Below are 57,671 nucleotides of genomic sequence, written 5' to 3' on the forward strand. Positions count from 1 at the left end.
AAAATAGAATCGTGGTTGCATCAACTTAGAAAAGTATGGTATAGTGAAAGAAAAGAACTATTCAGTAACAGAAAGGACAAAATATGAATCAGTTTAGAGAACCAATGAATGCATTAACCCATTTAATTGGCGCGGTTTTATCCGTGTTTGGGATCATTGCCATGTTGATTTTAATTATTGCGAAAGATAATGTAACCCCATTGACCCTAGTTTCCGTGTTGGCCTTTGGGGTGGGACTGATCTGTCTCTATGGCACCAGTTTTACCTATCATGCCTCCCAGGGGGAGCAGGAAAAAATCCTGCATCTGAAAAAGTTGGATCACGCCATGATTTTTATCTTGATTGCCGGAACCTATACCCCGTTTTGTCTGCTATGCCTGACTGGAACGATGCGGGTGGCGATGATGGTGGCGATATGGGGAGTAGCCCTGATCGGGATTATTCTTAAAGTGGCCTGGATCAATATGCCCCGCTGGCTGGGAACCGGACTCTATATTTTTCTGGGGTGGTTTGCGCTTTTTGTTCTAGGGCCCCTTTATCAGGCACTGCCGTTGCCGGGCTTTATGCTGCTGGTAGGCGGCGGCGTGATGTACACCATCGGGGGCGTCATCTACGCCATCAAAAAACCAAACTTTGGGGGAAATTTCGGTTTTCACGAGTTGTTTCATATTTTTGTCATTTTAGGATCGCTTTGTCATTTTATTTGTGTTTTTTTCTTTATTCTTTAAGAAAAAAATGGTATTATTAAAAAGTTGTTATTCAAAACAAAAATCTTATTGTATTTTTAAAAAAAACTGTTAAACTAATAGTATTGTTAATTGCGTCACTGCAAAAAAAAAACTCATTTTTTGCAGTGATTTTTTTGTTGGAATAATCAAGAAAATGTAAAAGAAAAAGGAGCCTGTAAATTAATGCAAACAAAGTATATTTTTGTCACTGGTGGTGTGGTATCTTCTTTAGGAAAGGGCATTACAAGTGCTTCATTAGGACGATTACTTAAGTCCCGAGGACTCAAGGTGTCGATCCAGAAATTTGATCCCTATTTGAACTTCGATCCCGGAACCATGAGTCCTTATCAGCATGGGGAAGTTTTTGTGACCGATGACGGCGCAGAAACCGATTTGGATCTGGGTCACTACGAACGATTTACCGATGAAAACCTGTCTAAATTCAGTAATGTCACCACCGGAAAAGTATATTGGAATGTTATTTCAAAAGAACGCCGGGGCGATTATCTGGGAGGAACCGTTCAGGTTATTCCCCACATTACCGACGAAATAAAAGACGGAATTCTACGGGTCGCCGATTACAGCCATCCGGATGTGGTCATTACCGAAATCGGCGGAACCGTTGGGGATATCGAAAGTCTTCCTTATCTGGAAGCGATTCGCCAGTTCAAGGGCGATCTGGGTGCTGAAAATGTCTTGTACATCCATGTTACCCTGCTTCCCTACCTGGGAAAGGCTGGCGAACTGAAAACAAAACCAACCCAGCATTCGGTTAAAGAACTTAGGAGTATTGGGATTCAACCGGATATTATTGTCCTCCGTTCAGAAAAAGAAGTAGAAGAAGGCCTGAAGGCGAAAATATCCCTGTTCTGCAATGTCGATAAAAAATCCGTGGTCGTTAATATGGATGCTTCTGAGCTATACGAAGTGCCTTTGATGCTTGAAAAAGAAGGCCTGGCCGAATTGGTTTGCGAAAAACTCCATATCGATTGTAAAGAACCAGACCTGAGCGAATGGAAAGATCTGGTTAAACGAGCCAAAAGTCTGGAAAACAAGGTAACCATCGGTCTGGTCGGGAAATATGTGGAACTTCATGATGCCTATCTTTCCGTTGCCGAAGCCTTACGTCATGGTGGAATCGGCAATAATTCCGAGGTTACGATCAAATGGATTCACTCTGAAGATATCAACGAGGAAAATGTCGACCGGGTGCTCAAAGATCTAGACGGTATTATTGTGCCCGGAGGGTTTGGCCACCGCGGGGTGGAAGGCAAGATCCACGCCATTCAGTATGCCAGAGAAAACAAGGTGCCTTTTTTAGGTCTGTGTCTGGGTCTACAGTTGGCAGTTATTGAGTTTGCCCGAAACGTGGCAGGCCTTGTCGGTGCCCACAGTATTGAGCTGGATCCCGAAACGCCTTACCCAGTGATCAATCTGATGGAAGAACAGAAAAAAATTATTGATATGGGCGGCACCATGCGCTTGGGTCTCTATCCCTGTGAACTGCTCGAGGGAACTAAAGCGAGAGAAGCCTATGGCGAGAAAAATATCAGCGAACGGCATCGACATCGTTATGAAGTCAATGATGATTTTATCGCACAACTTGAAGAAAAGGGTCTCGTTTTCTCAGGAATGTCACCTGACCGGGTCCTTGTTGAAATGATTGAAATTAAAGATCATCCCTGGTTTGTCGCCACTCAGGCTCATCCAGAGTTTAAATCCCGTCCGAATAAACCCCATCCCTTGTTTCAGAGCTTTGTCAAAGCTGCTTTAGCGACAAAAGAATAGTGAATAAAAAAATCGAGATCCTAGATCTTGATTTTTTTTATGGAGTGATACACAAGATATACCAACAGGAAAACTGTGGATAACTTAAAAACTGTGGATAATAATTGTATAAAACTGTGGAGAACATCGGTTTTACCTGTGGACAATGTGGATAACCTTGTTAATTGAACAGGGAAACCCCCAATAGCGCCAATGTAATGGAAAAACAACGAACAGGGCAATTGTTAATAAAAGAACTGTGGTTGAACACAGGCTGTGGAAAATAAAATAAGATTGTCATGAGTCATAAATGGCGATATAATGAAAGACAACCACTAAAATCAAGAGAAAAATAAAAAGATATAAGGTGAATTAAATGCATAAATATGGTTTTTTTAGAACGGCCTGTGCTGTTCCTAAACTTAAATTAGCAGATTGTCAATATAACGTCAGTGAAATCATTGCTTTGGCAAGCTCAGCCTGGGATCAGGGTGTTGAGGTATTATTGTTTCCAGAGTTGGCGATCACCGGGTATACTTGTGGTGATCTGTTTTTTCAGCGGGAACTTCAGACAAACGCAGTAAAGGCTCTGGATAGCCTGTGTCAATGGTCGGACGGAAAGAAGATGCTGATGGTGGTGGGATTGCCCCTGGCCATAAGTGGGAGCTTGTATAATTGTGCGGTCGCAGTCAATGACGGCAGAATATTGGGGATCGTCCCTAAAACCTATATTCCCAACCATCAGGAGTTTTATGAAAAGCGCTGGTTTGCCTCGTCTAAGTCCTTGAAGCGAACAGAAATCATTATGTGCTCGCAAACGGTTCCGATTGGAACCGAGCTGCTTTTTCAGCATGTTCATCGCGAAGAGTTTGTGGTGGGCATCGAAATCTGCGAAGACTTGTGGGTTCCCATTTCACCAGGAAGCTTTCACGCCCTAGCTGGCGCAACGGTGATTCTTAATCCATCAGCCAGCAATGAGGTGGTAGGAAAAAGTGATTACCGTAGAGAGTTGATCCGTTCCCAATCCGGACGCTGCAATGCCGCCTATTTGTACACCTCGGCGGGTTTTGGAGAATCGACCAGTGACCTGGTTTTCGGTGGCAATGCGATCATCTGTGAACGGGGGATATTATTAAAGGAACTGCCCAAGTTTAACCTCGGGAACGAACTGCTGATTACCGATATTGATGTGGAATCCCTGACCCATGACCGGCAAATGCAGCATGGCTTTGGTGACTCGGTTGATCTGCTTGATGGCCATTCCTATCGGACGATCAAGTTTGAAACCCCGGGCACCAATGATTTTGACCGGGAGGTAAATCCCCAACCCTTTGTGCCGGCTGACCCAAATCGCCGCAGTGAACGGTGTGAAGAAATCGTTAATATTCAAACCATCGGTTTGGCTACGCGACTTGCTCATATTGGCAATGCCCCGATGGTGGTGGGGATATCCGGAGGACTGGACTCCACCATGGCCTTGCTGGTCTGCGTCAGTGTTTGTGACCGCTTCAATATTCCCCGGGAAAAAATTCATGCCGTAACGATGCCCGGCTTTGGCACCACCGACCGTACCTATGATAACGCTGTGGCGCTGATTAAGGGTCTGGGTGCGACCTTTCATGAGATTTCGATCGTTGCCGCCTGTACCGCTCACTTTAACGATATCGGGCATCCCATCGAGCTTCACAATGTCACTTACGAAAATTCTCAGGCGCGGGAACGAACCCAGATTCTCATGGATCTTTCCAACAAACTGGGGGGGGTTGTCATCGGCACCGGCGATCTTTCCGAACTGGCGCTGGGCTGGGCCACCTACAATGGCGATCATATGTCGATGTATAGCGTCAATGCCAGTGTCCCTAAAACCCTGATCCGTTATCTGGTGGAATGGGTGGCGGATCATTCTCCCGAAACGGACATTCAAAAGATTCTCTATGATGTTCTGGACACCCCCGTTTCGCCGGAACTGCTGCCCCCGGATGCCGATGGAAAAATTGCTCAAAAAACAGAAGAAACCGTTGGGCCTTACGAACTCCACGATTTCTTTATGTATCAAATGGTACGCCATGGCTTTTCACCGGAAAAAGTATATTTTCTGGCCGGCAAGGCCTTTGATGGTGTCTATGAAAAGGCGGTGATTTTTAAATGGCTGAAAAGCTTTTACCACCGTTTCTTCAGTCAGCAGTTTAAACGCAACTGCCTCCCCGACGGACCAAAGGTCGGCTCAGTCTCCTTTTCGCCCCGGGGCGACTGGCGAATGCCCTCCGATGCGCACGCCACCCAATGGCTCAAGAGCCTAGAGAAAATGGAACCAATCGTTCAGGATATTTAAAAATTGATAAAAAAAGAAGCTGTCCGAAAACAGCTTCTTTTTATGACTATTCTTTTTTAGAGTAGTGTTGGATCAGAACTTCATGTTTGAAGTTAATGAAATCCAGAATTTCCTTTTTGCCTTCGTCACTGGTCATGGCATATCCGAAAAGTCCCAGAAGATCTTTCATTTCCAATGGTTTAACGAGTTGTTCAGCTGAATTTAACGATCCTTCTGATTTGAGCTTGGCATCGTTGAGTGATGTGGAGTTGTCAGTTCGACAAAGCAGATAGTCAACCGATACATCAAAATAATCGGCAATTTCAACAAGCAATTGGTTTTCGGGAAGGTTTTTATCCTTCTCATACTTGGAAATTGAGCTCTTGTTTAAATCAAAATGCTCAGCAAAATCTTGCTGGGTCATATCCTTATTAATTCGCAATCGTTTTAATCGTGTTCCAAAAGTAGACATGATGTTTCCTCCAAAAATTATTCATAATCTCAGTATGAACGAATAAGATAAACACATGATATGTGTATGAATAGATTATACACCATTGTTCTCTTTGATGGCCAGAAATTTTAGATAAAGGTGCCAAACCGGAAATAATTCAGATTGAACGTGAGTCAGAAGCATTATTTCTTAATAACAATTAAAATAAACTTGCTTTATTCTTTAACTTGGTTTAAAATTAGGTGTTATATATTCGAGAAAGGATACTAAATGAAATTTACAGAATTAGAAATTAATGAACAACTGCTACAAGGCATTGAAGAAATGGGCTTTGTAGAAATGACCGAAATCCAGGAGCGAGCGATACCACAATTGATGATGGGAGGAGACCTCATTGGAAAATCACAAACAGGAACAGGGAAAACTGTTGCGTTTGCGATTCCAGCCATTACAAAGCTTGACCCTTCAATAAAGAAAGTACAAGTTTTAGTTCTATGCCCAACCCGAGAGTTGGCAGTACAGGTCTCAGACGAATTTAAAAAAGTTATTAAATATCAAAAGGGCATCAAAGTATTACCGATTTTCGGTGGTGCATCCATTGAAAATCAGATCAGAGACCTTAAATCCGGGGTTCATATTGTCGTTGGAACGCCTGGCCGGGTGATGGATCATATGCGCCGAAAAACATTGAAATTAAGCGACGTTTCGATGGTGGTTTTAGATGAAGCCGACGAAATGTTAAACATGGGATTCCGGGAAGATATTGAATTGATTCTTGACGAAATCGCCCATGAAATTCAGACCGTGTTATTCTCGGCAACAATGCCAAAACCGATTTTAAAGATTGCCGAAACCTACCAGAAAAATCCGGTATTGGTGGAAATTTCACCTAAAAATATGGTCGCAACCAGCATCGAACAAAAATACTTTAACATCAACGATCACCATAAGTTTGAAGCGCTAACCCGCTTACTCGATGTGTACAAACCACAACGATCACTTATTTTCTGTAACACCAAAAAATATGTCGACGAAATCACGGATGATCTTAAGAAACTCGGTTATTCAGTCGATAAAATCCATGGTGACATGCGTCAGATGTCCCGAATGGCGGTTTTAAAAGATTTCGGTCGTGGTAAACTGAATATCCTGGTAGCCACCGATGTGGCTGCCCGGGGGATTGATGTGGATGACGTGGATATCGTCTTTAACTACGATGTGCCAGACAATGAAGAATATTATGTCCATCGGATCGGTCGAACCGGACGAGCCGGGAAAAGCGGAATCTCCCTGACCCTGGCACGATCCAGAGATCAGTTCAGACTGAAGAAAATCACCGATTATACCAAAAAAAGTATTGAACGGGATTTAATACCAACCAGTGCCGTCATCAATGATATCAAGATTGCTCATTTCCACGAACGCTTCAAGATTCGTGCTGATAAGGGTGCCGAAAAGGGAATCTTAGATACCTATGAAAAAATTATTGACGATCTGGTCGAAAAAGGTTACACTGCCGAAACCATTGCAGCAGTCTTACTGCAGGCGCAATTGCCGCTTTCAGAAGCTGAAGATCTTAACACCATGGAACGACGGCCAAGACGTACTGATTCAGCACCACGTCGCGATGGTCGCGATAGCCGAGATGGCCGCGGCCGTCGGGATGGCGGATCCCGAGACGGTGGTTCCCGTCGAGCTGGTCCAGAAAAAACAAAACGTCTTTTCATCAGTGTCGGCGAAAAGGATCATGCGCAAAAGCGGGATATCCTTGGTGCTATTTGCGGAGAATGCGGCATTCCATCTTCAGCTGTCGGCAACATCGACATGTACGACAAATTTACCTTTGTCGATATCGATGAAGAGCAGGCTAAAAAAGTCGAAAAGAAATTAAACGGAAAAATAATCAAAGAACGCAAGGTAAAAGTTGAAATTTCTAAAAAGAAAAAATAATTAAAGTATCAATAGAACCTGGGTGTGAGGCTTACCTTGTCTTTGGATCCAGGTTTTTTTCATTAGATCATTTAATAAAAAAAGAAGGAGGTGCCGTATGAAAGATACACAAACAGAAAAAAAGAATAAATTGGGCGTCGTTCCAATTCCGAAGCTACTCTTTTCAATGTCAATACCGGCAATTATTTCGATGATGATTCAGGCCATGTACAATATTGTCGATAGTATCTTTGTAGCACAAATCGGGGAAGAAGCATTAACCGCTGTTTCTCTGGCGTTTCCGATTCAGATGGTCATCATCTCCTGTTTTGTGGGAATGGGAATCGGGATTAATTCAGCCATATCAAGGCGACTGGGTCAGAGCAAAAAGAGTGAAGCTGCCAATGTGGCAGAACATGGCTTTATCCTGGCAATTTTAATTGCGGTAGTGTTAGGAATATTGGGGTTTTTTACAGCAGAAGCATTTATCAGTCTATTTACCGATAATGCCAACATCATTGCCCAGGGTCGGGTATATTTAATGATTGTTACGGTATTCTGTTTTGGTAGTTTTATCACCCAGGCGGCTTATTCTACCTTGCAGGGCAGCGGTGAAATGATCCAACCGATGGTGGGACAGATTATCGGCGCAGTTACTAACATCATTCTGGATCCAATTATGATTTTTGGGTGGTTGGGCTTTCCGGCAATGGGAGTGGCAGGTGCGGCCATCGCCACCGTGATCGGTCAGATCTTTGGGATGACCTATATGCTGCTGGTAATTTTCAAAAGCAGTAAAAATTATCTAAAACTGGACTACCAGGTGTTTCATTATGATCCAAAAATAATCAAAGATATTTTCAAAGTCGGCTTGCCAGCTGCGATTATGCAAGGTCTGGCGTCATTGATGATTACCGGATACAATCTGATTCTGGCCGGATTTGGGATGTCGGCTGTCGCAGTTTTTGGGGTTTACTTTAAAATTCAGTCGGTCATCTTTATGCCGATCTTTGGCTTGGGTCAGGGCGCCATGCCGATCTTTGGTTTTAATTATGGGGCAAAAAACCGGGAACGGTATAATGAAACCCTGAAGGTCGCGGTTACTGCGGCCCTGACGATTATGACCATTGGCACGCTGTTGTTCTGGATTTTCCCGGCCCAGATTATGATGGCTTTTAACCCTTCAGCGGAAATGATGGAAATTGGGATCAATTGTCTGCGCAGCATTAGTCTGGCCTTTCCCTTGGCCGGAGTCTCGATTATGATTGGGGTCAGCTTTCAAGCCATTGGAAAAGCTTACGTCAGCATGATCGCATCTTTTATCCGGCAGATGGTAGTGCTCTTGCCAGTTACCTATCTGCTGGCTCAAGCTGGCGGTCTGGACTGGGTCTGGTACGGGTTTATCATTTCCGAAGTTGTCTGTATGGCTTACCAGCTGTTCATGTTCCGCTGGTATCAGCGCAGAATCTTCGATACCTGGGAGGCCTCTCCAGTAGTGGTGCAAAACTAACAAGTGTATTGAAGCCGTTCGAATTAATAAAAATCAAAATAAAAAGATCTTCAAAAGGCATTTAGCTTTTGAAGATCTTTTTTTTACTTTGTATCTAGATTATTAATCACATCAATGCTTTGATAAACTAGGTTTTTCATGCGCTCCGTTTCCCCGCAGAGAAAGAGGTAGCCAATCAGGGTTTCAAAACCGGTAGCATAGCGGTAGTCTGACGGGTGGGCGTTTTTGGGCACCTGGGAGGCGGTGTTCCGACCCCGTTTAACCATCCGTTCCTCGGCTTCGGAAAGCTGTGGAAGCAGTTCCCGGATGATTTGGGCCTGGGCACTGGCGCGGACATAGCTGATCGAGGTTTTGGTCATGAAATTGACATTCTGGTGACCGCAACCCAGCAGATATTTACGGATCAGATCCGAAAATATCCCATCGCCGATGTAGGCCAGAGCCAGGGGATTCATGGCGGCGGCCTGTTCGATGGTATAGCTTTTTTCGATGGTGGCCTGGATGGTTTTTAAGCGGTCTGAATTTTCTGATATGGATGTTGGAGTCAGGCTTTTTTCCATTTAACACCTTCCCGGGTATCCTCCAGGACAATGCCTTTGGCCAGCAGTTCATCGCGGATCTCATCGGCCCGTTTGAAATCTTTGGCTTTGCGGGCAGCTTGTCGCTGGGCGATCAGGTCTTCTACAGCCTCTTCAAGATTGGTTTCTTTGTCTTTTACCGCCAGTCCTAAAACGGTGGTGAGTTCGGCAAAGATGTTTTGGCCGGCAATGATCGCCGGTTGGGAAGAAATGGCATCGAGATTGGAGTTGAGATCCCGAACCAGCTCAAAAATTACGGCAATCGCATCGGCGGTGTTGATATCGTCGTCCATAGCAGCGACAAAATCTTTTTTATATTTAACCAGGGAATCTATCCATTCGGTTTCTGCCGGGGTGGCAACTTCGGCAGTGGCATTTTCCAGCAGAAAACTCATCTGGAATTTAGCGGTATAGAGGCGCTCCAGTGCTGTGGCAGCCTGCTGCAACAGTGGCTCACTGAAGTTAACCGGGCTGCGGTAATGGGCCATTAATAAAAACATCCGCACGGCTTCGAGATCAAAGGTTTTGGCAATATCCCGGACGGTGAAGAAGTTGCCCTTGGACTTGGACATTTTCTCGTTGTCGATATTGATGTAGCCATTGTGCACCCAATAGTTGGCAAAGGGTTTGCCGCAGCAGCCTTCCGATTGGGCAATTTCATTTTCGTGGTGGGGAAAGATCAGATCCTGACCGCCGCCATGAATATCAATGGTTTCGCCGAGATGTTTTTTGGACATCGCCGAACATTCGATGTGCCAGCCTGGCCGCCCCTGTCCCCAGGGACTTTCCCAATAGGGTTCCCCGTCTTTTTTCTTTTTCCACAGGGCAAAATCCAGAGGACTGTGTTTTTCGTCATTGACATCAATGCGGGCGCCAGATTTTAAATCGTCGATGGACTGTTTGGATAATTTGCCATAGTCTTTAAAGGCATCAACATGATAGTAGACATTGCCAGCGACGTTATAGGCCAGTCCTTTTTCTTCCAGGGTTTTGATCATCGCAATAATTTCTGGTATATGCTCGCTGACCTTGGGATGAACCGAGGCGCGTTTGATACCCAGGGCATCAGCATCGGTGAAGTATTCCTGAATGTATTTTTCCGAAACATCGCCCGGAGAAATCCCTTCTTCATGGCTGCGGTTGATGATTTTATCATCGACGTCGGTAAAATTCTGGATAAAGGTGACCTCGTAACCGGTATATTCCAAAAAACGGCGCAACACGTCAAAAACGATGAAGGGACGGGCGTTGCCGATGTGAAAATAGTTGTAAACAGTCGGTCCGCAGGAATACATCCGGACCTTGCCCGTTTCAATGGGGACAAAGGTTTCTTTCTTCTGGGTCAGGGTATTATATAATTTCATAAAGTTCAACCTTTCAATTTATTTCTTTACAGCAATGTGTTATGATAACATATTATACACTAAAGATAAGATTAAGTGTCAATGGATAAAATTTTTTAGGAAGAAAATTTCTGTTATCATCAAAAATGAATGACCAGAAATGAATGAGGAATCTCCATGGAAGCAAATACAAAGAGAAAAGTCCTGGCCCAGGCGATTTTAGCCCTTGAAAGCGAAGAGGATTGTAATCTGTTACTTGAAGACCTATGTACCATCAAAGAAATCGAAGACATGGCACACCGGTTTGAAATTGCCTACTTGCTGTCCCAGGGAAAAACCTTCATTGATGTCGAAAAACTGACCGGAGCCAGCTCGGCCACCATCAGTCGGGTTAACCGCTGCCTCAAACACGGCAAAGGCTACCGCAACATCATCGAAAAAATGAAAAAGGACCATACATTGGAGTAATCTTGGGTCTGTTAACAAACTCAAAAAGTAGTACCGACAATTGTTACATCATGTTGTACGCATCGGAGCGGACACGGCGATAGCCTGTCCGATTCCGCAGCGAACAACAGATTAACAATTGGTCGGTACGGTAGTTTGCAGGAACCTGAATCTTATCTAAAATTTAATATTGAAGGAGTTGAGTGTAGTGATGAAAGCTGTGAAGAAGTCGAAGAAGTTGGACAACGTTTGTTATGATATTAGAGGACCGGTGGTCGAAGAGGCGGATCGCATGGAACGGGACGGCATTGACATTATTATGCTCAATACCGGGAATACTGCCCCCTTTAATTTAAATGCCCCGGATGAAATTATTCAGGATATTAAATATAACATGAAAACCGCCGAAGGCTATTGTAATTCCCAGGGCATTTTCTCAGCCCGGAAGGCCGTGGTTCAGCATTATCAGACCAAGGGTCTGATGGATCTGAAGGTAGATGATGTTTTTCTCGGTAACGGTGTCAGTGAACTGATCCTTTTTTGTATGCAGGCGCTACTGGATGATGGCGACGAAATTCTGGTTCCGGCACCGGATTACCCGCTGTGGTCAGCGGCAGTCAACCTATCTGGAGGAACCGCTGTCTATTATACCTGTGATGAAGAAGATGAGTGGAATCCCAATCTTGAGGATATCGCCAGCAAGATTACCCCCAATACCAAGGGGATTGTGGTCATTAATCCCAATAACCCCACCGGCGCCCTTTATCCCCGAGAGATTCTTGAGGGGATTGTCGATCTGGCGGTTGAAAACAATCTGATTATTTTTGCCGATGAAATCTATGACCGGGTTCTCTATGACGATGCAGTTCATATTCCGATGGCTACCCTCACCGAAGATGTGCTGGTGGTGACCCTTAACGGCTTGTCAAAATCCCATCGGATTCCCGGTTATCGGGTCGGTTGGATGATTCTGACCGGTAACAAGGAAGGTGCCAAGGATTATATTGAAGGCATCAAGATGCTTTCCAACATGCGGATGTGCTCCAATGTTCCGGGACAGCATGCGATCCAGACCTCATTGGGCGGCTACCAGAGCATGAATGATCTGCTCAAACCGGGGGGGCGGCTGTACGAACAGCGGGAGATTGTCTGCAAACGGATCAATGCGATTCCGGGTCTGTCCTGCGTCAAACCAAAAGCGGGATTTTATGTCTTTCCCAAAATTGATATGGAAATGTTTAATATCACCAGCGATGTCCAGTTTGCCCTGGATTTCCTGAAAGAAGAACATGTCCTGATGGTTCAGGGAACCGGCTTTAACTGGCCAAATCAGGATCATTTCAGAATTGTGTTTTTGCCCCATCCCGAAGATCTGATCGAAACCATGGATCGACTGGAACGGTTTATGGCGAACTATCAGCAAAAGTAAGTTTAAAAGAACGGAAGAATAATGAAAAAACAATTAGTGAAAAGTAAAAAAAGAGCAATTCTGGCCGGTGTTTGTGCCGGTCTTGGCGAATACTGCAACATTTCGCCCTGGGTCTTCAGAGGGCTGTTCCTATTGCCCTTTGTGCTCCGGTTTGTTCCGGGTATCCTCAGCATCATTGTTTATATTCTCTTAGCGGTGGTACTCCCCGGTAATCAGCGGATTGCGGATCAGGATGTGGTTGAAGTGGATTATGAAATTATCGATGACAACAACGAGGAAGAGATCATCGATTTCAGTGACGAAAAGACAGGTTCCAAAGAAAAGGTTGAGTAAAAATGCTGGAAAAAAGAATCATTACAAAATCAAGTCAGGAAACCTTTGATTTTGGAAAATATCTGGGGGAAGCCATCGACTTCCCCCTGATTATTTTTTTACAAGGTGAAATGGGCACCGGCAAAACCCTGTTTTCAAAAGGTTTTGTGGCCGGAAAGGGGTTAGATGATGAGGTCACCAGTCCCACCTATACGATTGTCAATGAATATGGCAATCCGCCCCGGATTTTTCATTTTGATTTATACCGGCTCCAGGATCCGGATGAGCTTTATCAGATGGGCTTTGAAGATTACCTCAATCAGGGCTGCACCCTACTACTGGAATGGCCGGAGCTGGTGTTGGAAGATCAGTTTGATCCCAAACTGGAAATTAGTCTGGAATCGCGGCTGGAGACGCCTGAGCAGCGGGAAATTATTTTAAAAACAGACAATCTGAAAGTAGCGCAGATATTAAATTCGCTTTAGGCTAGAAAACCCGTGAAGTGTTATTTGGCAGGGATGGAGGACTAGACCCATTGGTCACAGTGATCGCCTGCTTACCGCGGTGTTAATAATTAATAATAAGGTGGCAAACATGGAAAAACCTCTAACCAGCGTGATCATTCCTGCTGCAGGGATGGGACGAAGGATGAATGCACCAATCAACAAGCAGTACCTGACGATAAACGGAAAACCGATCTTAGCCCATACCCTGGATGTTTTTGAAAAATGTCCGCTGATTAATGAAATTGTTCTGGTGATCAATCAGGACGAGTTTAGTATCTGCCAATCACAAGTATTGAAGCCATATCGCTTTACAAAAATAAAACTAGTGCGAGGCGGAGATACCAGGCAGGAATCGGTTTACCGGGGACTTAAAGCAATTAACCCCAAAACGGATCTTGTTATGGTTCATGATGGTGCCAGACCAATTATACAAGAGTCGGTCATTGTTCGAAGCATTTATGAAACCCTGGAACATCGTGCAACAACCGTGGGCGTGGCGGCTAAGAACACCATAAAAGTGATCAGTAAGGATGGATTTGTTGAGCATACTCCAAATAGAGATTTTCTAGTTGAAATTCAAACGCCTCAGACTTTTGAATATCGTCTTTTAAAAGAAGCCCATGAACAAGCAATTTTGTTGGGGATTGAGGGAACCGATGATGCATTTCTGGTAGAACGACAAAATGTACCGGTAAAAATTGTAACCGGCCACTACACTAATATTAAGATCACGACCCCGGAAGATTTGATTATTGCAGAGTCGATTATTAAATGTCTGTTGAAAAGTGAGAAAAAGGTCAGAAAAAATTAAATAATTATTAATAGAAATAAAGAATGAAGTGAAAAAAGCTGTTATTTTATGCAGTTTTTCGCTTCATTCTTTATTTATTGGGGAATAAAAGATATAATGGAAATGCACGAAACAAAATACTAAGGGTTATTCACCTTTTTAAAAATAAATTGTGAAAATGTGGAGGAAACCATGATTGAATTATCGGAAGAACTTCTATTAAGAATGTATTATAATATGAATCAGGCACGCTATTTTGAAGAAAAACTGGATGATCTTGTAGCCAAAGGACAGGTTCATGGAACCATTCATCTGGCCATTGGTCAAGAGGCCTCAGGCGTCATGGCCGCTCTGGCGCTGGAAGAGGGCGATCTGGTATCGCTGAGTCACCGGGGTCATGCCCAGGCGATTGGCTTTGGACTGGATGTCAATTTGATGATGGCCGAATGTCTGGGGAAATATACCGGCTACTGCAAGGGCAAAGGCGGTTCGATGCACATTGCTGATGTCGAAAACGGAAATCTCGGTGCCAATGGTGTCGTCGGCGGGGGCTTTAACCTATCCTGCGGCGCGGCGCTAACCCAAAAATACCATCAGACCGGAAAGGTTGTTTTATGCTTTGCCGGGGATGGCGCTACCAACGAGGGGAGCTTTCATGAATCCTTGAATCTGGCCTCAGTCTGGAAACTACCAGTGGTTTTTTTCATTGAAAACAATCAGTATGGGATGTCGAATCCGGTTGAAAATCATATCAATATCGAAAACATCTCAGACCGCAGCGAAGCCTATAATATCCCGGGTCTCACCATTGATGGCAACGATTTTCTCGATGTTTACAATACCGTCACTAAAGCGCTGCGTTATGCCAGAGCTGGGAAGGGCCCGGTACTGATTGAAGCCAAAACGTATCGCTACAGCGGCCATTCCAAAAGTGATAAACAGGTTTACCGGGATAAACGCGAGGTTCTGGAATGGCAAAAAAAAGATCCGCTGTTGAAGATGAAAGAATATCTCCGGGAAAATCGGATCTTTACTGAAAAGCAGATCCTGAAGATGGAAGACGAAGCTATGATTTCGATTGAGCAGGCCGTGGAATTTGCCAAAAAAAGTCCGCAGCCGCAGCTTAACACAATTTTAGATGATGTATATGCGTGAGAGGTTGAAATGATGAAAACAAGTGATATGACAAAAATGACCTACCGCAATGCCATCCGTCTGGGAATTACCGAAGAAATGCGTTTGGATCGGGATGTCATTTTTTTAGGTGAAGATATTGGCGTGTACGGCGGTGCCTTTGGGGTGTCAAAGGGCTTGCTGGAAGAGTTTGGTGAAGAACGGATTCTGGATACCCCGATTTCCGAAGGTGCCATCGTCGGGACGGCGGTGGGGGCGGCAACCACGGGCTTACGTCCGATTTGTGAAATGATGTTTATGGACTTTATTACCCTCGGGATGGATGCGCTGGTTAATCAGGGTGCTAAAATGCGTTACATGTTTGGCGGTCAGTCCCAGGTACCGATGGTGCTGCGGCTGCCGTCCGGTTCTGGCACCGGCGCAGCGGCACAGCACAGTCAGAGTCTGGAAGCCTGGTTATGCCATGTGCCGGGACTAAAGGTGGTGTCGCCATCGACTCCGGCTCAGGCCAAGGGACTTATAAAAGCGGCCATCCGGGATAATAACCCGGTCTGTTTTATTGAACATAAGATGCTCTATGATGCGGTCGGTCTGGTTCCGCTTGACGATGATTACACGCTGGAAATCGGCAAAACCATTGTCGAACGTCCCGGCCAGGATGTCACCATCGTTGCTTACGGCACTACCCTGGCAAAAGCCATTGAAGCCGCCGAATTTTTAGATGAAGAAGGGATCCGGGTGGAAATTCTCAATCCCTTGACCCTGTATCCGATGGATATGAAACCGATCATTGAATCGGTCATTAAAACCGGCTGTCTGATTGTCGCTCATGAGGCGGCTAAAACTGGCGGGGTCGGCGGCGAAATCGTTGCCCGGGTGGTCGAAAGCGAAGCCTTCGACTATCTCACCGCGCCGATTATCCGTTTGGGCGGGCTGGATGTCCCGATTCCCTTTAATCAGGAATTAGAGGCGGCAGTGGTGCCTCAGCGGAACGATTTCGTCCATGGAGTCTATCGTCTCCTTAACCGGGAATAGGGAGTTGGCAGAATGATGGAAAATGAAATAATATTACCGAAAGAGAAATTGGATATGGCAGCAGAAAACTTGACAAACGCCGCAACGGCAGAGTTGGCGGCGACAATTAAAGAAGACATCGTTCTTGATGACGAAAAACAACAGGCAGCGCTTCACGAAGCGGCTGTCGATGTGAATGCTGAGACAGAGCCGATCCCGACAGAAGCAGAAATTAAAGAACCAGCGGAAGATCCGGCAGATGAAAACTTTGAAGAAAACCTGGAAGAAAACCTGGAAGAAAAACTGACGGCAGCGATTGAGGCACTGGAAAGAAGTCTGGAAGAAACCATCAAAGAAGGGATAAAAGAACCACCCTCTGAAGCCGTTCGGGGAATCATCAAGGATGAGATGATGGAAGAATCGCCGGAAAATGTTATTGAACCAGATCCCCGCGTGGGAAAGGTCAGAGCAACCCCAGCGGCCAGACGGATTGCCCGGGAATTTAAGGTGGAAATTGACAAGGCAACTGGCAGCGGACCAAACGGAAGAATTGAAGCCGATGATGTCAAAAAACTGGTGGTCATTCAACCAGGAACCTTCGGCTACAAATCAAAAGAACCGGTGGTAATTGGCACAAGTCTGGACAAACTGGCTGGGAATCCCAGTAATCTTTTTTCAACTCCCGTGAAACTGGAAGAAATTCCCGAGAAAAAAACGGTAGCTCGTAAAAAACTGAAAGATATGAATCAGAAGACCGAAAAGATGCCAAATCCAGAGCTGGATTTTGTTCCCTTTGTGGATGAGAACAATGAAAATCGGGAAGTTAAAGATGCCGATGTGGTGACAAAAGTCTCAGCACTGGATTTTGTTCCGTTTGTCGATTTAAAAGCGGAGCCGCTACGGGAAGAAATCATTGTTAAGCCAACGCCGATGCATTTGCTCTATGAAAGCGAACCGGAAGACTTGGGCTTGAAAAGCAAAAAATCCCCAGGCCTACCACGAAAAAATCAGATCCAGGACAAAAACGAAACTGAAGCCAAGGAAACAGAAACTACCGACCAAGCTGCTAATGAACCAGCAGTAAATGAAATCAATGAAGTGCCAGAAGTGCCAGAAGTGCCAGCAGTGCCAGAAGAGATAATTGCCGAAATCGTCGCAGAAGCCCCTCAGGAATCGGAGCTTGCTGGGTATTATGAAGAAAACCATCACGAAAAAAATCCGACCCGGTCGGTTCGACCCAAAGTGATCAGAAAATACCTGGTAAAAAATAAAGTGGAAACTGCTGTCATCAGCTTAACCACGGAAATTGACATGACCGAAATCAAGGATCTCCGCAAGAAGATCACTAAAAAAATTGAAGAACAGGCTAGATATCGCTGTACCTATACGGATTTTCTACTTTTGGCAACCTCCCGGGCGCTGGTGAAACATCCGCTGATTAACGCCAGACGCGAAGATGACGTGGTGGTTGCCCATACCTATGTAAATATAGGTTTAACCGTCGAATCCGAACATGGCTTTATTGTCCCGGTGATTCTAAACGCCCAGACGATGAACTTTGTCGAAATTGTCAAAGGTCGGGGTGATCTCTTGAAGGCGGTTAAAAACAAACATCTGCCGCAAGATCAGCTGGAGGGCAGCACCTTTACCATTACCAACTTGGGGATGTATGGAATCCGGGAATTTACTGCCATCATTAACCAGACCAACAGCGCCATCCTCAGTGTCGGAGAAGTGGTTCAGCGGATCCGTATTCATCAGGGCGAACCGGTGGTTCGATCGGTAATGAAAATCAGCCTGAATCTGGATCAACGGGTTGCCAATGGGGTGGACGGAGCAAAATTCCTGCAGGATATTAAAGCTGATATGGAGAATCCGTCACTTTTATTGTTTTAACCTTGAAATTTGCCAAAATTAAGAAAAGATAACGTTACCAAAAAAATAATCATTGTCACATTTAAGCAAATTGTGTTAGACTAAACAGCATAATATAAGATTACAGAACTTACATGAAGCAGATGAAAAGCAATGGCCAATTGTCTGCTTTTTTTGTATCTAAGCGAGAGTTGAATTCGAAAGGAGTACAAGGTTGGAGAAGATATTAAAGGAAGGCATTACCTTTGATGATGTATTGTTAATCCCTGGAAAATCAGAAGTGTTGCCAGGGGACGTTAACACCGGCACCCGTCTGACAAAGAAAATTGCCCTGAATATTCCCATTATGAGCGCCGGCATGGATACTGTCACCGAAGGACGGCTGGCAATTGCCATGGCAAGAGAAGGCGGTATCGGGATTATTCATAAGAATATGACCATTGAAGAACAGGCTTTTGAAATTGACAAGGTTAAACGTTCAGAAAACGGGGTTATCGTGGATCCGTTTTTTCTATCCCCAGAACATAATATCGGGGATGCTCTGGAGCTGATGGCTCGCTATCGTATTTCTGGGGTTCCGATTACCATTGAAGGCAAATTGGTAGGTATCATCACCAACCGGGATCTGCGTTTTGAAAGTGACCCTAAAAAGAAAATCAAAGACGCAATGACAAAAGAAAACCTGGTTACTGCGGAAGAGGGCACCACCCTGGAAAAAGCGGAAGCCATTTTGAAACAATACAAGATCGAAAAGCTTCCCATTGTGGATTCAGAAAACAATTTAAAAGGTTTGATCACCATTAAAGATATTGAAAAGAGTATTAAATATCCCAACGCCGCCAAAGACTATCGCGGTCGACTGATTGTTGGTGGTGCCGTCGGCATCAGCAGCAATACCTTTGAACGGGTCGATGCTCTGGTACAAGCCCAGGCCGATGTTATCGTTGTAGATACCGCCCATGGTCACTCCATCGGGGTTGTTAAAACGGTTAAAGCGATCAAAGAAAAATATCCCGATGTTCAACTCATCGTCGGAAACATTGCCACTGGAGCCGCTGCTAAAGATTTAATCGAAGCTGGCGTTGATGCCCTAAAGGTTGGGATCGGACCCGGTTCCATCTGTACCACCCGGGTTGTCGCCGGGATTGGGGTTCCTCAAGTCACCGCTATCTTAGACGTGGTCGAAGTAGCCAAAGAATACGATATTCCGGTTATTGCTGATGGTGGGATCAAGTATTCCGGTGATGTGGTAAAAGCTATTGGCGCTGGCGCTGATGTGGTGATGATCGGGAGTCTCTTTGCTGGCACCGATGAAAGCCCGGGCGAAACCATTATCTACCAGGGACGAAGCTTTAAAACCTACCGCGGGATGGGATCTTTAGGCGCCATGAAAGATGGCAGCTCTGACCGCTACTTCCAGGAAGGCCAGAAAAAACTGGTTCCTGAAGGGGTTGAAGGAAAGGTTCCCTATAAAGGGCCACTAGCCGATACGGTCTACCAATTAGTTGGCGGGCTCCGTTCGGGGATGGGATATTGCGGAACAGCAACCATTAAAGACTTAAGAGAAAAATCGCAGTTTATAAAAATAACCAGTGCGGGGCTGATCGAAAGTCACCCTCATGATATTTCCATCACCAAAGAATCACCTAACTACAATAGCGCGCAATTTTAGGAGAATTTATGATAAAAAAGCATTACCAAGATGAAATTATTCTCATTGTGGATTTTGGAGCACAATACAATCAGCTTATTGCCCGACGAGTGCGTGAAGCCAGAGTGTATTCTGAAGTTGTGCCCTATGATATTACCCCGGATGAGATCCGTAAGAAAAATCCCAAAGGTATTATCTTTACCGGCGGTCCTTCCAGTGTTCATGAAGAGGGAGCACCGCAATGTGATCCGGAAATTTACAGCATGGGGATTCCGATTTTAGGGATCTGCTACGGTGCTCAGCTGATGGCCGAGCAGCTAAAAGGTGTCACTGATTCTGCCGATATTCGGGAGTATGGTAAAAAAGCGCTGAATTTTTCACAAAACTCGGTGCTGTTTAAAGATATTCCCGACGGCTCGACCTGCTGGATGAGTCACACCAACTATATCCAGACGATCCCGGAAGGATTCTGTATCACCGCCACCACCGACTCCTGTCCTACCGGTGCGATGGAATGTCATGAACGCAAGCTGTATGCGGTGCAATTCCATCCCGAAGTGGAACATACCCAATATGGCAAAGCAGTTATAAATAATTTTATTTATAATGTCTGCGGCTGTGAAGGTTTATGGACAATGCATAACTTTGCCCAGGAACAGATTGAAGCCATTAAAGAACAAGTTGGCGACCGTCGGGTGTTATGCGCCCTCAGCGGCGGAGTGGATTCTTCGGTTGCAGCGACCCTGGTGCACCAGGCCATTGGTGACAAGCTGACTTGTATTTTTGTCGATCATGGGCTGCTGCGAAAAGACGAAGGCGATCAGGTTGAAGCGATCTTTAAAAACCGCTTTAACATGAACTTTATCCGGGTGAACTGCGAAGATCGTTTCCTTGGTAAATTGGCAGGTGTCAGTGATCCCGAGCAAAAACGTAAAATCATCGGCACGGAGTTTATTCGCGTCTTTGAGGAAGAATCCAGCAAGCTTAATGATATCGATTTTCTGCTGCAGGGAACCATCTATCCCGATGTCATCGAAAGCGGTACCAAAAACGCTGCCGTAATCAAAAGCCATCACAACGTTGGTGGATTGCCGGATGATGTCAATTTCGAACTGATTGAACCGCTGCGAAACCTGTTTAAAGACGAGGTTCGGGCAGTCGGCGAAGAAATTGGACTGGATCATGATCTGGTCTGGCGGCAACCCTTCCCGGGGCCAGGTTTGGCTATTCGGGTTATGGGCGATATCACCAAAGAAAAACTGGATATTCTGAAGGAAGCGGATTTTGTCTTTAGAGACGAGATTGCTAAAGCTGGCCTGGATGAAGAAATCTGGCAATACTTTGCGGTTCTGCCGGGAAACCGCAGTGTCGGGGTTATGGGCGATGAACGAACCTACGACTATACCATCGGCCTGCGCGCCGTTACCTCAGTTGACGGCATGACCTCCGACTGGGCCCGCATCCCCTATGATGTTTTAGAAAGCATCTCCACCCGCATTGTCAATGAAGTGAAGCATGTCAGCCGGATTGTTTATGATATTACGAGCAAGCCACCTTCAACGATTGAGTGGGAGTAGGCTTTTTGAAGCATCAAATAACCCTTAAAAACAAGCATTTAAGCGAATCTAGTAGGACTGAAATTAATAGATAAAAATAGCACAGGTGGCTACGTTGTAAGACCTAATTGGGGGCAATCATAGCCGCCTTTTTTTGCGCTTTTGCACTTGCTTTTTATGATAAGAAAAATTGATAAATTCATCGAATCAGGGTAAGAAAGAAACAGCTAAAAAAATTTGTGCGATTTTTGAAAGGATGAAGAAAATGTTGAAAAAACGTTTAGCAGTTATTATCCTCAGTTTGCTGTTGATTCTTATGCCCTTATCGGGATGCGCCCCAACCTCTTCCCAGAGCCAGAGCTATGAAAAAACCATTGCCACGGCCCGCACTGAAATTTGGAAGGAGGTTATCGGAAGGGGGGCATCCAGTGCCACCGTTGCAATTATGGATAATGGCAAAATTGTTTATGAAGAGGGTTTTGCGATGGCCAATCGTTTGGATGCGATGGCTGTGGATCCCAGTACCCAGTATAATATCGGTTCGGTCAGCAAGGTATTCACCGCAGCAGCGATTATGCAACTGGTCGAAGAAGAGGCACTGGAGCTGGACAAACAGGTGGTGGATTATTTACCGGACTTTACCATGAAAGACAGCCGTTATCAGGATATCACGGTGCGGATGCTACTCAATCATTCGTCAGGTCTGCCGGGAACGTTCATGCCTAACGGCTTTGCAACGGCCAAAGATCCGGAGTTTCTGGAGAATTTTATGGTTTATCTGGCCAACAGCACGTTAAAGGATGATCCTGGGATGGTCAGCGTCTACTGTAACGATGGCTTTACTCTGGCCGAGGTGCTGATTGAAAAAATATCCGGACTGAGTTATTCGGACTATTTGGACAAAAATATCTTTGCAAAAGCTGGCATGAGTGACAGCAGCTGTTCGTTTGCAGAAGGAAATGCAAATATTGCCTTAAAATATAGTAATGACGATGGGTCGGCGCTACCATCAGAAGTCGGTAATTTGATCGGAACGGGTGGGATTTCGTCGACCGCGGCAGATTTGTGTCGCTTTGGTAATGCGTTGTTAAGTGATAAGATCATGACCGCCGAAGCCTTTGCTGAGTACACCAGCCCCCAATATGCAAAAGAAACGGTACCTTCAGGAACACCGATGAGTAACTATGGACTGGGCTGGGATATGGTCGATGTGGCGCCCTTTGCCAAACAGGGTGTTCATGTAATCGGTAAAAATGGGGCAACCTTCCAATTCACTTCCCAGCTATATGTGATTCCCGAAGAGCGGCTTTCCATCGCCCTGATTTTTGCCGGAACATCGGATGTATCCGGTATTGCCCAGAAGATCACCCAGACCCTGCTAGAAGAAAAAGGAATTATTGAAGCTGAGTCAGGAGAAGTCACAAAGGACACATCGGCACCACCGATTCCCAGTGAAGTCCTCGGTTTTGCCGGCTATTATGGAACCAGTGGCAGTACCATAAAAATTGAGTTTAATCTGGAAAATAATACCCTGGATTATAAACAATTCGATGGTAAATCCTTTGTTACGGCCGGAACATATCCTCATATTGGCGGTGGATACTTTGATATGGAACATGATTATCGGATGTCTTTCGCAGAAAACTTCGGGAAAAAACTGGTGCTCCAGTCTCTGAGCAGTGGTGATTATTCAGTTGTATATGCAGAAGACATTATCGCTAATCAGCCGATCAATACCAGTCGTTTTGAAGGCAAGGCGTGGATTCCGGTGAGCCTCAGTAGCACCGATCTATATGCGTTTTCAGCAGTTACTGGTAGCCTTCCGGAATTTCCCGGCTACATTTTTTACGGCGGCGATGGCAGCTACACGCCTTATCCTCTGAAGGATGAAAATACCGGCTTTATGAATCTGGCCTATGCCCGGGATCTGGTTGAGCCGATTATCAAAGAAGCTAACGGGCAAACAACGATGACGGCCATGGGCTATACGTTACTGGATGTCGCAGCTATCCCAAGTCTTCAGAATGGAGAAAAAATAAATAGTGGGGGTGCCGGTAAAAATACCGTCAGGAAACTGGATGCTGATGGCAGCTTTGGAATAACCTTGCCAGAGGGTGGTCGGTTGGTCATTTATGACGCATCTTTGGCGGTTGCTTACGACACGATATATGGAGATATCAAAGAAGTGCCAGTAACTGCGGGATCCTATGTGATGTTTATTGGGAATGACGGCGACCAATTTGAGTATCAGTATCGCATTTAAAATGAAAGGAAACAGAGAAATGAAGAGAAAGCTAACCCTCATCTGTTGCTGTCTGCTAGTTGTTACAATTATACTGACAACGGCCGCCTGTACCACATCGCAAACGTCAATATCAAAATCATCAGCGGACTACGAAAAAACCATTACCGCCACCCGGACAGAAATCTGGAAAGTGATCAGTGGAGGTGGCGCCTCCAGTGCTGCGGTTGCCATTAGCGACAACGGAAAAATTGTTTACGAGGAAGGTTTTGCCTTGGCCAACCGTACGGAAGCGATTCCGGTCGATACCAATACCCAATTCAATATTGGCTCGGTCAGTAAAATGTTTGTCACCATGGCCGTGCTCCAGCTCTGCCAGGAGGGCAAACTAGATCTGGATCAGCCAGTGACCGCTTATCTTCCCGAATTCACCATGAAAGATGAGCGGTATCGACAGATTACGGTGAGAATGCTGCTAAATCACACCTCGGAGTTTGGCGGCACTTACAGTTATGCTACCATGACAACGGCACCTGTTGCAGATTATATGGGATATTTCCTAGAAAACTTAACCGAATCATCATTAAAAGGTGATCCGGGAATCATCAGCATTTACTGTAATGACGGTTTTACCTTAGCCCAGGCACTGGTTGAAAAGGTCTCTAGTCTTAGCTATTCGGATTATCTGAGCAAAAATATTTTAACCAGGGCTGGCATGAATAACACCAGCTGTTATTTTAAAGAGGGTAATACGAATGTGGCGTTGAATTATAAAAGTGATGGCACTGCTGCGGATCTTGAGTATGTAAACAGTCTCGGGGCGGGCGGCATTGCCTCTAATGCCCAGGATTTATGTAAATTTGGGGATGCCATCCTGGCGGGAAAAATTCTCGATAAGCAATGGGTTGACGAATCTTTCACAGCCCAATATGGCAGTCAGTCGGTTCCATCTGGTGTCCCCAAATCATCATATGGTTTAGGCTGGGATAGCGTCAACGATGAAGCTTACCAGAAACTGGGCGTTCGTTCAATTTATAAAAGTGGTGATACCAACGAATATCATTCGATGCTTTATCTGCTGCCCGATCAGAACATCACCATTGCCCTGACTTTTTCTGGGCCGGTTGATACCACGGCTGTGACGGATGTCATTGTCAAAACCCTGCTGGCCGAAAAAGGCGTAATCCCGACCGAAACCGCGGAAACGGTTCCAACCGCTAAGCCGGCTCCGGTACCTGATAATCTGATCGCTTACGCTGGTTATTATACTCTTTCCGGTAATATTTTAAAAATTGACTTTAATCAAGCTGCTGGTGAAATGAATATTTACAGTAATTCTGATACTGGCTTTACCCTTGTCGACAAAGCCAACTACCACGATGACGGTTATTTTTACGGTACTGATAACCGGCTGACATTGGAAGAAGACTTCGGTACAAAATTTCTGATGGAACATACGCTGACAGGTATCAATGGCTCGATTAAAGCCACGATGATTCCGCCGCTATCCAGTAGCATCAGTCCCGCCCAGTTTGTCGACAAACAATGGATCACTATTAATACCCTACCCGACGATACTATTTTTCTGGCTGGGTCAACCTGGATCATGAATGAATTCCCCGGGTATATCCTTTTTGGCGGCGGTGGTTACTATCTGCTTAATCAGCTGATTGATGAACGAACCACGATTCCAAATCTGAAATATACCCGCGATACCATGGAATTCAAACTGATTGATGAACAGGGCAAAACGATGCTTAAGGTTGGTAGCTTTAAACTGATCAATGCTGCGGATGTGCTGATGTTGGAAAACGATGGAAAAATCACACTCGGCGATCAGAACGACTGTCGTAAATTACCTACAGATGGCTTTATCAAAGCCGGCGAAGGCCGAATTGTCGTGCTGTCCCCATCGCTTGAACCGGTTTATGACAGTCTGACCAGCGGTTCAGATGGTACCGCGGTGACGGCGGGTTCTTATGTCGTTTTTATTGGCAACGACGGCGAAGCCATTAGCTATGACTACCAGGTATAATTTGAGTAGTTAAGTAATATCCATAAGTGCCTGAAAAGATGGCATATAACAAGCTGCATCCGAGTGAAAACCGTGAATAAGTTAACTTATTCACGGTTTTTTATGTGCGCCCGGCATGGGCGCAATCTAACGGGTGAAAGTCCCGAGCACGGGTAGGTAGTGCCAAGTGCATAGCTCAAGGCAAGGGTGTCCCCGGCGACGGGGAATCTGAAGGAAGCCGGCGGCAAACTTCCGGTCTGACGAACAGAAATCACATCAGGCATCATCAACTGGGTAAGGTTGCATAACAAACTGAAGCCCTAAAACTACTCAGAAGTTGATGGTGTAAATGTGGCAGATGGATGGAAGGAAAGATTGCGTTCTTACCCGGGGAGATCTCACGGACGTGTGGAAACAGCGTATGAAATACGGTTGAAATAAGATTTATCGTGAGAAGTCAGCCGAAGCCATAGTACGGAGACAATCTAGATGTCGAAGGAAGGGCTGAACCAGAGGAGGTGAAGATCAATGAAGATTACTGACCGTGATAAAATAAACCACAGAAAACTTCAAAATGAAGGCGATCTGCAAAAGATACCTGCGGAACAGAAAACATATGCAGACGTGTGCGAATCACCAAAGATAACTGAAACCGAAATCACCAATACAAGCAAGCAGACGGATGGACTGCTGGAGGAAATTTTAACCCGTGACAATCTGAATCTGGCCTATAAGCAGGTGAAGAAAAACAAGGGTGCAGGCGGAACTGATGGGATGCAGGTGGATGAACTTCTGCCCTACCTGAAAGAAAACCGGAATGAACTCATTGAAGCCATCCGAAGTGGTAAATATAAACCACAACCCGTCAGAAGGGTAGAAATACCCAAAGATAATGGGAAAACACGAAAATTGGGAATCCCAACTGTGTTGGATCGACTGATCCAACAGGCGATCATGCAGGTGTTGACGCCGATATTCGAGCAACAATTCTCAGACAACAGTTATGGATTCAGACCCAAACGCAGCGCTCAAGGTGCCTTGAAACAATGCCAGAAAAATATCACCGACGGATATAAATACGTTGTCGATATGGATCTGGAAAGGTACTTTGATACCGTTAATCACAGTCGACTCATTCAGATTCTGTCTGAAACCATCAAAGATGGTCGGGTTATCTCCCTGATCCACAAATATTTAAACGCTGGCGTCATGTCAGGTGGCATATTCGAGCGAAGTGAGGAAGGTGTGCCGCAGGGCGGCCCAATCAGCCCAATCCTTGGGAATATCATGCTTAACGAATGCGATAAAGAACTGGAACGTCGTGGACACCGTTTCGTCCGCTACGCCGATGATCTGATGATTTTCTGCAAAAGCCGGAGAGCTGCCGAACGAACCCTTAAAAACATCGCACCATTTATCGAAGAGAAACTGTTTCTTCGAATAAACCGGGAGAAAACAAAGGTGGCCAACGTCGCAAAAGTGAAATTCCTCGGATATGGATTCTATATCTACCGGGGACAGGGAAGGTTGAGAGTTCACCCCCGGAGCATCCGGAAGCAGAAGGATAAAATCCGACAGATTACCGGACGCAGTAACGGGATGGGAATTCAGCGACGAAAAGAAAGACTGCTGCAAATCGTGCGGGGCTGGGTCAATTATTTCAAGCTGGCGGATATGAAAACTATATTGAAACCGCTGGATGAATGGATGAGAAGCCGGATTCGGATGGTTGTCTGGAAACGCTGGAAAAAAGTGAAAACTCGCTTTGCCAATCTCAAGAAACTGGGATTGGATGAAGAACGGGCTTGGATGTGGGCAAACACAAGAAAAGGCTATTGGCGAACCGCCCATAGCCCAATCCTACTGAGAACCCTGTCGAATGACCGTCTAAAGCGGGCAGGATACCCCAATTTTTATGATTATTATCTGCAAGTAACTGTGTAAACTTTGGAACCGCCGTATACCGAACGGTACGTACGGTGGTGTGGGAGGTCGGCTGATCAATTAATGGTCAGCCTCCTACCCGATTGTTGTAAATGAGATTGAGAAACTTCTAATTTAAAAAAAACATCATAAGTGGTACAATAAGGACACGACAAAAACCGAATTGGAGGGTGACCATGGAATACAGCGCCGGAATGGTTTCAAGCTTGTTTTGGCTCAGTGAAACCCGAAAAACAGCCCAGCTTTTGATGGCCGGAAACGACGTTAATGCGATCCGGGTTCTCGCCCAGATAGAAAATATTTATCAGGTAAAAAATGAAACCCGGGCCCGTAAAATGGCCAATGTCATCATCAAGCGTCTCCACAGTCTGCCCGTTGACTGTTTAGAATTCATCGTAACGGGTGATATTGCCACCGTCAAGCTGATCATTCTGATTAGCATTATGAAGACCGATCGGCTTTTTTTTGAGTTTGTTCATCAGGTTTATCGGCCAGCTATTCTCTTAGGTGAGACAGTCATCACCGACCGGGCCATCAACAGCTTCTTTGATGAAAAGAAACAGCAAAACGAAACCGTGGCAGCATGGACTGAAAAAACCACCAAAAAGTTAAAGCAGCAATATATAAAGAATCTTCTTGAAGCAGGGGTGATCCAAAATGAAGCGGAGCAAAGACAAATCATCATTCCCCTGGTTGACTACAACCTGAGAATAAAGCTGGAAGATCATGGCTTCACAGCTTACCTGAATGCCATAACCGGAGAGGCGTAACATGAAAAACATTGAAACTCGATTGGATCAAATTGAAGCGAAAATTACCAATGATGACTTTTTAAAAAACAAGGGCCTGGGCAATGAAGTGGGCTACTACATCTTTGACTATGCCCCCCAGAATGAACTAAAAGTCAGGCAGCACATTGCCTATCTCAAAGCGAAAATTAACAAATCAGCCAGTGGCGTAAAGATTGTCGAGTATGACCTCTACCAACTGGTGATCACCGTTTTAAGAGAACGGGGCTATCTGGAAAAGTGCTTCCAGTTTGAAAAAACAAAAGGCCTGGAATATACCTATCAGGCCATTATCAAAATGCTCCGCCTGACCAACAAGACCAATCTCCTGGTCAACTATATTGTTGAGCATACCCCAGCTCATGCCGTGGTTTTTATTACCGGGGTGGGAAAATGCTATCCGATTGTGCGATCCCACAATGTCCTCAACAATCTTCATCAGGTGCTGGACTCCGTGCCAGTGGTGATGTTTTTCCCCGGTGTTTATTCCGGCCAGGATTTACAGCTCTTTGGTACCATTAAAGACGATAACTACTACCGGGCCTTCAAACTCATTTAAAGCTGCCCGTCATACCTGCCTAAAACTTTAAAACTTGTTAAATAAAAACTTTGGAGGAAAAAAGATGCGTATTGCAGAGATGTTTGTCAAACCGATTGATCGGGATATTAAAGGTGTCATTAAAGTAGGCCAGGACGATGATGTCAACATTTATCAGGAACTGGATGAATATGTTGTTACCAAAGAGTTGCTAAAACATTTCCGCAGCTTTTTCGAAAGTTATAAAAATAGCATCACTGGCCATACTGATAAAATGGGGGTCTGGATTTCCGGTTTCTTTGGTTCCGGTAAGTCCCACTTTCTCAAAATTTTATCTTATCTGTTAGAAAACAGAGACGTCAACGGCAAAAAAGCCATTGAGTTTTTTACCGACGGCAGCAAGTTAAACGATTCCGTAATTATGGCAAACATTCGCCTGGCTGAAAATGTCTCAAGTGACGTAATCCTCTTCAATATCGATTCCAAAAGCGAATCCAACTCCAAATCCTCAAAAGATGCCATTATCGATGTCTTCATGAAGGTCTTCAATGAAATGCAGGGCTTCTGCGGTTCACTGCCCTTTCTGGCCGATCTGGAACGCAAACTCGCTGATGACGGAAATTTTGAAAGCTTTAAAGCCGCCTATGCAGATGCCTTCGGCAATGCCTGGGAGGATGCCCGAGAAGACTTCTATTTTATCCAGGACGAACTGGTGGAAGTTTTAGCAAAACAGGGGATTATGAGTGAAGAAGCCGCCCGAACCTGGTGTGAGAAAGCCGCCGACACGTATACCCTTTCGATCGAAAAGTTTGCCAGTTTGATCCGACACTATTGTGACAAAAAGGGCAGTAACCATCATGTCGTCTTTATGGTCGATGAAATCGGCCAGTACATAGCTGATGATGCCCGACTGATGCTCAATCTTCAGACCGTCACCGAAGATCTGGGCACAGCCTGTGGCGGTAAGGCCTGGGTGATCATCACCAGTCAGCAGGATATTGATGCTGTTGTAACCGTCAAAGGCAATGACTTTTCCAAAATCCAGGGACGCTTTGACACCCGGCTCTCGCTGTCCAGCGCCAACGTCGATGAAGTTATCCGCAAGCGGATTCTGGAAAAAAATCAGGCCGGGATGGTAACCCTGCAGCTTTATTATGACCAAAAAGAATCGGTGATCAAAAATCTGATCACCTTTTCCGGCGAAGTAGAAAAGAAGCTCTACCAAAACCGTGACGAGTTCGCCGGGGTTTACCCCTTTATCCCTTATCAATTTAATTTGTTGGGACAGGTTTTAACTGCCATCCGTAATCACAGCGCCTCCGGGAAGCATCTGGCCGAAGGCGAACGCTCGATGATTGCCCTCTTCAAGGAATCGGCGATGTCGCTGATGGAAGCGACCGAAGGAGCGCTGGTGCCCTTTTATACCTTTTACAACGCCCTGGATCAGTTTATTGACCACACCCACCGCATTGTCATTAAGCAGGCTGAAGAAAATACCCTGCTGGAACCGCTGGATGTGGAGTTATTAAAAATTCTCTTTATGATCAAACACGTCAAAGAGATTAAAGCCAATACCGAAAACATCACCACCCTGATGGTGTCAAACGTCGATGATGACCGGATCAACCTGAGAAAAAAAGTAGAGGCCTCGCTAAGCCGCCTGATTGCCCAGACCCTGGTTCAAAAAAACGGCGACGTTTATATGTTTTTGACCAACGAAGAGCAGGATATTAACCGGGCGATTCAGAATGAAGCGGTGGAAATGGGTGAAATCATCAACGAAGCCGCCGCGATCATCTTTCAGGGAATCATTAAAGAAAACAAATACCGCTACAATAACCGCTACCATTTTCCTTATAACCAGATTGTCGATGGACGGTATTTTAAGAACAACCAATCCGAGGAAATGGCAGTTCAGATTATTACCCCCTATCATGATTACGAGTACAAAACCGAAACCCTCCGGATGCTGTCGGCCCAGAAGCCCCAGGTGCTGGTGCACCTCCCCGGCGATGCCACCTTTCTGGATGAAATCATTGAGAAATTAAAACTCAGTAAATATTTGAGCACAAAGGGAATGGATCTTAAGAAAAACTTAGGGAGCATTAAGCGGGCCAAACAGGATGAGCTGATTGAAAAGAAACAGCGGATTCGGATTTTTATTGAAGAAGCGATTAAACATGCTGATATTTACGTGTCTGGCGATAAGATCAATATTCCCAACAAAGACCCGGAAAGCCGGATCAATGATGGCTTAAGTAAGCTGGTCAATGCTCGCTACAATAAGCTCTATTATATGGAAACCCAGCCCCAGTCTGCGGACATTGAGCAGCTTTTCAAATCAACCGGCCAGATTGCCATGGGCGATGCCAATGCCTCGACGGCCAACAACCTAGCGCTCGAGGATCTATTAAACGCCATTGAGCTACTGTCCCGGCACACCAAAATTTCCTTAAAATCCCTGATCAAACATTTTTCCGATGCCCCCTACGGCTTTATTGACTGGGACGTCCGTTGGTTAGTCGCGATGCTCTTCAAACAGGGAAAGGCCAGCCTGATTTTAAACAGCGAAACCCTGTGCCCGGTCGAAGCCGACCCCAAAGAGCTACTAAAGCTGCTGACCAAAACCGAGTTTGCCGACAAACTCTTAATTGAAAAACGGGAACATCCCACTGAGGTACAGATAAAATCGGTTAAAGAAGTGATGAAGGGTCTCTTCGCGATGACAGCCATTGAAGATGAAGAAGATACCATTATCAAAAGCTTCAAATCTCGAGCAAAAAGTAAGCTGAAAGAAATAGAGGCTCTGCTGATTGAATACCGCTTTGAACAACGATTCCCGGGTAAGACGATTCTTTTAAGTGGCAAAGCGATGCTCGAAACCATATTAAATATGAGCAATGCCCTGATATTTTTTAAACACGTCAACGACCATCGCGATGACCTCCTGGATCTGGGGGATGATCTGGAACCGATTATCAGCTTTTTTAACAGCGAACAAAAAAAGATTCTCAAAACTGCCTTTAACTATCTCGATATTTATGAAAACAGCAAAAACTATATTGTCGATCAGGAACTCCGCGACACCATTGCAGAAATCCGGCAGGTTGCCCAAAAGTCCAGCCCCTACAATGATATTTTTAAACTGCCGGATGCCTTAAGCCGCTATGCCAAACGCCATAGTGCCCTGATTGCCGTGGAAGTCGAACCGATCCGGGCGCTTGTTTTAAGTGATGAAAGCGACGTGCTGGCGCAACTAACGCCGATGGAAGTCAAGGAAAAATTTGAAAGCCGCTATATCAAAACCTTTCGGGAACTGATTGATAAGCTGGAAGGTTCCAACGAAATAGCGACGGTTAAAAATATCCGCTACGAAAGTGAAACCCTGAAAGAACGCTTTATTCATGAGATTGTCGATTACAAAAACGCCATCGTGGTGGTTTACCCACCGGCTCCGGTCGGGGGCGGAACGGTAGCGGAGCCACCGCCTAAAAAAACAAAAATCGTCAAGCTTAAAACCATGCAAATTCCTACTACCGTCACCATCGAAAAGGAAAGCGACGTGGAAGCTTTTATCCAGACCGTGAAAAGCGAATTATTAAAAGAACTGAACCGCAGCGATGATACCATCATCAATCTGACCATTTAAGGGAGCCCAGCACATGAATAAGACCGCCATTAAAGAATTTGCCGTAACGGCGCGAAAAAAACTGATTGCCTCGGTTAAAGACAAGGCCGGAAAAATCGGCATTACCGAAGACAGCATCACCACGGCCATTACCACCGGCAACGGATTTGCTGTGTTTCCCAGCCATTTTGGGACGGAAACAAAATTGGTCGGAAAAGAACTGCAACAACGGGAAAACCTGATCAGTCAGATTAAAGAAAAAGGCTATCACACCGTCATCGAAGAGGTAGCCTATACCTGGTTTAACCGGATCATCGCCATCCGCTTTATGGAAGTTAACGACTATCTCCCCACCCGGGTGCGGGTGCTGTCTTCAGAAACAAAAGACAAGTTTGAACCAGATCTGGTAACCTTGGCTCCCAATATTGAACTGGCTTTAACTTCTGCCGAAAAGGATGAGATACTGAGCCTTAAAATGAAAAATGAGTTGGATAATCTTTTTCGGATGCTCTTGATCAGACAATGCAACGCCCTGGGAGAAATCTTGCCAAAACTGTTTGAAAACACCTCCACTGCCAACCGCGATTATACCGAAATTCTGTTGGATATTTCCTATACTAAAGAAGACAGCATCATTCGGGATCTGCTTAAGATCGATGAGGCAGATTTTCGGGATGCGGTGGAGATTATCGGGTGGATGTATCAGTATTACAACACCGAGCCCAAAGACGAAACCTTTGCCCTCTTAAAAAAGAACGTCAAAATTACCAAAGAGCGGATTCCTTCGGCCACTCAGCTTTTCACGCCCGACTGGATTGTCCGGTATATGGTGGAAAACAGCTTGGGGCGTTTGTGGCTGGAGCACTGTCAGGCAGAAGCGGGACTATCAAACGAGTATTTAAATGCCAGTTATTTTGGCTGGAAATATTATCTGGAGGAAGCCGAACAGGACCCAGAGGTACGGATGCAGCTGGAAATGCTGCGCCAAGATACCAGAAATCTCAGCCCGGAAGACATTAAAGTGATTGATCCCTGTATGGGCAGCGGTCATATCCTCGTTTATGCCTTTGAGGTGCTGATGCAGATTTATGAAAGTTGCGGTTATACCCAGCGGGATGCCGCCAGACTGATTATTGGAAAGAACCTTTACGGTCTCGATATCGATGACCGGGCTTTTCAGCTGGCCTATTTTGCCGTGATGATGAAGGGACGAAAATATAATCGCCGGATTTTAACCAGAGAAATACAAACAAACCTTTGTAGCATTCAGGAAAGCAACGCGATTAAAACGGAGTTGATCAGCTTTATTGCAGATGGCAATGAAAGTCTCTTTAATGATACCCAGGCTCTGATTAATGTGTTTATCGATGCCAAAGAATATGGCAGCATTCTGGAAATGCCGGAAATTGATTTTGAAGTGCTGAATAAACGGGTCAACGAAATTACAGCAGCAGTTTATGACAACATTATGGATCGGATTATTCAGGACGATGTAAGACTTCATTTTGTTCCAATATTGAAACAGACGGAGATCATGGCCGAAAAATACGATGCTGTGATTACCAATCCACCTTATATGGGAAGTAGTGGGATGGGGCCGAAGCTGGGGGATTATGTTAAGAAGCATTATCCTGATAGTAAAAGTGATATGAGTACGGTTTTTATGCAGAAATCATTGGATATGTGCAAATCTAATGGAATGATGGCGATGATCAATATACCCGTTTGGATGTTTTTATCAAGCTATGAAAAGTTACGGAAAACGATTGTAGAAAGTAATACATTTACAAATATGCTCCACTTTGGTCGTGGTGTGTTTGGCTCTGATTTTGGAACAACATCATTTGTGATATCGAAAAAAAATGTTCCGTTTTTTAATGCTACGTATAGAAGGCTTTTTATGAAACAGGGTGCAGTTGATAGTATCAATCAGAAAGAGAAATGGTTTTTTGAAGGTCGTGGAAAACATATAATGAAGCAGGAAAGCTTTGGGAAAATCCCTGGAATGCCAATAGCTTATTGGGTGAGTGAGAAGCTTGAAAATGTTTTTCAAGAACAAAAACCACTTTCATATTATGGAGTAACAAGAAGGGGTTTACAAACGGGAGAAGGACCTCTATTTATTAGATTTTGGTATGAAATAAAAAATAAAGATTTCTTTTCACATTATGGTAATTATTCTAAATCAAATACATACACTTGGTTTCCGTTAAATAGTGGTGGCCCTTATAGAAAATGGTATGGTAATATTGTTAATGTAGTGAATTGGAAAAATGATGGACAAAAAATTAAGTTAACAAGTAAAGCGATTATTCCTTCTGAAAATAAATATTTTCTTCCAGTGATTAGTTGGAATAAAGTTACTTCAGGGAAATTATCTGTAAGGTATCAAAATTATGGAGTAATTCCAGGTGATGCAAGTCCCTTTTTTTACTCGGTAAATATTTCTATATTAAGTTATATAATGGCAATATTAAATAGTTTTGTAACGGAATCAATTGTTGCAGTTCTTAGTCCGACACTTAACTTTGAAGTTGGAAATATTGCAAAAGTGCCAATTTATTTTGATGAAGATTTAATAGACATGGTAAATGAATTAGTTGCTGAAAATATTCAAATTTCCAAATTAGACTGGGACTCTTTTGAAGTCTCATGGGATTTTAAATACCATGCCTTATTAGACAATGAAAATCGCTACTATACATCATTCGAAAATGAAGACAAAATTTTCCCAAAAGATGAAACTGATCAAATACCATACAAACAGTCGCTTGCTCTAGCTTACAGCAATTGGGAAACTTTCACCGAAAACCAATTCGCCCAACTCAAAGCCAACGAAGAAGAACTCAACCGGATCTTTATCGAAATCTATGGTCTGGAAGACGAACTCACCCCGGAGGTGGAAGATAAGGACGTCACCATCCGCAAGGCTGATCTGGGCCGGGATATCCGTTCCCTGATTTCTTATGCGGTGGGCTGTATGCTGGGTCGTTATTCGCTGGATGTAGAAGGCCTTGTCTATGCCGGTGGCGAGTGGGAAGCAGGCAAGTACACCACCATCATTCCAGACAAGGACAATATCATTCCCATCACCGATGCAGAATATTTTGATGACGACATGGTAGCCCGGCTGGTTAACTTTGTCAAAGTGGTTTACGGGGAAGCATCCCTGGAAGAAAATCTCGACTTTATTGCCGGTGCCTTGGGGAACAAGGGTAACACCGCCCGGGAGGTCATTCGGAATTATTTCCTCAAAGATTTTTATAAAGACCACCTAAAAATCTATCAGAAACGGCCAATTTACTGGCTCTTTGACAGCGGCAAAGAAAACAGCTTTAAAACGTTAATCTATATGCACCGTTACGATCAGGACACAGTCGGCCGGGTGCGGACCGATTATCTCCATAAAATCCAGGCCAAGCTGGAAGATAGTCTTAACCACTGCAATGTCATCCTCGGCAGTGAAGCCCCGGCCGCGGAGAAAGCCGCAGCAGTAAAGAAGAAGGAAAAACTGATCAAACAATTGGCCGAAACCCGACTTTATGACCAGGCCATCGCCCACATCGCCCTGAGCCGCCTCGCCATCGATTTGGATGACGGGGTCAAGGTGAACTACGCCAAATTCCAGGATGTCGAAGTCGCCAGTGAAGGGAAGAAAGCGGTCAAAGTTAATCTGCTGGCTAAGATTTAGGTGAGAAATGAAAATATATAAATATAGCATCGCAGTTGCATTAATAATTACAATAGTATCATGCCTAATAAGCATAGCATTAAATAATGGTACTTTAGCGATTTGCTTTGAGCAAACTAAAACTCTTATCGAATCTAATATCGATAGTTATAATAGTATTTTGTTTGGAATTTTCACAAGTGCATTACTTACATTTATTATGTCAATCATTGGCTATAACGTAGAAAAAAATCGATTGATTAGAAGTATTTGGATAAATTCGAAAAAGCTCTATCAGGATTTTTATTTATTGATATTTAAAAATATAAGTAATGACAGTTTAGAAGAAACTGATTTTGTTAAAATAATAGCGCAAACGGGATTTAATGAAAAAGTACAAGAATGGAATAGTTTTTATCTTTTATCATTAGTAACAGCAAATAACGAATTGGATTTTATCTTTAGAAGGAGCGATTTAGCTAAGATGGTAAAAAATATTCAAAAGGATATTGCACAATTAAGTCGCATTATGGAATCATTTATGAATATTTATGTAAATGAAGAAGTTGGCGCACAATGTGTTAGAGTTGATATTGAAAAACTGTTTAGAATAATAAAAAAACAGGATGAAGGTTTGTTTATCGATAGTATAAAAAAACACTTAGATGATTTGTTTGAACTTTTTAAAGCAGAAGTAGTTGATGCTTTTTAAATGTAGAAATATCTCAAAATTGAGAAATGCAACGTGGGGTCGTATTATAAAAATACTACAAGAGTAATACTTCAGCTAATGCAGAATTTGTACAACAAAAAAAGATGATAGGTAAGAAGAATTATTAAAATAAATATCGTAAAAGTATGTATCGTTGATCTGGGTTATAGATAAAACGAAACAAAAAAAGGGGTGAAATCATGGCACGTCATATTACAGAACTGGAAATAGAAAGCTTTCGTGGGGTAAAAGAACTGAAGCTCAAAGATCTTGGAGATATCAATATTTTTGTTGGAGACAACAACTCGGGCAAAACAAGCGTTTTAGAAGCCATACAAATATTATGTGATCCAAGTGAGTTTAATATAATGCAGGTTGCCAGACAACGGGATAAATACAAGTCGACCTCCAGTTTTGGGTTATCACTGTTTGATCTATTTTTGTATTTATTTAACGGTTTATCAGATATGAAAGAAAATAATCAATATCGAATGGCCTTATCGGCAGTCATACACGATGAAGTTCTGAAGGCGAAGGTCGAGGGGATACTTGTTGATGTGTTAATTGAAGGCAAACAAGTATCAGGAAACAATGCGGAATCAGGAACAATTGAGAATCACGGCCTCATAGAAATGCAGGAAGAGGTAAAAACTTTTGTTGGCAGCATAAAAACCATCCTGCCTGAATTTGATCAGGTTTCGGTATTTAATGGAAAAGAACGTGAAGAGAACATTGAAATCAATCGCTACACAAAACAAATCAGATCTTCAAAAGATAAGTCCGTGATCAAGGTGAAAAGCATCCAGGTTATTGATCATGTCGTGGATAATGCATTTGATGAGCTCATAAAAAATCGCAAGATAAAAGAAAAGACATTAACCCTGTTAAAGGATTTTGAACCGGGAATTACCGATTTGCGTTATATTAACGATGATGGTCGTTTTGTACCAGTGGTAGAAAGCGAGTTGCCCGATTATCTGCCCCTTTCGATGTATGGGGATGGGATGAAAAAAGCGTTGACCATTTTAAATGCTCTGGTATCGGCAGAAAACGGTATTGTGATCATCGATGAATTTGAAACAGCTATCCATACAACCGCAATGGAAAATGTATTCCGGTTTATGATTACCGTAGCTAAAGAATTAAATGTTCAACTTTTTTTAACAACTCACAGCATTGAAGCAGTTGATAAGGTTCTAACCAGTGCCGGGGCGGATGTCGACAACATACGTGTTATTACTTTAAAAAAGGATCAGAAAACAGGAAAAACGCTGTCGAGAAATTTAATAGGCAGTGAAGTGCAGCAGGATCGGGATGCTTTTGATTTTGAGGTGAGGGTATGAACAAAGTTATTCTCTGCGAGGGAAAAACCGATGCGGTGCTTTTAAGTTACTATCTCAATAAAGTGTGCGGTTTTGAAGTCGACAAAGGGAAGGTTACTAATCAGCTTACCCTTGGTCAGAACAAGGGCAATGAATTATTTTCATGGTATCGAAAAAATAACGATTATCTTGGAATTTGGGGGATTGGTGGTAAGAATTGTTTCAAAAAAGCCATTAGTGAATTTTTTAATGTTCTAAAAAAATCGCCCGATACAATGAACTATGATGCAATTGGTATTGTTTGTGATCGGGATTTAGAAATAAATGATGCGATAGTTTTATCTGAACTCAGCGGATTTTTTACAGAAGCGAATATGATCTTTGAGAATAATCAAATCCGTAATGGCGATTATTATAATAGTTTCGGTGAAAAAAGAATCATCAGTACATTTGCATTAATCATTCCCCAGGAACGATTTGGTGCACTGGAAACAGTGTTATTGGAGGCACTGAAAGGGAATGACTATGACCGAAAAATAGTGGAGAAAAGCGATTATTTTGTCAATGAAATCCGTGGCGACGCAGCACAATACATCAAAACCGATCGTTTAGTATTAAAAGCCAAACTTTCGACAGTATTTGCTATTATGACGCCAGAAAAAGTTTTCAGTTTTATCGACGAACTTTTAGTAACCACAGTCAAATGGGAAGAAAAAGAATACTTGAATGAGTTATTTGGTGAATTGGTGGAATTTATCAATCAGGGTGACATATGAATCTGCAAACTATTCAAGAACAAATAAATAAAAAATTTCTGGGCGATGGACGAAGGCTTGTTTTCTGGTACGATGATAAGGGTCAGTTTATCAATGACGTGGATCGTCTGGTCTTAGACAATGCAACGATCCACCGTTTAACCGGGGAAAACACGCTGTACACCAAGTTTTTACTTGAGTGTGAGGATCAAACTAACAATTACCTGATCTACGCGCCCTTCCCCAAGCCAGCGGACAAGGATAACCATTTGGCAGATACTGCTTATTATTCCCGACCCTATTATACAGATAAGGTTTCGTTGTTCTGCGACGAATATTGTGTGCCTGAAAAATATAAGGAACAGCTTTCCCAGTATGGAAAGTTTTGGAAATCTAATGAACGGATTGACAAATTGGCAGCTTTAGGGATCGAAGAATATAATCCGGAAATCATTGAAATCGGACTTCTTGCCGTGATAGTAGGGGTGAAAACCCCCAGCCTGCATGAGATTCTTAAAAAAATGATTATCAGCGGTGGGGTGGAGCTAAATAAATACCTGGATGAGTTTGAAAAAATCGATCTGCTGTCTAGTTTTTGGGCCTTATGTACCAAATATTACGGCTATGTGGAGGAAAACAAAACTTTTAAAAAACTGGTCGCCACGCTTTTGGTTACCCACACGGCCAATTCGTTTACCGGGGAACTGCCAAAAAGCTGGCTACCTTTTGTTTCACATAAGAAAAACGATGTGGCTATTTTTGTGTCTAATTTTATGAATAATATTTACTTGCAGGATCGATATGATGAAATCGCCAGAGAAATTGGCCGGAAATTAAAAGTCGATGATTTTCTGGCTTCGGTTCCGACTGAGAAATACTTTGAGTGTGACACCTTCGCAGCCTTTGATATTCATATCATCAAGGCGATGGCCGAAGACCTGGTCAACCGGGGTGCCCCGCTGCCAGAGGAACACCGGGAAATGATCAGAAACCGTCGTGCCCGAAAACACTTTTCCCAGACCTATCAGCAGTATTACAAAGCTTTGGATAAAGCCGATCAGCTGGTTGGCGGCATTCAGGCATTTTCACAGGAGCTGCTTGAAGCTGGGAATGCTGATAAATTTATTCAGATGTATGCCACAAAATGGGAAAGTATTGACCGCTATTACCGCAGTTTTTATACGGCCTATGACAAGATCCCGGGCGATGAGGCATTGCATCAATTAAGAAGCTGGGTTGAAAACTTGTATACCAATGCCTATCTGTTGAAGTTGTCGATCGCCTGGGCGGACACCCTGGAAAAGGTCAGTGGTTGGCATCAATTGGCTGGCGAAAAACAGTGGCATTTTTATCAACGACAGGTAGCAGCGGCGGTAAAAAAAGAAGTAACAGTGGTGATTATTTCCGACGCCCTCCGTTATGAGGCTGGGATTGAACTTGATAAACGACTGAATGAGCGGGCAAACACCAAATCGGAAATCAGTCCGATGATTTCGGTGCTGCCATCCTTTACCCGTCTGGGCATGGCGGCGCTGCTGCCGCATCAATCCCTGACCATTAATTCAGCCTGTGATGTGCTAGTCGATGGGATGCCCTGTTTATCCAGTGAACAGCGGGAGAAGATCTTAAAAACCCGTCATCCGCTATCGGTTGTTGCCACCTATCAGGCGGTGATGGCGATGAATCGGGAGTCCATCCGCAAACTCATGACCGGGCAGGAGCTGATCTATATCTATCATAATCAGATCGATGCCCGGGGCGATCATATGGCCACAGAAAATGAAGTATTTACGGCAGTGGATGAGACGGTCAGTGAACTCATGAATCTGATTCAAAAACTGACGGTCGATAAATCGATTACCAATTACATCATCACCGCCGATCATGGCTTTATTTATAAGCGTGATAAGCTCGATGAAAGTGATAAGCTTACCTTGTCGAAACAGTCCGGCGACTTTATCAATAAGCGGTTCATCCTATCCAATCAATCATCCGACTTAAATGGAACACTGACTTATCCTCTGGATTACGCTGGCGCTCAGAATAGTGATGTCTTGGTTACCGTTCCCCGCGGTGTGGACGTTTTTAAAACCCCGGGCGGCGGGCAGAACTTTGTCCACGGTGGGGCCAGCCTTCAGGAAATAGTGATTCCGCTGATAAAAGTCAAGACCGAAAAAAGAAAGCAAAACGTTGAAAATGTCGAGGTTGTCCTAACCTCGGTGACCCGCAAGATTAACAACCTGATTGTCTATCTGGATTTTCTTCAAAAAGAAGCCGTTACCGATCGTCTGCGGCCAGCTAAGGTTGAAGTTTACTTTGAAAGCGCGTCCGGCGATAAAATATCCGACCAGGAAATCATCGTCGCAGATCGAAAAGACCAGGACGTTGATAATCGCATGTTTAAAGAAAAATTTATCTTTAGAAATCAGAAATATTCAAAAGATGAAAAGTACGATCTGGTCATGAAGGATGTCGGATCAGATATGGAATTGGCACGGCATGAATTTATCATCGATATTGCCTTTGCCGATAATTTTGGATTTTAGTTAGTCAGCGGAAAAAGAGAGGTATCAAATGAATGCATTATCTGAAAAGCTAATCGAGGTTTTTGAAGGGAAAATCGTGCGCAAGGATCTGACCAAAAAAATCAAAGAGGGTGCCAATGTCCCCATTTATGTACTGGAGTACCTGTTAGGGATGTATTGCTCAACCACCGACGAAGAGCTCATTACCCAGGGGATTACGACCGTAAAGAATATCCTGGCGGATAACTTTGTCAGGCCGGATGAAGCTCAGAAGATTATCTCAAAACTCAGGGAACGTGGCTCTTATACAGTGATTGACAATGTTTCGGTAAAACTGAATTTTCGCAATGATGTCTATGAAGCGGAGTTCTCCAACTTGGGGATAAAAAATGTCCCGGTGCCGGAACAGTATGCCTCGGATTATGAGCGGTTACTCTGCGGCGGAATCTGGTGCATTATCCAGTTGGAATACTTTTATGATGAAGGGGACAAAAGCCGATGTCCCTTTATCATTCAAAAGCTGACCCCCATCCAGATGCCAAACCTCGATTTAGAAGAAGTCATTCGCAGTCGGGAACGATTTACAAAGGATGAATGGATCGATGTGCTGCTGCGATCGATTGGCATGGCACCAGACAAATTCAATGACCGGGTGAAGTGGCTGCTATTAACCCGGATGATTCCCCTGGTTGAGAACAACTTCAATCTTTGTGAACTGGGACCCCGGGGAACCGGTAAATCCCATGTTTATAAAGAAATCTCCCCCAACAGCATCCTCGTTTCTGGCGGTCAAACCACGGTAGCGAATCTTTTTTACAATATGTCCAACAAAACGGTGGGACTGGTGGGAATGTGGGACTGTGTCGCCTTTGACGAGGTGGCTGGGATTACCTTTAAAGATAAAGACGGCGTTCAGATCATGAAGGATTATATGGCTTCCGGGTCGTTTTCTCGGGGTAAAGAAGAAAAGAATGCCTCAGCCTCCATGGTGTTTGTAGGTAATATCAATCAGAGTGTCGATGTGCTCTTAAAAACCTCACACCTCTTCGAACCATTCCCTGAGGCGATGGCCTGTGACAGTGCTTTTTTCGATCGGATGCACTGTTATGTTCCTGGTTGGGAGATCCCCAAATACCGACCGGAATTTTTCACTAACGACTATGGTTTTATCACTGATTATCTGTCTGAATTTTTGCGAGAGCTTCGAAAAACATCCTATTCGGATATGTTTGACCCTTATTTCAAACTGGGAAATAATCTCAATCAGCGGGATGTGATTGCCGTAAGGAAGATGGCCTCCGGCCTGATGAAGTTGGTTTATCCCCATGGTAAATGCGATAAGGATGGGGTTGAGGAAATCCTCCGACTGGCCCTTGAAAGTCGTCGCCGAGTGAAGGAACAGCTGAAGAAAATCGGCGGGATGGAATTCTATGATGTGAATTTCTCCTATATTGACAATGAAAGCTTTGGAGAAGAGTTTGTTCCGGTACCGGAACAGGGTGGCGGGAAACTTATCCCCCAAGGTTTGCATAAACCAGGGCAGGTGTATACCGTCAGCCGGGGGAAATCCGGGATGATTGGTGTCTTCAAACTGGAAACCGAAATGGTCGCCGGCTCCGGAAAATTTGAGCGGACTGGTTTTGGATCCGATCGCGACGCCAAAGAAGCTATTGAAACCGCCTACCGTTATTTAAAAGCCAACAGTCGCAATATCAGCGGCACCATCAGCATGACCACCAAAGATTATCTTATGCATTTACAGGATTTAAACGGGATCGGCATCACCAGTCAGTTGACCCTGGCAGCATTGGTGGCTCTCTGTTCGGCGGCGATGAAAAAACCGGTGATCAGCAGCCTGGCGATTCTTGGCAATCTTAGTATCGGGGGAACCATTATGAAGGTGGAAGAATTAGCTAATGTACTCCAGGTCTGCCTCGATAGCGGAGCGAAAAAGGTGCTGCTGCCGATTGCCGCTACCGTCGATATGGTCTCGGTGCCACCGGAACTGATGGGTAAGTTTAATCTGATTTTCTATCAAAGCCCGGAAGATGCGGTGTTTAAGGCGCTGGGAGTGGAGTAGTTCGAAAGGAGTTCAAAATGAATCAAAGTTTAAAGAATAAAATTGAAGCTAAAGACAAAAATATAAATTCTTTACTTAAAGATCAGAAATTTACCATCGATTATTTTCAACGAGAATATAGATGGCAGGAAAAACATATCAATCTTTTGGTAGAAGATCTAACTACTACTTTTCTGAAATCTTATAATGAGAATGACAAGCGTTCGGATGTAGCAAATTACCAAAGTTATTATTTAGGTCCTGTAATATTTAGTATTAACCCAGATAATGGCCAAAAATCGATTATTGATGGACAACAACGAATAACATCTATTACATTATTTCTTATATATCTTTATCATTTGCAAAATGGAAAAGGAAATAATGTATCAATAAGCGAACTTATTTATTCGGAAAAATATGGAGAAAAGTCCTTTAATATGACAGATCCAATAAGAGAACCATGCTTAAAAGCCTTATTTGATGTTGGTGAATATACTCTGAAGGATACGGAGGATGAAACAATCCGAAATTTGGTAGAACGATATGATAATATTGAAGCGTCATTTCCAGAAGAACTTACTAAGGAAGCGTTACCATTTTTCATTGACTGGTTTATCGAAAATGTTGTTCTTGTAGAGATAACAGCTTATTCTGATGAAAATGCGTATACCATATTTGAAACAATGAATGATCGAGGGTTAAATTTAACCCCCACAGAAATGCTTAAAGGATATGTTTTATCAAAAATTACTGATGTTAAACAAAGAAATGAAATAAATGAACTATGGAAAATCCAAATACAAAAGCTTCACGAAAATGATGAAAATGAAGATCAAGCATTTTTTCAAGCATGGTTTAGAGGTAAATATGCGAAAACAATTAGACCAGGGAAAGCTGGCTCAGAAGATCAAGATTTTGAATTGATTGGTTCCAGATTTCATAACTGGTTCAAAGACAATCACAGAGATTTATTTAAACTTAATACATCTGATGATTTTTTTGATTTTTTTAAAAATCAGTTTCCATTTTATGTAAGAACGTATTTATATATTTTAAAAGCTCAAGAAACATATACTTTAAATTGTCCTCACGTTAATTATATTAAACAATGGGGCGTTGCAGAATCCCTTCAAAATGCATTATTATTAGCTCCTATTTGTTACAGAGATGATCAAAATAATGTTGAAAAAAAATTAGATTTTACATCCCGTTATATTGAGACTTTTACTGTAAGACGAGCAATCAATTATCGAAAGTTTGGACAATCATCCATTAAATATTCCATGTTCAATGTTATAAAGCGCATAAGAGATAATGATTTTATAAAATTAGGAATTATTCTTTCTGATGAGGTTGAAAAAATACCTGAAAATTGGGATGGAATTAATGAATTTGGAATGCATGGTCAAAATAGAAAGTTTGTAAAACATTTACTTTCACGAATATCAGGATATCTTGATGAGCTAATAGGTAAAGGTAATACCTATGTCTGCTATCATCATCCGAATGGGAAACAATTTGAAATTGAACATATTTGGGCGAATAAATTTTCAGAACATACAGATGAGTTTTCACAAGAAAATGATTTTCAGAGTTGGCGAAATTCGATTGGTGCCCTCATTCTTCTGCCACATGGTACGAACCAATCCTTTAGTAGTGATAAATATGATGCAAAAGTTGACCATTACATAAAGGAAAATACATATGCACAAACACTCAATCAAAATTACTATTTAAAAAACCCGAATTTTTTAAACGTTCCTGAAATCAAAAGATTAGGGTTTAAACCACATAACCAATTTAAAAAAATTGATATTGAAGAACGAAAGAAATTAGTAAAACGTGTTTGCGAAAATCTATGGTCAACAGATTATTTTACAATTTAGTAGATGATTGATATACTGCTTTAACTTTTTAAAGGGTTGATATTATAGGAGGTATTATGACACGAAGAAGCGAGGGAAAAGAAACCTGGCATAGACTTTTGGAATGGGATCGGGGACAAGCTTCAGCCGAAAGATTAGCTGCAATAATACTGAGTAGTGATGGATTTCAAAATATAGATCCGTCACACCCATTGGGTGGACGTGATGGACGAAAAGATTTATTGCTTACTTTTAATGGTTCTAGTTGGGTTGGCGGTGTTTATTTTCCAAGGGGACAGAAGAGTTTTGCTGAGACAAAAGAAAAATTCAAACATGATTTTGATGGAGTTAGACAAAATGGTGGAAGTGGATTTGTGTTTGTTACTAATCAAGAGATACGCCTTTCAGAGCGAAAAGAACTAAGTGAGACAGATGCCCAAGTTGATGTAAAAATATATCATTTGGAACGAATCGCTAGTATACTCAATACGCCGGCTCAATACGGTGTGAGGATGGATTTTTTGGATATTGAGATGTCTAAAGAAGAGCAACTTGCTCTATTCGCCGTAAAAGATCAGAAGTTGACAAGAATAGAAAATGCTATGGAGAAATTATCTGTTGATTTGGAAAATTTTAAAGTAATCCATAGGATAATTGAAGACGATAATTTTGAAGATGGTCCACGGAGTGCGGATGAAATAACAAATGCAGAGGAAGAATTTTTTGATAAGGTATGGTTTGATAGACATCTTGGATTAAAATATCGTATTGAACAAGGGCAATCTGCAGTTGAACCTGAAATTTGGGAGGGGGCTTTGAACTCAGCAAAAAAGGTAGTTGAAAAGTATGGTGAAGAAAACCTAGGCCCATATAGTGACTTTGAGTGGGGTATGATAAATGGAAAGCTATCTGCAATACGATGGGTTTTAGGATCAGAGTGGGATATGCTAGATTCATAAATAAGGATAGGATTTGTAAAAGCGCTGTGTTCACAGAGAAAAAACCACTGATTTTACAATAAATCATTTTTTTACATGAAGATATGAAAACTCTTCAGTTCAACTTCTGCTAAGGGTTCTTTTGAGAAGTTGAACTTTTTAGAGGTGTAATAATTTGAAACACGACCATACATAAAATAAAAATTTTGTCGTATCCTGTTAGCTGTTAGCAGAATTTGGACTTTTTATCTTTGTATTTTGAGTAAGCGATGTTGATTGACAAGTAAAATTGACCCAGCTGCGAGATATTGATAAACTTACACTGAATAGCCGTGAATCAACAATGCGGGTTGTTTTGGCTCTCTTGTATTAATAGTAAAGGACTAAAAAAAGATAAAAATGAAATATAATATCAATTGGACCTTTTTATTCCAATATAATTGGCTAAATGAAATAAAAGAGATATGATAATCAAATAATTTCATTTTAGGAGTGTTAGCAATGAATGATAGATCGGGTGAATATCACATCAATTTAAAAGGGTCAATGGAATACAAATCGCTTCGGCTCATGTCTCTCCCGCCACATCCGGCAATTGAGTATGATCAAGTGATGGTTAGAATGTTGTCAAAAGCGAATAGAGGCGTGGGAGTTTTACAGGGAATATCAGTCCAGGTTCCGTTATTGATTTAGTTGTATCAATGTATGTGTGTACAATGCTATTTCTAGTACAGTCAATCAGCTTATCGATGGGGGGGGAGTAACAGTGAGTGGACAAAAAATCGAGTTTTTGCTTATGAAGAATATTTGCAAATTATGAGAAAAGACACTGAATAGTAGAAATAATACAGACGAGAGTCATTCCATTAAATACCTTGTGTATAAGACATCGGAAGCAAAAGTGATAACGATAAATAGATAAGCATATAATTCAGTTGACATGACTGAGTTGTATGCTTTTTTTCATTCTCGCTGTTTATAAATAAAATAAATCCATGTGATTTAAGCGTAAGTGAAAAAGCCTGTAAATTGATAAATTAATATCAATTTACAATTGTAAAAATAGATTGTTAAAAAATAAACTTGTATTTTGACAATAAGTTTAAAACATTACTTAAACAAATGTATAAAAAAGACAAAAAACAATGAAAAATACCATATAAATCGACAATAAAGTGTTGACTTAATGAAAAAACACGCTATAATTACAATAAATTAAATGAACCGTGCAAAACAAATAAGTTCGCCGGATGAAAACGAAACGCACACATTATATTTACAATTGTAAAGTTAAAATATAACCTTAAGGTGATTAATATGAAAAAAGTAATTGATAATAAACGATTGATGCTTAAAGTATGTGATCTGTTCTACAATCACGACGTAACACAGCAAACGATTGCAAAACAGTTGTCGATATCAAGACCTACGGTGGCAAAAATACTGGAACAAGCACGAGCGACTCAGATGGTCAGAATAATTATTCCGGACTTATCAGAAGACAGCTATTTTGAAATGGAAAGAAAACTGGAGGCAATTTATGGACTTAAAGAAGCAATTATTGTTGATGAGAAAAAGGATTTATATGCTCAAAAAGATGAAGTTGGAAAAGCAGCCGCTGAGTATCTGGAGCGATTAGTCAAAGATGGGAAAAATATTGGCGTCTCAATGGGAACGACATTGGGGCATATTGCTAAATATATACAGCCTAAAGTAGTAAAAAACGCTATGTTTATTCCCTTGGTTGGTGGTATTGGTCAGGTTGGGATGGAGCTTCATTCCAATTATTTAGTGGAAGAACTGGCAAATGCTTTTAAAGCTCAATATATACTACTCCATGCGCCGGCTAAGGTTTCAAAAAAATCCATCAAAGAAGGATTAATTGGAGAAGCTTATATCGAAAAGATAATTAAGCTGACCAACAAATTGGATGTTGCCCTGGTCGGGTTAGGTGTTCCAACCAAGAATTCAACAACGATGGCAACGGGGTACTATGATGAAAGCGAAATGGAAGTGATGCGTAAAAAGAATGTGGCAGGTGATATCTGTATGAATTTCTTTGATAGTGAAGGCCGTACGGATCAGTTTGAAATGAATGAAACGGTTATCGGAATTGACATCAAAAAACTAAAATCAGTTAAGGATTCAATTGGTGTAACCTGTGGTATTGAGAAAGTCAGTGCGATTAAAGGGGCAATTGCAGGTCAATACATTAATGTTTTAATTACTGACGTCGCTTGTGCCAGAAAATTGATTGAAGGAAAGGATTCGGAGGGAAAATCATGACCTACATTGTAGTATTAATTTTTATTGGAATGTGTTTGCAGGGGCTGATGACTTTTTATCAGGTCAAAAGTTATCAAAATGCCATGGGTTCCCTTAAAGGTAAGGGGTTACTGGGAGTAGGGTATCGGAGAGGTTTTTTAAGAGGCGGACAAATTCTGATTTTGTCCTATGATCGAAATTCAGGAACAATCAATAATTGCAAAACCATGAGAGGGATCACGTCATTTGAGCGCTTTAAAACCGCAGAAGATTATATTGGTTTAAGTTTGAGTGAGATAAAAAAACTGGCAATACTTGAAGATCAAAAACTGAATAAACCACAGAAAACCAGAAAAGATGGATCAAAAAAAGTAGCGCCGCAAAAGCGTGGGGCATTGCTTCAGGCGGTGGAGGCCATTGAGACACACATGAAAAAAGAGCAGCGACAAAAGCTTCATGAAAAAAGAAGAGAACAACAAGCATTAGCCGCCATTGCGGCTGAGTAGAGTGAACATAAGAGTGCATGTCGGATCAATTAGATTCAGCAGATAATTATAGGTCTCTTGAAAGAGGAAAAATAATTTAGGGACATGGAGCAAAGCAGGTGGGAGAAAAAATGAGAGTAGACATTCGGGAGTGTCAATCATGACAATTCGTGAAAATAAAGCAACGCAATGTAGTTTTCAGAGGGTGTTTGGAATTGCGGAGGTGAAAAAGGGGGGGGATTTCTTAAGGCGTGGTTGTTGGTATCGGTCACAGTATTTGGTTATGATTTGAAAAAATAAGGAGAAGGTGAAAAAAATGGATTTTTTAGCACAATTGGCAACTAATTTTATAGGTCTCTTTCAAGCTGGTGGAGAAGTATTTGTAGGTTTGGTAACAGGTATTTTACCCTTGTTAATCGTCTTGATGACAGCAGTTAATTCTTTGATTAAGATTATCGGGGAAGAACGAGTGGAGCGAGCTGCCAAGTTCAGCAGCAAAAACTTTATTCTACGTTATACAGTGTTACCGGTTCTGGCGATGTTCTTTTTAACAAATCCAATGGCATACACGTTTGGACGATTTGTTGAAGAAAAACATAAAGCGGCGTTCTATGATTCAGCCGTTTCATTCTGTCACCCGATAACCGGTTTATTCCCGCATGCTAATCCTGGTGAACTCTTTGTTTACCTGGGAATTGCAGCAGGGATCACGACATTGGGTCTGCCGCTTGGTGATTTAGCGGTTCGTTACTTTATCGCAGGTGTTTTAGTAATTCTGCTAAGAGGGATCGTTACTGAAAGAATTTATGCAATCATGGCATCTAAAAAAGTCAATACGGAGGTGAAATAATGTATAACGCAGTTCTAATCAAAAAAGGCCAGGGCGGATGGGGCGGACCACTTGTGATCAAACCCACTGAGGAAAAAGTTTATATCATGTCGGTCACCGGTGGCGGAATTCATCCGGTTGCTCAAAAAATTGCCGATCTGACCGGTGGAATCGCTCTTGATGGATTTTTAAGTAGTGCACCAGATAGTGAGGTCGCTTGTGTGGTAGTCGATTGCGGTGGTACAGCACGGTGTGGGGTTTATCCCAAAAAGGGAATTCTAACGATTAACCTGACACCGGTTGGCCAGGCGGGACCTTTGGCCCAGTATATGAATGAAGAGAATTATGTATCCGGGGTGAAGGAAAACAATGTCTCGCTGTTTGAGGGCGAGGTCCCCAATAGTGAAACCGCAAAGAAAAAAGACTATCAGGAAGTGAAAGCCGAAGCAAAAGCAGCTGCCGAAAAGCAAAAGGGTTTTGTCGGCTTCATCTCAAGACTGGGTAAAGCAGTTGGGGGTGTGGTTGGTAAGTTCTATCAGGCCGGTAGAGAATCAATCGACATGGTGATCAAAAACGTGCTTCCATTTATGGCCTTTATCGCTATGCTCATTGGGATCATTACAGTCACCGGGCTGGGAGATATTATTGCCAATACCATCTCGCCATTTGCGGGAAGCTTACCTGGACTTGTACTTATTTCAATCGTATGTACCCTTCCTTTCTTATCGCCAATTCTCGGACCGGGTGCAGTTATTGCCCAGGTGGTTGGAACACTGGTAGGGGTACAAATTGGCGCTGGTGCGATTGCCCCGGCATTGGCTTTACCGGCACTCTTTGCCATTGATGGACAGGTTGGGTGTGATTTTATCCCGGTTGGTTTGTCTTTGGGCGAAGCAGAAACAGAAACGGTTGAAATAGGTGTACCAGCAGTACTCTTTAGTCGATTGATTACAGGACCAGCCGCTGTATTGATCGGATTTGTATTGAGTATTGGAATGTACAGCTAAGCAGAAAGCTGATCTAAAGGCAAGGAGATAAAATGGATTTTACAACAGAAATAACTCAAATTGGAGAAATGGTGGAGGAGTTTTTAAAAGAAAAACTGCTGATCGTTTTCGATGATAATGCCCCATCTGGTTTAGCGGAAATTGCAGTTTTACATACCAAAAAAGAATTAGACAAGGAGGTGAGAATCGGAGATTCAGTTCGATTTGGAGAAGTTATTTATGAAGTTACAGCCGTCGGACACGAAGCAAATAAAACGTTAGAAAGCATGGGGCATTGTTCATTCAGCTTCACCGGAGAAGATCAGGTAAAACTCCCGGGACAAATTGAATTAAAAGGTCAGGGGATTCCGGTAGTTAAAATAGGCGATGTATTTCAGATCATTTACAAAGAAAATTAAAAATTAAAAATTAAAATTAAGCGAGGAAAAAATGTTAGGACTAAATTATAAGTTGTTGCAATTAGAAGAAAACGGAAAACACATCATGACCAGTATTGTTGGTGCAGGACAAATGGGCCGTGGAATGGTTGGACAGATTATGTCGATGAAAGGCATGCGTCCGGCAGTGGTTGTTGACATCGATATTCAAAATGCTATTAATGCTTATCAACATGCGGGCTTAAAAGAAGGCGACTATGTTATTGCTAATACCATCTCAGAAGCCAATGATCTTCTGGCCAAAGGTAAATATATTGTCACTGACAACCCTGAAATTGCTACAAAAACCGATTTAATTGATTGTGCCGTGGATGCCACAGGCGTTCCTGAAGTGGGCGCTAAAGTTGCCATCGATAGTATTAATTCGGGGAAACACATTGTTATGTTGAATGTGGAAGCTGATGTTTGCATTGGTCCGATGCTATACAAAATGGCCCAAAGTGCCGGAGTTGTTTATACCGGATCAGCTGGGGATGAACCAGGTGCAGTGCTGGAAATGTACGATTTCGCCGATGCGCTGGGATTCGATGTTCGGGTCATAGGTAAGGGGAAAAACAACAAGGTTGATAAGGCCGCTACCCCGGACTCGGTTTTAGAAGAAGCGACCCGAAAAGGGGTGAGCCCGAAAATGCTGACATCTTTTAAAGATGGAACAAAAACCATGGTTGAAATGACTGCGATGTCCAATGCTACTGGATACTTGCCGGATATTATGGGTGGACATGGCGCAAAAGGCATTGTTTCAGAGTTACCAGATCTTTTCAGACTAAAAAATGAAGGTGGAATTTTAAATAATTATGGGATTGTTGATTATATTGATGGCGTAGCGCCAGGTGTATTTATTATTATTTCAACCGAACAACCGGACATTATTCACGAATTAAATTACCTCAGTATGGGAAAAGGTCCCAATTATGTGTTATACAGACCCTATCATTTATGCAGTCTGGAAACACCATTATCGGTTGCAAAAGCTGTGATTGACGGGATCCCAACCATCGCACCAAGAAAAGGTCTTGTTTCTGAAACCATCACGGTTGCCAAACGGGATTTAGTAGCAGGCGAATATCTGGACGGCATTGGTGGATTTTCAATTTACGGTAGCTTCGAAAAAGCATCAGTTGCAAATGAAAAAGGAGCCCTGCCGATGGGTATTGTCAATAAAAAGACGAAAATGATTAATGCGGTTAAAAAAGGCGAAATCGTAACGTATGCCGATGTTGCCTTAGATAATGATTCGCTAATGGTTCAATTGCGAAAGATCCAGGATAAACTGTATCTATAAGATGACTAAAAGACGGAACTGATTTGGCCGATGTGCTTTTGGATAGCAACATTCTTAATAGTAGCATGGGGATGAGTTTTTACAAAGCTGGCATTGGCCTTTTTCATAGGATTTGATTAAAAAAATACACACCATGCCGATCAAATCCTATGAATAAGGTTTCCCGCCAAAAGGAATAAATTTGGAAATTTGGAAAGAAAGTTAAAACACCCAATAATATGAGACGGATCGTTGTGAAAATTAATATAAACGTGAACACCATTTACTAAATAGATATTAAGCGATGATCCAAATAAGTGATCAATATGGGAGGAACACCATTGAAAAACGAAAATAACAATAAAAGCAAGGAACTGGGATTGAAGTTGCTAAAAGATATGTATCTTTCAAGAAAATTTGAAGAAAAGGTACAGCATTATTTTTCCCTGGGTATGATCCACGGCACAACCCACTTAAGTATTGGGGAAGAAGGTGCCGCCGCCGGAACCTGTGAAGGTTTGGAACCCCAGGATCTGATGTATGCCACCCATCGCGGCCATAGTCAGGCCATTTGCAAGGGAATTGATATTAATTTGATGATGGCTGAAATATTTGGCAAGGTAACCGGGGTTTGCAAGGGGAAAGGCGGATCCATGCATATTGCTGATAAGGATAAAGGCGTGTTGGGCGCCAATGGAATCGTTGCGGCAGCCCTGCCGCTGGCTTGTGGCAGTGCTTTTGCAGCCAAAAGAAGAAAACAGGATGTTGTCACGGTGGCTTTCTTTGGAGATGGGGCGGCCAATGAAGGCGCCTTTCATGAAGCTATGAACCTGGCTTCGGCCTGGGATCTACCGGTTCTTTTTGTCTGCACCAACAATACCTATGCCATGTCTACCCATATTTCTAAGGTGATGAAAGATACCGATATTGCTAAACGGGCAATACCTTATGGAATGCCGGCAGAAACAGTGGACGGAAATGATTCGTTTGCCGTTTATGAATGCATTAAGAGCGCTCGAGACTATGTGGTAAAAAATGGTCCCATGCTAATTGTGGAAAACACCTACCGGATTTCTGGGCATTCCAAAAGTGATGGCAATCTTTATCGGACAAAGGACGAAATCAATGCCTGGAAAGCCCGGAATCCCATTGATAAAATGAGAAATGACTTACTGGAGGCAAATACCTGTACGGTTGATGAACTGGATGCCGTAGATAACGAAACGACTGAGTTGATCGACAAGGCCGTTCAGTTTGCCCTGGATAGCCCCTATCCCGAGCTGGATGATGTGTATAATGATGTTTATGCGTTATAAGAGGGAGACAGAAAATGCCTAAAAAAGAAATAACCTACGCAAATGCGATAAAAGAAGCAATCAGTGAAGAAATGATCCGGGATGAAGAAGTATTCATGATGGGTGAAGATATTGGTATATATCGGGGGGCCTTTGGTGTTTCGGGAGATTTAGTCGAAACCTTTGGCGAAGACCGAATCATTGATACACCTATTTCAGAGCTGGGGTTTGTTGGCTGCGCCATTGGTGCGGCAGTGGCTGGGATGCGTCCCATTGTGGAAATTATGTTTTCAGATTTTATGACCGTCTGCTGGGATATGATCGTAAACCAGGCGCCAAAGATGCGTTATATGTTCGGAGGCAAGGTGAGTGTACCAATGGTGTTAAGAACTGCATCCGGTGGTGGAACTGGAGCAGCAGCCCAGCATTCCCAATCCCTGGAAGCGATGCTGTGTCATGTGCCGGGGCTAAAAGTCATTGTACCTTCAACGCCAAGAGACGCTAAGGGCTTGCTGAAATCAGCGATTCGGGATAATAATCCGGTTATCTTTTTGGAACAAAAACTATTGTATCGGACCAAAGGTATGATTGAGGAAGAAGAATTTACAATCCCCATTGGCGAAGCTGATATCAAACGGGAAGGCAAGGACTGTACCATCATCACCTATGGCCGGATGGTGCAAATGTGTCTGGCAGCGGCAGAAAGTCTGGAAAAAGAAGGAATTGATGTCGAAGTCATTGATCTGCGAACCTTACTGCCGATGGATACCGAAGCCATTATCAAGTCGGTGATCAAGACCCGACACGCTCTGGTGGTTCACGAAGCCGTGAAGACAGGCGGTATTGCCGGTGAAATCATTGCCCGAATTGCCGATAGTGAGGCGTTTTACTATCTGGATGCGCCCCTTAAACGTCTGGCATCGGAAGATGTGCCAGTGCCATTCTGCCCGGTTTTGGAAAAGGGAATTCTCCCGGATGAAGCCAAAATTATTGCAACGGTCAAAGAAATGATGGCTTAAGATGTTGTTGAAAAACAGGAGGGAGAAAAAATGGCAGTAGAAGTATTTATGCCTAAAGCCGGGATGGACATGCAAGAAGGCACAATTATCCAGTGGCTTAAAAACGTCGGTGAGAATGTTGAAGAAGGCGAAGGTCTACTCGAAATAGAAACGGATAAGGTCACAATGGAAGTAGAAGCCCCGGCGACCGGGGTACTTTTGTGCCGCTATTTTGAAGATGGTGCGGTGGTGCCAGTGGTAACCACCATTGGTTATGTGGGCGAACCAGGCGAAGCTGTCCCGGACAAGCCACAGTTGGCCGGCATCGTCGCCAAAACGGCTCCATCAGAAATGGTAGAAACGGTAGAAAAACAAAAGCCGGTTCTGGCGGATGAAACAAACGGTGTGAAAGCTACGCCCTATGCAAAAAAAATGGCAGTGGCCAATGCCATCGATCTGAATGAAGTGCCGCCAACCGGTCCGGCGGGGGAAATAAAGGGTCGGGATGTTGAACGAGAAATTGCTAAATCACCGTTGGCAAGACGTATTGCCGAGGACAAGGGCATTGATTTAAGCGCTGTTACGGGTTCCGGTCACCAGAACAAGGTGATGAAAAGCGATGTGCTGGCAAAAATAGCCGAACAGGAAACCCCCGGGGTAACTGCGGTGGTGCTTAATACGACGCCACTATCGGGAATGCAGAAGGTTGTGGGTGAACGGATGGTAAAAGCCCACACCGAGATTCCCTGTGTCACCCAGAACACCAAGGTGGATATGACCAAACTGCTGGCATTCCGAAAACAAATTAATGAAAACCGGGAAAACAAGCTGACCATCAATGATTTCATTGTTAAGGCGGTTGCCAAAGTGCTGCTCCACGATAAAAAAGTGTTGGTCAGTCTGGGGGACAAAGAAATAATTCACCATCAGGATGTTAATATCGGTATTGCGGTAGCATTGGAAGAAGGTTTGATTGTGCCCGTGGTGAAAAATGCCGATAAAAAAAGCCTGGAAGAAATTTCAGAAACGGTTAAGTCATTGAGTGCAAAAGCAAAATCCGGCGGACTGATGGTTGATGATTATCAGGGTTCGACAATCTCCATTTCCAATCTGGGGATGTTCGGGGTTCATTCATTTACCCCCATTGTGAATCAGCCTAATGCGGTGATTATCGGTATTTGCGCAATTGAAGAGGAGTTGGCATTGGTTGACAACCAGGTGGAAAACCGCAAAAAAATGATGATTTCACTCACCTATGACCATCGCTTAGTTAACGGGGACGTGGCGGCCAAATTTTCTCTGAAAGTACGCGATCTGTTGGAAAATCCAATGGAAATTCTTCTCTGATGGAGGTTGAAGAATGAAAAATGGATTTGATGTAGCAGTAATCGGCGGCGGTCCGGGGGGATATGTTGCCGCTATTAAAGCGTCTCAATTGGGTGGGTCAGTGGTGCTTTTTGAAAAAGACGCCGTTGGCGGAACCTGTTTGAACAGAGGCTGTATTCCCACCAAAACGTACGTTAAAACAGCGGAGTATATCAAACACATCAAATATGCCCATTCCCGGGGGATTCGGATTGATGTCAGTCAGCTTGGTGTTAACATGGTCGATGTTGTCGCCAACAAAAATGAGGTCGTAAAAAAACTGACAACCGGTGTGGCTGGGCTGCTTGATAGCAATCAGGTGAAGGTAATTAAAGGCACGGCCACCCTGACTAACGATGGAAAAGTTTTTTGTGATGGACAAAGCTACGAGGCTAAAAATATCATTCTGGCTGGTGGTTCAAAACCACGGGTTCTCGATATACCCGGAATCAAAAGTCAGGGGGTGTTAACCTCTGATACGCTGCTGGATCTCGAAGAGGTTCCCGATCGTCTGGTGATTATTGGCGGCGGCGTGATTGGCTGTGAGTTTGCTACGGCATTTGCAGCATTTGGCAGCGAGGTAACGATTGTAGAATTTACCGATCAGTTGGTGAAACCGATGGGCAAGGATATTTATAAATATCTCAGGAAAGCCATCAAAGCCCAAGGGATTAAAACCGTTTTAAATACTGCAGTCGAATCTATTGAGCGAAGCGAAGCGGGAATTCTGGTTGTGAAGACGTCAGATCAAAAAACAATCGCAGCGGATAAGGTGTTGGTGGCAACCGGACGTCGTGCCGATCTGGAATGTCTGGGTGATCGGAAAAACGAGATTGCCATGGACGGAACATTTGTGTTAGTCGATTGCGAAATGCGAACCAGTATCCCCAACGTATTTTGCATCGGCGATATGAATGGGCAGATGCAGCTTGCCCATGCCGCATCTAAAATGGGGGAGACAGCAGCAGTCAATGCCATGGGCGGGAATGAAGAGGTAGATTTGCGCCATGTTGCCAACTGCTTGTATACCCTGCCCGAAGCGGCCACAGTTGGCTTAACTGAGGAAGATGCAAAAAAAGAGCATGATATTGCAGTCGGAACGTTTTCCCTTAATGCCAACGGACGAGCCTTGGCTTCGGGAGAAACGGATGGATTTGTTAAGGTGATTATTGAGAAAAAATACGGAGAAATTTTAGGCGTTCAGATCGTGGCTCCCGTTGCCGCAGAAATGATCAGTGAAGCCGCTTTATGTATGACCATGGAAATAACAGCCCATGAGGTTGCCGCTATGGTTCATCCCCACCCCACCTACTGCGAAGCCTTTATGGAAGCCTGCGCTGATGCTTTGGGAAAGTGTATTCATCTGCCCAGAAAATAAACTTTGTAAAA

The 57,671-nt window shown here is 43.3% G+C and carries 42 protein-coding genes; 39 read left to right on the forward strand and 3 right to left on the reverse strand.

What is annotated here, in order from left to right; genetic code table 11:
* The first annotated feature begins 83 nt into the window (after positions 1-83).
* The 3 genes from Q7J41_RS13915 (at position 84) to Q7J41_RS13925 (ending at position 4,827) form a co-directional block, all read left to right on the forward strand.
* Complete coding sequence (locus Q7J41_RS13915) at positions 84-728, forward strand: hemolysin III family protein (RefSeq protein WP_304889036.1); 645 nt, start codon at positions 84-86, stop codon at positions 726-728.
* Positions 729-911: 183 nt separating this feature from the next.
* Positions 912-2,516: a CTP synthase gene (locus tag Q7J41_RS13920; protein WP_304889037.1), complete on the forward strand. Its 1,605-nt coding sequence runs from the start codon at positions 912-914 to the stop codon at positions 2,514-2,516.
* A 355-nt stretch (positions 2,517-2,871) separates the two neighbouring features.
* Positions 2,872-4,827, forward strand: coding sequence for an NAD(+) synthase (locus Q7J41_RS13925; RefSeq protein ID WP_304889038.1), 1,956 nt, complete (start codon positions 2,872-2,874; stop codon positions 4,825-4,827).
* Between the two features lie 46 nt (positions 4,828-4,873).
* On the opposite strand, the gene Q7J41_RS13930 is transcribed toward Q7J41_RS13925, so the two are convergent.
* Positions 4,874-5,278, reverse strand: coding sequence for a helix-turn-helix domain-containing protein (locus tag Q7J41_RS13930; protein ID WP_304889039.1), 405 nt, complete (start codon positions 5,276-5,278; stop codon positions 4,874-4,876).
* 252 nt (positions 5,279-5,530) lie between these two features.
* Here Q7J41_RS13930 and Q7J41_RS13935 point away from each other — a divergent pair, with 252 nt between their 5' ends.
* Together Q7J41_RS13935 and Q7J41_RS13940 are read left to right on the forward strand one after the other, a co-directional pair.
* Entirely contained in the window at positions 5,531-7,210 is a 1,680-nt protein-coding gene (locus tag Q7J41_RS13935; protein ID WP_304889040.1) for a DEAD/DEAH box helicase, read from the forward strand.
* A 97-nt stretch (positions 7,211-7,307) separates the two neighbouring features.
* Positions 7,308-8,699, forward strand: coding sequence for an MATE family efflux transporter (locus tag Q7J41_RS13940; RefSeq protein ID WP_304889041.1), 1,392 nt, complete (start codon positions 7,308-7,310; stop codon positions 8,697-8,699).
* An 83-nt stretch (positions 8,700-8,782) separates the two neighbouring features.
* Here Q7J41_RS13940 and Q7J41_RS13945 read toward each other — a convergent pair whose 3' ends face one another.
* Both Q7J41_RS13945 and cysS read right to left on the reverse strand, forming a co-directional pair.
* On the reverse strand, positions 8,783-9,259 hold the full coding sequence (locus Q7J41_RS13945; protein ID WP_304889042.1) for a Mini-ribonuclease 3: 477 nt from the start codon (positions 9,257-9,259) through the stop codon (positions 8,783-8,785).
* Positions 9,244-10,641, reverse strand: a complete 1,398-nt coding sequence (gene cysS / locus Q7J41_RS13950) for a cysteine--tRNA ligase (protein ID WP_304889043.1) — start codon at positions 10,639-10,641, stop codon at positions 9,244-9,246. The genes Q7J41_RS13945 and cysS overlap by 16 nt, the downstream gene beginning before the upstream one ends.
* A gap of 156 nt (positions 10,642-10,797) precedes the next feature.
* Between cysS and Q7J41_RS13955 the strand changes: the two genes are divergently transcribed.
* The 34 genes from Q7J41_RS13955 to lpdA all read left to right on the forward strand — a co-directional run bounded on the left by Q7J41_RS13955 (position 10,798) and on the right by lpdA (position 57,660).
* On the forward strand, positions 10,798-11,088 hold the full coding sequence (locus tag Q7J41_RS13955) for a YerC/YecD family TrpR-related protein (protein WP_304889044.1): 291 nt from the start codon (positions 10,798-10,800) through the stop codon (positions 11,086-11,088).
* Between the two features lie 190 nt (positions 11,089-11,278).
* Entirely contained in the window at positions 11,279-12,496 is a 1,218-nt protein-coding gene (locus Q7J41_RS13960) for a pyridoxal phosphate-dependent aminotransferase (RefSeq protein WP_304889103.1), read from the forward strand.
* 21 nt (positions 12,497-12,517) lie between these two features.
* Positions 12,518-12,829, forward strand: a complete 312-nt coding sequence (locus Q7J41_RS13965; RefSeq protein WP_304889045.1) for a PspC domain-containing protein — start codon at positions 12,518-12,520, stop codon at positions 12,827-12,829.
* A gap of 2 nt (positions 12,830-12,831) precedes the next feature.
* A complete protein-coding gene (gene tsaE / locus Q7J41_RS13970) occupies positions 12,832-13,293 on the forward strand; it encodes a tRNA (adenosine(37)-N6)-threonylcarbamoyltransferase complex ATPase subunit type 1 TsaE (RefSeq protein WP_304889046.1) in 462 nt (153 codons plus the stop codon).
* Between the two features lie 109 nt (positions 13,294-13,402).
* Positions 13,403-14,125 (forward strand): 2-C-methyl-D-erythritol 4-phosphate cytidylyltransferase, encoded by a 723-nt coding sequence (ispD, locus tag Q7J41_RS13975; protein WP_304889047.1) that lies wholly within the window; start codon positions 13,403-13,405, stop codon positions 14,123-14,125.
* A gap of 171 nt (positions 14,126-14,296) precedes the next feature.
* A complete protein-coding gene (locus Q7J41_RS13980; protein ID WP_304889048.1) occupies positions 14,297-15,259 on the forward strand; it encodes a thiamine pyrophosphate-dependent dehydrogenase E1 component subunit alpha in 963 nt (320 codons plus the stop codon).
* Positions 15,260-15,286: 27 nt separating this feature from the next.
* Positions 15,287-16,273 (forward strand): alpha-ketoacid dehydrogenase subunit beta, encoded by a 987-nt coding sequence (locus tag Q7J41_RS13985; protein ID WP_370651019.1) that lies wholly within the window; start codon positions 15,287-15,289, stop codon positions 16,271-16,273.
* A 12-nt stretch (positions 16,274-16,285) separates the two neighbouring features.
* Positions 16,286-18,148: a 2-oxo acid dehydrogenase subunit E2 gene (locus Q7J41_RS13990; protein ID WP_304889050.1), complete on the forward strand. Its 1,863-nt coding sequence runs from the start codon at positions 16,286-16,288 to the stop codon at positions 18,146-18,148.
* Positions 18,149-18,341: 193 nt separating this feature from the next.
* Positions 18,342-19,799 (forward strand): IMP dehydrogenase, encoded by a 1,458-nt coding sequence (gene guaB, locus Q7J41_RS13995; RefSeq protein ID WP_304889051.1) that lies wholly within the window; start codon positions 18,342-18,344, stop codon positions 19,797-19,799.
* Between the two features lie 8 nt (positions 19,800-19,807).
* Positions 19,808-21,355 carry a glutamine-hydrolyzing GMP synthase gene (gene guaA, locus Q7J41_RS14000; RefSeq protein ID WP_304889052.1) on the forward strand — a complete coding sequence of 516 codons (1,548 nt, stop codon included), beginning with the start codon at positions 19,808-19,810 and terminating at the stop codon, positions 21,353-21,355.
* A gap of 244 nt (positions 21,356-21,599) precedes the next feature.
* The gene (locus tag Q7J41_RS14005; RefSeq protein ID WP_304889053.1) at positions 21,600-23,597 is read left to right on the forward strand and encodes a serine hydrolase; all 1,998 of its coding nucleotides are present in this window, start codon (positions 21,600-21,602) and stop codon (positions 23,595-23,597) included.
* Positions 23,598-23,616: 19 nt separating this feature from the next.
* A complete protein-coding gene (locus tag Q7J41_RS14010) occupies positions 23,617-25,611 on the forward strand; it encodes a serine hydrolase (RefSeq protein ID WP_304889054.1) in 1,995 nt (664 codons plus the stop codon).
* Positions 25,612-26,118: 507 nt separating this feature from the next.
* Positions 26,119-27,534 (forward strand): group II intron reverse transcriptase/maturase, encoded by a 1,416-nt coding sequence (ltrA, locus tag Q7J41_RS14015; RefSeq protein WP_304889055.1) that lies wholly within the window; start codon positions 26,119-26,121, stop codon positions 27,532-27,534.
* Between the two features lie 176 nt (positions 27,535-27,710).
* Positions 27,711-28,304, forward strand: coding sequence for a DUF1819 family protein (locus Q7J41_RS14020; RefSeq protein WP_304889056.1), 594 nt, complete (start codon positions 27,711-27,713; stop codon positions 28,302-28,304).
* Between the two features lies 1 nt (position 28,305).
* A complete protein-coding gene (locus Q7J41_RS14025; protein WP_304889057.1) occupies positions 28,306-28,881 on the forward strand; it encodes a DUF1788 domain-containing protein in 576 nt (191 codons plus the stop codon).
* Positions 28,882-28,945: 64 nt separating this feature from the next.
* A complete protein-coding gene (gene brxC / locus Q7J41_RS14030; RefSeq protein WP_304889058.1) occupies positions 28,946-32,509 on the forward strand; it encodes a BREX system P-loop protein BrxC in 3,564 nt (1,187 codons plus the stop codon).
* A gap of 13 nt (positions 32,510-32,522) precedes the next feature.
* On the forward strand, positions 32,523-36,179 hold the full coding sequence (gene pglX / locus Q7J41_RS14035; protein ID WP_304889059.1) for a BREX-1 system adenine-specific DNA-methyltransferase PglX: 3,657 nt from the start codon (positions 32,523-32,525) through the stop codon (positions 36,177-36,179).
* Between the two features lie 7 nt (positions 36,180-36,186).
* Entirely contained in the window at positions 36,187-36,870 is a 684-nt protein-coding gene (locus Q7J41_RS14040; RefSeq protein ID WP_304889060.1) for a hypothetical protein, read from the forward strand.
* A gap of 200 nt (positions 36,871-37,070) precedes the next feature.
* A complete protein-coding gene (locus Q7J41_RS14045) occupies positions 37,071-38,213 on the forward strand; it encodes an ATP/GTP-binding protein (protein ID WP_304889061.1) in 1,143 nt (380 codons plus the stop codon).
* Complete coding sequence (locus Q7J41_RS14050) at positions 38,210-38,968, forward strand: DUF3226 domain-containing protein (RefSeq protein ID WP_304889062.1); 759 nt, start codon at positions 38,210-38,212, stop codon at positions 38,966-38,968. The genes Q7J41_RS14045 and Q7J41_RS14050 overlap by 4 nt, the downstream gene beginning before the upstream one ends.
* A complete protein-coding gene (gene pglZ / locus Q7J41_RS14055) occupies positions 38,965-41,493 on the forward strand; it encodes a BREX-1 system phosphatase PglZ type A (protein WP_304889063.1) in 2,529 nt (842 codons plus the stop codon). The genes Q7J41_RS14050 and pglZ overlap by 4 nt, the downstream gene beginning before the upstream one ends.
* 28 nt (positions 41,494-41,521) lie before the next feature.
* Entirely contained in the window at positions 41,522-43,552 is a 2,031-nt protein-coding gene (gene brxL / locus Q7J41_RS14060) for a protease Lon-related BREX system protein BrxL (RefSeq protein ID WP_304889064.1), read from the forward strand.
* A 17-nt stretch (positions 43,553-43,569) separates the two neighbouring features.
* Positions 43,570-45,420, forward strand: coding sequence for a DUF262 domain-containing protein (locus Q7J41_RS14065; protein ID WP_304889065.1), 1,851 nt, complete (start codon positions 43,570-43,572; stop codon positions 45,418-45,420).
* 56 nt (positions 45,421-45,476) lie between these two features.
* Positions 45,477-46,358: a hypothetical protein gene (locus Q7J41_RS14070; protein WP_304889066.1), complete on the forward strand. Its 882-nt coding sequence runs from the start codon at positions 45,477-45,479 to the stop codon at positions 46,356-46,358.
* A 1,296-nt stretch (positions 46,359-47,654) separates the two neighbouring features.
* Positions 47,655-48,623, forward strand: coding sequence for a sugar-binding transcriptional regulator (locus Q7J41_RS14075; RefSeq protein ID WP_304889067.1), 969 nt, complete (start codon positions 47,655-47,657; stop codon positions 48,621-48,623).
* Positions 48,620-49,108: a transcriptional regulator GutM gene (locus Q7J41_RS14080; RefSeq protein WP_304889068.1), complete on the forward strand. Its 489-nt coding sequence runs from the start codon at positions 48,620-48,622 to the stop codon at positions 49,106-49,108. The genes Q7J41_RS14075 and Q7J41_RS14080 overlap by 4 nt, the downstream gene beginning before the upstream one ends.
* Before the next feature lie 295 nt (positions 49,109-49,403).
* Complete coding sequence (locus Q7J41_RS14085; RefSeq protein ID WP_304889069.1) at positions 49,404-49,937, forward strand: PTS glucitol/sorbitol transporter subunit IIC; 534 nt, start codon at positions 49,404-49,406, stop codon at positions 49,935-49,937.
* On the forward strand, positions 49,937-50,923 hold the full coding sequence (locus Q7J41_RS14090) for a PTS glucitol/sorbitol transporter subunit IIB (protein ID WP_304889070.1): 987 nt from the start codon (positions 49,937-49,939) through the stop codon (positions 50,921-50,923). Before Q7J41_RS14085 ends, Q7J41_RS14090 begins: the two co-directional genes overlap by 1 nt.
* A gap of 32 nt (positions 50,924-50,955) precedes the next feature.
* Entirely contained in the window at positions 50,956-51,321 is a 366-nt protein-coding gene (locus tag Q7J41_RS14095) for a PTS glucitol/sorbitol transporter subunit IIA (protein WP_304889071.1), read from the forward strand.
* Between the two features lie 31 nt (positions 51,322-51,352).
* Entirely contained in the window at positions 51,353-52,645 is a 1,293-nt protein-coding gene (locus Q7J41_RS14100; protein WP_304889072.1) for an NAD(P)H-dependent oxidoreductase, read from the forward strand.
* A 320-nt stretch (positions 52,646-52,965) separates the two neighbouring features.
* Positions 52,966-53,940, forward strand: a complete 975-nt coding sequence (locus tag Q7J41_RS14105; RefSeq protein ID WP_304889073.1) for a thiamine pyrophosphate-dependent dehydrogenase E1 component subunit alpha — start codon at positions 52,966-52,968, stop codon at positions 53,938-53,940.
* Positions 53,941-53,954: 14 nt separating this feature from the next.
* Positions 53,955-54,938, forward strand: coding sequence for an alpha-ketoacid dehydrogenase subunit beta (locus Q7J41_RS14110; RefSeq protein ID WP_304889074.1), 984 nt, complete (start codon positions 53,955-53,957; stop codon positions 54,936-54,938).
* A gap of 30 nt (positions 54,939-54,968) precedes the next feature.
* Positions 54,969-56,264, forward strand: coding sequence for a dihydrolipoamide acetyltransferase family protein (locus Q7J41_RS14115; RefSeq protein ID WP_304889075.1), 1,296 nt, complete (start codon positions 54,969-54,971; stop codon positions 56,262-56,264).
* A gap of 13 nt (positions 56,265-56,277) precedes the next feature.
* Positions 56,278-57,660 (forward strand): dihydrolipoyl dehydrogenase, encoded by a 1,383-nt coding sequence (gene lpdA, locus Q7J41_RS14120; protein ID WP_304889076.1) that lies wholly within the window; start codon positions 56,278-56,280, stop codon positions 57,658-57,660.
* Positions 57,661-57,671 lie beyond the last annotated feature (11 nt).

The sequence above is a fragment of the Acetobacterium sp. genome (genome assembly GCF_030652775.1).
Classification (GTDB): domain Bacteria; phylum Bacillota; class Clostridia; order Eubacteriales; family Eubacteriaceae; genus Acetobacterium.

Excerpts from the sequence above, each read along its gene's own strand:
- Q7J41_RS13980 (WP_304889048.1), top strand. The coding sequence starts at position 14,297 with ATGATTGAATTATCGGAAGAACTTCTATTAAGAATGTATTATAATATG.
- brxC (WP_304889058.1), top strand. The coding sequence starts at position 28,946 with ATGCGTATTGCAGAGATGTTTGTCAAACCGATTGATCGGGATATTAAA.
- pglX (WP_304889059.1), top strand. The coding sequence starts at position 32,523 with ATGAATAAGACCGCCATTAAAGAATTTGCCGTAACGGCGCGAAAAAAA.
- Q7J41_RS14090 (WP_304889070.1), top strand. The coding sequence starts at position 49,937 with ATGTATAACGCAGTTCTAATCAAAAAAGGCCAGGGCGGATGGGGCGGA.
- Q7J41_RS13920 (WP_304889037.1), top strand. The coding sequence starts at position 912 with ATGCAAACAAAGTATATTTTTGTCACTGGTGGTGTGGTATCTTCTTTA.
- guaA (WP_304889052.1), top strand. The coding sequence starts at position 19,808 with ATGATAAAAAAGCATTACCAAGATGAAATTATTCTCATTGTGGATTTT.
- Q7J41_RS13935 (WP_304889040.1), top strand. The coding sequence starts at position 5,531 with ATGAAATTTACAGAATTAGAAATTAATGAACAACTGCTACAAGGCATT.
- cysS (WP_304889043.1), bottom strand. The coding sequence starts at position 10,641 with ATGAAATTATATAATACCCTGACCCAGAAGAAAGAAACCTTTGTCCCC.
- tsaE (WP_304889046.1), top strand. The coding sequence starts at position 12,832 with ATGCTGGAAAAAAGAATCATTACAAAATCAAGTCAGGAAACCTTTGAT.
- Q7J41_RS14045 (WP_304889061.1), top strand. The coding sequence starts at position 37,071 with ATGGCACGTCATATTACAGAACTGGAAATAGAAAGCTTTCGTGGGGTA.
- Q7J41_RS14110 (WP_304889074.1), top strand. The coding sequence starts at position 53,955 with ATGCCTAAAAAAGAAATAACCTACGCAAATGCGATAAAAGAAGCAATC.
- Q7J41_RS14010 (WP_304889054.1), top strand. The coding sequence starts at position 23,617 with ATGAAGAGAAAGCTAACCCTCATCTGTTGCTGTCTGCTAGTTGTTACA.
- Q7J41_RS14115 (WP_304889075.1), top strand. The coding sequence starts at position 54,969 with ATGGCAGTAGAAGTATTTATGCCTAAAGCCGGGATGGACATGCAAGAA.
- Q7J41_RS13945 (WP_304889042.1), bottom strand. The coding sequence starts at position 9,259 with ATGGAAAAAAGCCTGACTCCAACATCCATATCAGAAAATTCAGACCGC.
- Q7J41_RS14085 (WP_304889069.1), top strand. The coding sequence starts at position 49,404 with ATGGATTTTTTAGCACAATTGGCAACTAATTTTATAGGTCTCTTTCAA.
- Q7J41_RS14075 (WP_304889067.1), top strand. The coding sequence starts at position 47,655 with ATGAAAAAAGTAATTGATAATAAACGATTGATGCTTAAAGTATGTGAT.
- Q7J41_RS13985 (WP_370651019.1), top strand. The coding sequence starts at position 15,287 with ATGACAAAAATGACCTACCGCAATGCCATCCGTCTGGGAATTACCGAA.
- Q7J41_RS14025 (WP_304889057.1), top strand. The coding sequence starts at position 28,306 with ATGAAAAACATTGAAACTCGATTGGATCAAATTGAAGCGAAAATTACC.
- Q7J41_RS13940 (WP_304889041.1), top strand. The coding sequence starts at position 7,308 with ATGAAAGATACACAAACAGAAAAAAAGAATAAATTGGGCGTCGTTCCA.
- ispD (WP_304889047.1), top strand. The coding sequence starts at position 13,403 with ATGGAAAAACCTCTAACCAGCGTGATCATTCCTGCTGCAGGGATGGGA.
- Q7J41_RS13915 (WP_304889036.1), top strand. The coding sequence starts at position 84 with ATGAATCAGTTTAGAGAACCAATGAATGCATTAACCCATTTAATTGGC.
- Q7J41_RS13925 (WP_304889038.1), top strand. The coding sequence starts at position 2,872 with ATGCATAAATATGGTTTTTTTAGAACGGCCTGTGCTGTTCCTAAACTT.
- Q7J41_RS13960 (WP_304889103.1), top strand. The coding sequence starts at position 11,279 with ATGAAAGCTGTGAAGAAGTCGAAGAAGTTGGACAACGTTTGTTATGAT.
- Q7J41_RS14100 (WP_304889072.1), top strand. The coding sequence starts at position 51,353 with ATGTTAGGACTAAATTATAAGTTGTTGCAATTAGAAGAAAACGGAAAA.
- brxL (WP_304889064.1), top strand. The coding sequence starts at position 41,522 with ATGAATGCATTATCTGAAAAGCTAATCGAGGTTTTTGAAGGGAAAATC.
- Q7J41_RS13990 (WP_304889050.1), top strand. The coding sequence starts at position 16,286 with ATGATGGAAAATGAAATAATATTACCGAAAGAGAAATTGGATATGGCA.
- ltrA (WP_304889055.1), top strand. The coding sequence starts at position 26,119 with ATGAAGATTACTGACCGTGATAAAATAAACCACAGAAAACTTCAAAAT.
- Q7J41_RS14070 (WP_304889066.1), top strand. The coding sequence starts at position 45,477 with ATGACACGAAGAAGCGAGGGAAAAGAAACCTGGCATAGACTTTTGGAA.
- Q7J41_RS14005 (WP_304889053.1), top strand. The coding sequence starts at position 21,600 with ATGTTGAAAAAACGTTTAGCAGTTATTATCCTCAGTTTGCTGTTGATT.
- Q7J41_RS14080 (WP_304889068.1), top strand. The coding sequence starts at position 48,620 with ATGACCTACATTGTAGTATTAATTTTTATTGGAATGTGTTTGCAGGGG.
- Q7J41_RS13965 (WP_304889045.1), top strand. The coding sequence starts at position 12,518 with ATGAAAAAACAATTAGTGAAAAGTAAAAAAAGAGCAATTCTGGCCGGT.
- Q7J41_RS14050 (WP_304889062.1), top strand. The coding sequence starts at position 38,210 with ATGAACAAAGTTATTCTCTGCGAGGGAAAAACCGATGCGGTGCTTTTA.
- Q7J41_RS14065 (WP_304889065.1), top strand. The coding sequence starts at position 43,570 with ATGAATCAAAGTTTAAAGAATAAAATTGAAGCTAAAGACAAAAATATA.
- Q7J41_RS14040 (WP_304889060.1), top strand. The coding sequence starts at position 36,187 with ATGAAAATATATAAATATAGCATCGCAGTTGCATTAATAATTACAATA.
- Q7J41_RS14020 (WP_304889056.1), top strand. The coding sequence starts at position 27,711 with ATGGAATACAGCGCCGGAATGGTTTCAAGCTTGTTTTGGCTCAGTGAA.
- Q7J41_RS13955 (WP_304889044.1), top strand. The coding sequence starts at position 10,798 with ATGGAAGCAAATACAAAGAGAAAAGTCCTGGCCCAGGCGATTTTAGCC.
- pglZ (WP_304889063.1), top strand. The coding sequence starts at position 38,965 with ATGAATCTGCAAACTATTCAAGAACAAATAAATAAAAAATTTCTGGGC.
- Q7J41_RS13930 (WP_304889039.1), bottom strand. The coding sequence starts at position 5,278 with ATGTCTACTTTTGGAACACGATTAAAACGATTGCGAATTAATAAGGAT.
- Q7J41_RS14095 (WP_304889071.1), top strand. The coding sequence starts at position 50,956 with ATGGATTTTACAACAGAAATAACTCAAATTGGAGAAATGGTGGAGGAG.
- lpdA (WP_304889076.1), top strand. The coding sequence starts at position 56,278 with ATGAAAAATGGATTTGATGTAGCAGTAATCGGCGGCGGTCCGGGGGGA.